Source organism: Neorhizobium populisoli (assembly GCF_019430945.1).
Taxonomy (GTDB): domain Bacteria; phylum Pseudomonadota; class Alphaproteobacteria; order Rhizobiales; family Rhizobiaceae; genus Neorhizobium; species Neorhizobium populisoli.
The window spans coordinates 563,662-617,605 of record NZ_JAHYCB010000002.1; the positions used below are offsets into that span (position 1 = coordinate 563,662).

At 62.6% G+C, this 53,944-nt stretch carries 60 protein-coding genes and 2 pseudogenes (1 of these 62 cut by a window edge); 39 read left to right on the top strand and 23 right to left on the bottom strand.

The features are described 5' to 3' along the window. Positions 1 to 12, bottom strand: the 5' portion of a protein-coding gene (locus KX729_RS07025) for a hypothetical protein (RefSeq protein ID WP_219741707.1). Its footprint begins 468 nt before the window's first position; the window shows 12 of its 480 coding nt (coding positions 1–12); its start codon is at positions 10 to 12; its stop codon lies off the left edge, out of view. Positions 13 to 129: 117 nt separating this feature from the next. Between KX729_RS07025 and KX729_RS07030 the strand changes: the two genes are divergently transcribed. The 3 genes from KX729_RS07030 to KX729_RS07040 are packed head-to-tail and all read left to right on the top strand — an operon-like array spanning position 130 to position 1,257. Then, on the top strand, positions 130 to 633 hold the full coding sequence (locus KX729_RS07030; protein WP_219741708.1) for a GNAT family N-acetyltransferase: 504 nt from the start codon (positions 130 to 132) through the stop codon (positions 631 to 633). A 55-nt stretch (positions 634 to 688) separates the two neighbouring features. Next, entirely contained in the window at positions 689 to 943 is a 255-nt protein-coding gene (locus KX729_RS07035; RefSeq protein WP_219741869.1) for a type II toxin-antitoxin system ParD family antitoxin, read from the top strand. 5 nt (positions 944 to 948) lie between these two features. After that, positions 949 to 1,257, top strand: coding sequence for a type II toxin-antitoxin system RelE/ParE family toxin (locus KX729_RS07040; protein WP_219741709.1), 309 nt, complete (start codon positions 949 to 951; stop codon positions 1,255 to 1,257). On the opposite strand, the gene KX729_RS07045 is transcribed toward KX729_RS07040, so the two are convergent. Then, entirely contained in the window at positions 1,254 to 1,886 is a 633-nt protein-coding gene (locus KX729_RS07045; RefSeq protein WP_219741710.1) for a LysE family translocator, read from the bottom strand. The genes KX729_RS07040 and KX729_RS07045 overlap by 4 nt on opposite strands. Before the next feature lie 185 nt (positions 1,887 to 2,071). Between KX729_RS07045 and KX729_RS07050 the strand changes: the two genes are divergently transcribed. After that, positions 2,072 to 2,974 (top strand): DMT family transporter, encoded by a 903-nt coding sequence (locus KX729_RS07050; RefSeq protein WP_219741711.1) that lies wholly within the window; start codon positions 2,072 to 2,074, stop codon positions 2,972 to 2,974. A 13-nt stretch (positions 2,975 to 2,987) separates the two neighbouring features. Here the strand turns inward: KX729_RS07050 and KX729_RS07055 are convergent, their stop codons facing one another. Then, positions 2,988 to 3,518, bottom strand: coding sequence for a MarR family winged helix-turn-helix transcriptional regulator (locus KX729_RS07055; protein ID WP_219741712.1), 531 nt, complete (start codon positions 3,516 to 3,518; stop codon positions 2,988 to 2,990). 94 nt (positions 3,519 to 3,612) lie between these two features. Between KX729_RS07055 and KX729_RS07060 the strand changes: the two genes are divergently transcribed. Beyond that, positions 3,613 to 4,560, top strand: coding sequence for a DMT family transporter (locus tag KX729_RS07060; protein ID WP_219741713.1), 948 nt, complete (start codon positions 3,613 to 3,615; stop codon positions 4,558 to 4,560). 53 nt (positions 4,561 to 4,613) lie between these two features. Here the strand turns inward: KX729_RS07060 and KX729_RS07065 are convergent, their stop codons facing one another. Next, positions 4,614 to 5,240, bottom strand: coding sequence for a DUF1062 domain-containing protein (locus KX729_RS07065; protein ID WP_219741714.1), 627 nt, complete (start codon positions 5,238 to 5,240; stop codon positions 4,614 to 4,616). Between the two features lie 401 nt (positions 5,241 to 5,641). Here KX729_RS07065 and KX729_RS07070 point away from each other — a divergent pair, with 401 nt between their 5' ends. The 5 genes from KX729_RS07070 to KX729_RS07090 all read left to right on the top strand — a co-directional run bounded on the left by KX729_RS07070 (position 5,642) and on the right by KX729_RS07090 (position 10,386). Further along, positions 5,642 to 6,052, top strand: a complete 411-nt coding sequence (locus KX729_RS07070; RefSeq protein WP_219741870.1) for a (R)-mandelonitrile lyase — start codon at positions 5,642 to 5,644, stop codon at positions 6,050 to 6,052. 113 nt (positions 6,053 to 6,165) lie between these two features. Beyond that, a complete protein-coding gene (locus KX729_RS07075) occupies positions 6,166 to 7,035 on the top strand; it encodes an aldose 1-epimerase family protein (RefSeq protein ID WP_219741715.1) in 870 nt (289 codons plus the stop codon). Between the two features lie 213 nt (positions 7,036 to 7,248). Continuing rightward, positions 7,249 to 9,420, top strand: a complete 2,172-nt coding sequence (locus tag KX729_RS07080; RefSeq protein ID WP_219741716.1) for an FG-GAP-like repeat-containing protein — start codon at positions 7,249 to 7,251, stop codon at positions 9,418 to 9,420. Between the two features lie 141 nt (positions 9,421 to 9,561). Next, positions 9,562 to 9,969: a GFA family protein gene (locus tag KX729_RS07085; protein ID WP_219741717.1), complete on the top strand. Its 408-nt coding sequence runs from the start codon at positions 9,562 to 9,564 to the stop codon at positions 9,967 to 9,969. Between the two features lie 33 nt (positions 9,970 to 10,002). Beyond that, on the top strand, positions 10,003 to 10,386 hold the full coding sequence (locus KX729_RS07090) for a VOC family protein (protein WP_219741718.1): 384 nt from the start codon (positions 10,003 to 10,005) through the stop codon (positions 10,384 to 10,386). Here the strand turns inward: KX729_RS07090 and KX729_RS07095 are convergent. Next, positions 10,380 to 11,288 (bottom strand): LysR family transcriptional regulator ArgP, encoded by a 909-nt coding sequence (locus tag KX729_RS07095; protein WP_219741719.1) that lies wholly within the window; start codon positions 11,286 to 11,288, stop codon positions 10,380 to 10,382. The genes KX729_RS07090 and KX729_RS07095 overlap by 7 nt on opposite strands. 102 nt (positions 11,289 to 11,390) lie before the next feature. Here KX729_RS07095 and KX729_RS07100 point away from each other — a divergent pair, with 102 nt between their 5' ends. Beyond that, positions 11,391 to 11,999, top strand: a complete 609-nt coding sequence (locus KX729_RS07100; RefSeq protein ID WP_219741720.1) for a LysE/ArgO family amino acid transporter — start codon at positions 11,391 to 11,393, stop codon at positions 11,997 to 11,999. On the opposite strand, the gene KX729_RS07105 is transcribed toward KX729_RS07100, so the two are convergent. Further along, positions 11,996 to 13,129, bottom strand: coding sequence for a hypothetical protein (locus KX729_RS07105; protein WP_219741721.1), 1,134 nt, complete (start codon positions 13,127 to 13,129; stop codon positions 11,996 to 11,998). The genes KX729_RS07100 and KX729_RS07105 overlap by 4 nt on opposite strands. Before the next feature lie 211 nt (positions 13,130 to 13,340). On the opposite strand from KX729_RS07105, the gene KX729_RS07110 reads away from it, so the two are divergent. Both KX729_RS07110 and KX729_RS07115 read left to right on the top strand, forming a co-directional pair. Then, positions 13,341 to 13,595, top strand: coding sequence for a hypothetical protein (locus KX729_RS07110; RefSeq protein ID WP_219741722.1), 255 nt, complete (start codon positions 13,341 to 13,343; stop codon positions 13,593 to 13,595). Between the two features lie 8 nt (positions 13,596 to 13,603). After that, positions 13,604 to 14,448: pseudogene (locus KX729_RS07115) on the top strand (dienelactone hydrolase family protein). Positions 14,449 to 14,750: 302 nt separating this feature from the next. Here the strand turns inward: KX729_RS07115 and msrB are convergent. Further along, positions 14,751 to 15,164 (bottom strand): peptide-methionine (R)-S-oxide reductase MsrB, encoded by a 414-nt coding sequence (msrB, locus tag KX729_RS07120; protein ID WP_219741723.1) that lies wholly within the window; start codon positions 15,162 to 15,164, stop codon positions 14,751 to 14,753. 186 nt (positions 15,165 to 15,350) lie between these two features. On the opposite strand from msrB, the gene KX729_RS07125 reads away from it, so the two are divergent. The 10 genes from KX729_RS07125 to KX729_RS07170 all read left to right on the top strand — a co-directional run bounded on the left by KX729_RS07125 (position 15,351) and on the right by KX729_RS07170 (position 24,459). Next, a complete protein-coding gene (locus KX729_RS07125; protein ID WP_219741724.1) occupies positions 15,351 to 17,696 on the top strand; it encodes a putative monovalent cation/H+ antiporter subunit A in 2,346 nt (781 codons plus the stop codon). A 352-nt stretch (positions 17,697 to 18,048) separates the two neighbouring features. After that, complete coding sequence (locus tag KX729_RS07130) at positions 18,049 to 18,486, top strand: Na+/H+ antiporter subunit B (protein ID WP_219741725.1); 438 nt, start codon at positions 18,049 to 18,051, stop codon at positions 18,484 to 18,486. Then, the gene (locus KX729_RS07135; RefSeq protein WP_219741726.1) at positions 18,486 to 18,863 is read left to right on the top strand and encodes a Na+/H+ antiporter subunit C; all 378 of its coding nucleotides are present in this window, start codon (positions 18,486 to 18,488) and stop codon (positions 18,861 to 18,863) included. The genes KX729_RS07130 and KX729_RS07135 overlap by 1 nt, the downstream gene beginning before the upstream one ends. A 289-nt stretch (positions 18,864 to 19,152) precedes the next feature. Then, positions 19,153 to 20,703: a Na+/H+ antiporter subunit D gene (locus KX729_RS07140; protein ID WP_219741727.1), complete on the top strand. Its 1,551-nt coding sequence runs from the start codon at positions 19,153 to 19,155 to the stop codon at positions 20,701 to 20,703. After that, positions 20,700 to 21,173 carry a Na+/H+ antiporter subunit E gene (locus KX729_RS07145; protein WP_219741728.1) on the top strand — a complete coding sequence of 158 codons (474 nt, stop codon included), beginning with the start codon at positions 20,700 to 20,702 and terminating at the stop codon, positions 21,171 to 21,173. Before KX729_RS07140 ends, KX729_RS07145 begins: the two co-directional genes overlap by 4 nt. Further along, positions 21,170 to 21,571, top strand: a complete 402-nt coding sequence (locus KX729_RS07150; RefSeq protein WP_219741729.1) for a cation:proton antiporter — start codon at positions 21,170 to 21,172, stop codon at positions 21,569 to 21,571. Before KX729_RS07145 ends, KX729_RS07150 begins: the two co-directional genes overlap by 4 nt. Further along, positions 21,568 to 21,897: a monovalent cation/H(+) antiporter subunit G gene (mnhG, locus tag KX729_RS07155; protein WP_219741730.1), complete on the top strand. Its 330-nt coding sequence runs from the start codon at positions 21,568 to 21,570 to the stop codon at positions 21,895 to 21,897. Before KX729_RS07150 ends, mnhG begins: the two co-directional genes overlap by 4 nt. A 441-nt stretch (positions 21,898 to 22,338) precedes the next feature. Continuing rightward, on the top strand, positions 22,339 to 22,770 hold the full coding sequence (locus KX729_RS07160) for a Ros/MucR family transcriptional regulator (RefSeq protein ID WP_025603140.1): 432 nt from the start codon (positions 22,339 to 22,341) through the stop codon (positions 22,768 to 22,770). Between the two features lie 428 nt (positions 22,771 to 23,198). Beyond that, positions 23,199 to 23,612, top strand: coding sequence for a helix-turn-helix domain-containing protein (locus tag KX729_RS07165; RefSeq protein ID WP_025603141.1), 414 nt, complete (start codon positions 23,199 to 23,201; stop codon positions 23,610 to 23,612). Further along, positions 23,605 to 24,459, top strand: a complete 855-nt coding sequence (locus KX729_RS07170; RefSeq protein ID WP_246617432.1) for a DUF6456 domain-containing protein — start codon at positions 23,605 to 23,607, stop codon at positions 24,457 to 24,459. The genes KX729_RS07165 and KX729_RS07170 overlap by 8 nt, the downstream gene beginning before the upstream one ends. A gap of 183 nt (positions 24,460 to 24,642) precedes the next feature. Here KX729_RS07170 and KX729_RS07175 read toward each other — a convergent pair whose 3' ends face one another. After that, the gene (locus KX729_RS07175; protein WP_219741731.1) at positions 24,643 to 25,062 is read right to left on the bottom strand and encodes a SufE family protein; all 420 of its coding nucleotides are present in this window, start codon (positions 25,060 to 25,062) and stop codon (positions 24,643 to 24,645) included. 194 nt (positions 25,063 to 25,256) lie between these two features. Beyond that, a complete protein-coding gene (locus KX729_RS07180) occupies positions 25,257 to 25,688 on the bottom strand; it encodes a DUF5330 domain-containing protein (protein ID WP_219741732.1) in 432 nt (143 codons plus the stop codon). Positions 25,689 to 26,202: 514 nt separating this feature from the next. On the opposite strand from KX729_RS07180, the gene KX729_RS07185 reads away from it, so the two are divergent. Together KX729_RS07185 and KX729_RS07190 are read left to right on the top strand one after the other, a co-directional pair. Next, positions 26,203 to 27,738: a sensor histidine kinase gene (locus KX729_RS07185; RefSeq protein ID WP_246617433.1), complete on the top strand. Its 1,536-nt coding sequence runs from the start codon at positions 26,203 to 26,205 to the stop codon at positions 27,736 to 27,738. Next, positions 27,710 to 28,678 carry a peptidoglycan-binding domain-containing protein gene (locus tag KX729_RS07190; protein WP_219741733.1) on the top strand — a complete coding sequence of 323 codons (969 nt, stop codon included), beginning with the start codon at positions 27,710 to 27,712 and terminating at the stop codon, positions 28,676 to 28,678. The genes KX729_RS07185 and KX729_RS07190 overlap by 29 nt, the downstream gene beginning before the upstream one ends. Before the next feature lie 94 nt (positions 28,679 to 28,772). Here KX729_RS07190 and KX729_RS07195 read toward each other — a convergent pair whose 3' ends face one another. Continuing rightward, positions 28,773 to 28,940, bottom strand: a complete 168-nt coding sequence (locus KX729_RS07195; RefSeq protein WP_312990556.1) for a Thivi_2564 family membrane protein — start codon at positions 28,938 to 28,940, stop codon at positions 28,773 to 28,775. A gap of 145 nt (positions 28,941 to 29,085) precedes the next feature. Then, positions 29,086 to 29,952 (bottom strand): LysR substrate-binding domain-containing protein, encoded by an 867-nt coding sequence (locus KX729_RS07200; RefSeq protein ID WP_219741734.1) that lies wholly within the window; start codon positions 29,950 to 29,952, stop codon positions 29,086 to 29,088. Positions 29,953 to 30,075: 123 nt separating this feature from the next. Here KX729_RS07200 and KX729_RS07205 point away from each other — a divergent pair, with 123 nt between their 5' ends. The 4 genes and pseudogenes from KX729_RS07205 to KX729_RS34525 all read left to right on the top strand — a co-directional run. Further along, positions 30,076 to 30,471 (top strand): tautomerase family protein, encoded by a 396-nt coding sequence (locus tag KX729_RS07205; protein WP_219741735.1) that lies wholly within the window; start codon positions 30,076 to 30,078, stop codon positions 30,469 to 30,471. A gap of 120 nt (positions 30,472 to 30,591) precedes the next feature. Next, positions 30,592 to 31,794: a hypothetical protein gene (locus tag KX729_RS07210; RefSeq protein WP_219741736.1), complete on the top strand. Its 1,203-nt coding sequence runs from the start codon at positions 30,592 to 30,594 to the stop codon at positions 31,792 to 31,794. A gap of 42 nt (positions 31,795 to 31,836) precedes the next feature. After that, positions 31,837 to 32,181, top strand: a complete 345-nt coding sequence (locus KX729_RS07215; RefSeq protein ID WP_219741737.1) for a DUF1491 family protein — start codon at positions 31,837 to 31,839, stop codon at positions 32,179 to 32,181. A gap of 42 nt (positions 32,182 to 32,223) precedes the next feature. Then, a pseudogene (locus tag KX729_RS34525) lies at positions 32,224 to 32,316 on the top strand (calcium-binding protein); the annotation flags it as partial. Positions 32,317 to 32,365: 49 nt separating this feature from the next. On the opposite strand, the gene KX729_RS07225 reads toward KX729_RS34525, so the two are convergent. Next, positions 32,366 to 33,418, bottom strand: coding sequence for a DUF2336 domain-containing protein (locus tag KX729_RS07225; protein WP_219741738.1), 1,053 nt, complete (start codon positions 33,416 to 33,418; stop codon positions 32,366 to 32,368). Positions 33,419 to 34,094: 676 nt separating this feature from the next. On the opposite strand from KX729_RS07225, the gene KX729_RS07230 reads away from it, so the two are divergent. Further along, positions 34,095 to 34,280, top strand: coding sequence for a hypothetical protein (locus KX729_RS07230; protein ID WP_219741739.1), 186 nt, complete (start codon positions 34,095 to 34,097; stop codon positions 34,278 to 34,280). A 9-nt stretch (positions 34,281 to 34,289) separates the two neighbouring features. Here KX729_RS07230 and KX729_RS07235 read toward each other — a convergent pair whose 3' ends face one another. Together KX729_RS07235 and KX729_RS07240 are read right to left on the bottom strand one after the other, a co-directional pair. Further along, positions 34,290 to 34,856, bottom strand: coding sequence for a DUF1254 domain-containing protein (locus KX729_RS07235; protein ID WP_219741874.1), 567 nt, complete (start codon positions 34,854 to 34,856; stop codon positions 34,290 to 34,292). A 4-nt stretch (positions 34,857 to 34,860) separates the two neighbouring features. After that, positions 34,861 to 35,448: a DUF1214 domain-containing protein gene (locus tag KX729_RS07240; protein ID WP_219741740.1), complete on the bottom strand. Its 588-nt coding sequence runs from the start codon at positions 35,446 to 35,448 to the stop codon at positions 34,861 to 34,863. 408 nt (positions 35,449 to 35,856) lie between these two features. Between KX729_RS07240 and KX729_RS07245 the strand changes: the two genes are divergently transcribed. Then, complete coding sequence (locus tag KX729_RS07245; protein WP_219741741.1) at positions 35,857 to 36,495, top strand: outer membrane protein; 639 nt, start codon at positions 35,857 to 35,859, stop codon at positions 36,493 to 36,495. A gap of 154 nt (positions 36,496 to 36,649) precedes the next feature. On the opposite strand, the gene KX729_RS07250 is transcribed toward KX729_RS07245, so the two are convergent. Further along, positions 36,650 to 37,780, bottom strand: coding sequence for an esterase-like activity of phytase family protein (locus KX729_RS07250; protein WP_219741875.1), 1,131 nt, complete (start codon positions 37,778 to 37,780; stop codon positions 36,650 to 36,652). Positions 37,781 to 38,002: 222 nt separating this feature from the next. Here KX729_RS07250 and KX729_RS07255 point away from each other — a divergent pair, with 222 nt between their 5' ends. Both KX729_RS07255 and KX729_RS07260 read left to right on the top strand, forming a co-directional pair. Further along, positions 38,003 to 38,476: a carboxymuconolactone decarboxylase family protein gene (locus tag KX729_RS07255; protein WP_219741742.1), complete on the top strand. Its 474-nt coding sequence runs from the start codon at positions 38,003 to 38,005 to the stop codon at positions 38,474 to 38,476. Then, entirely contained in the window at positions 38,476 to 39,336 is an 861-nt protein-coding gene (locus KX729_RS07260; protein WP_219741743.1) for a sigma-70 family RNA polymerase sigma factor, read from the top strand. The genes KX729_RS07255 and KX729_RS07260 overlap by 1 nt, the downstream gene beginning before the upstream one ends. A gap of 28 nt (positions 39,337 to 39,364) precedes the next feature. On the opposite strand, the gene KX729_RS07265 is transcribed toward KX729_RS07260, so the two are convergent. Next, positions 39,365 to 40,228 (bottom strand): alpha/beta fold hydrolase, encoded by an 864-nt coding sequence (locus KX729_RS07265; RefSeq protein ID WP_219741744.1) that lies wholly within the window; start codon positions 40,226 to 40,228, stop codon positions 39,365 to 39,367. A 251-nt stretch (positions 40,229 to 40,479) separates the two neighbouring features. Between KX729_RS07265 and KX729_RS07270 the strand changes: the two genes are divergently transcribed. Next, positions 40,480 to 40,815, top strand: coding sequence for a hypothetical protein (locus KX729_RS07270; protein WP_219741745.1), 336 nt, complete (start codon positions 40,480 to 40,482; stop codon positions 40,813 to 40,815). A gap of 17 nt (positions 40,816 to 40,832) precedes the next feature. Here the strand turns inward: KX729_RS07270 and KX729_RS07275 are convergent, their stop codons facing one another. The 5 genes from KX729_RS07275 to KX729_RS07300 all read right to left on the bottom strand — a co-directional run bounded on the left by KX729_RS07275 (position 40,833) and on the right by KX729_RS07300 (position 45,976). Further along, the gene (locus KX729_RS07275; protein ID WP_219741746.1) at positions 40,833 to 41,033 is read right to left on the bottom strand and encodes a heavy-metal-associated domain-containing protein; all 201 of its coding nucleotides are present in this window, start codon (positions 41,031 to 41,033) and stop codon (positions 40,833 to 40,835) included. 93 nt (positions 41,034 to 41,126) lie between these two features. Further along, positions 41,127 to 41,558: a Cu(I)-responsive transcriptional regulator gene (cueR, locus tag KX729_RS07280; RefSeq protein ID WP_219741747.1), complete on the bottom strand. Its 432-nt coding sequence runs from the start codon at positions 41,556 to 41,558 to the stop codon at positions 41,127 to 41,129. Next, complete coding sequence (locus KX729_RS07290; protein ID WP_246617435.1) at positions 41,555 to 44,074, bottom strand: heavy metal translocating P-type ATPase; 2,520 nt, start codon at positions 44,072 to 44,074, stop codon at positions 41,555 to 41,557. Before KX729_RS07290 ends, cueR begins: the two co-directional genes overlap by 4 nt. A 149-nt stretch (positions 44,075 to 44,223) precedes the next feature. After that, positions 44,224 to 45,336 (bottom strand): helix-turn-helix transcriptional regulator, encoded by a 1,113-nt coding sequence (locus tag KX729_RS07295; RefSeq protein ID WP_219741748.1) that lies wholly within the window; start codon positions 45,334 to 45,336, stop codon positions 44,224 to 44,226. A gap of 178 nt (positions 45,337 to 45,514) precedes the next feature. Next, positions 45,515 to 45,976, bottom strand: a complete 462-nt coding sequence (locus tag KX729_RS07300) for a YcgN family cysteine cluster protein (protein WP_219741749.1) — start codon at positions 45,974 to 45,976, stop codon at positions 45,515 to 45,517. 149 nt (positions 45,977 to 46,125) lie between these two features. Here KX729_RS07300 and KX729_RS07305 point away from each other — a divergent pair, with 149 nt between their 5' ends. The 3 genes from KX729_RS07305 (at position 46,126) to KX729_RS07315 (ending at position 51,548) form a co-directional block, all read left to right on the top strand. Further along, the gene (locus KX729_RS07305; protein ID WP_219741750.1) at positions 46,126 to 48,465 is read left to right on the top strand and encodes a transglycosylase domain-containing protein; all 2,340 of its coding nucleotides are present in this window, start codon (positions 46,126 to 46,128) and stop codon (positions 48,463 to 48,465) included. A 151-nt stretch (positions 48,466 to 48,616) separates the two neighbouring features. Beyond that, positions 48,617 to 49,999 carry an MFS transporter gene (locus tag KX729_RS07310; RefSeq protein WP_219741751.1) on the top strand — a complete coding sequence of 461 codons (1,383 nt, stop codon included), beginning with the start codon at positions 48,617 to 48,619 and terminating at the stop codon, positions 49,997 to 49,999. Between the two features lie 67 nt (positions 50,000 to 50,066). Continuing rightward, entirely contained in the window at positions 50,067 to 51,548 is a 1,482-nt protein-coding gene (locus KX729_RS07315) for a protein adenylyltransferase SelO (RefSeq protein ID WP_219741752.1), read from the top strand. Positions 51,549 to 51,567: 19 nt separating this feature from the next. Here KX729_RS07315 and KX729_RS07320 read toward each other — a convergent pair whose 3' ends face one another. Then, positions 51,568 to 52,464, bottom strand: a complete 897-nt coding sequence (locus KX729_RS07320) for a hypothetical protein (protein WP_219741753.1) — start codon at positions 52,462 to 52,464, stop codon at positions 51,568 to 51,570. A gap of 219 nt (positions 52,465 to 52,683) precedes the next feature. Here KX729_RS07320 and KX729_RS07325 point away from each other — a divergent pair, with 219 nt between their 5' ends. Further along, positions 52,684 to 52,878, top strand: coding sequence for a hypothetical protein (locus KX729_RS07325; protein WP_219741754.1), 195 nt, complete (start codon positions 52,684 to 52,686; stop codon positions 52,876 to 52,878). On the opposite strand, the gene KX729_RS07330 is transcribed toward KX729_RS07325, so the two are convergent. Continuing rightward, positions 52,862 to 53,125, bottom strand: coding sequence for a hypothetical protein (locus KX729_RS07330; protein WP_219741755.1), 264 nt, complete (start codon positions 53,123 to 53,125; stop codon positions 52,862 to 52,864). The genes KX729_RS07325 and KX729_RS07330 overlap by 17 nt on opposite strands. Between KX729_RS07330 and KX729_RS07335 the strand changes: the two genes are divergently transcribed. Further along, on the top strand, positions 53,124 to 53,723 hold the full coding sequence (locus KX729_RS07335) for a hypothetical protein (protein ID WP_219741756.1): 600 nt from the start codon (positions 53,124 to 53,126) through the stop codon (positions 53,721 to 53,723). The two genes, KX729_RS07330 and KX729_RS07335, sit on opposite strands and share 2 nt — an antisense overlap. The last annotated feature ends 221 nt before the right edge of the window (positions 53,724 to 53,944 follow it).

A 53,944-nucleotide genomic window follows, 5' to 3' on the forward strand; every position in this document is an offset into this window, starting at 1 on the left:
GAAAAGCCGCATCGTCCATTCCCCTCCAAGCCTGCTTCACGCTATCAGAAGGGGACGCGGCCAACAATTCTGGACAGATTGCTGTCGTCTGATATGGTGGACGATAAGATACGATAGTGGATAATCCAAATGACTGAAATTCTGGTTCGCGACGCAACCGAAGCCGATCTCGCCATCATCATGGAGATCTATAACGACGCGGTCGCCAATACGACGGCGATCTGGAACGAGGTCCTGGTCGATCTGCAGAACCGCAAGGAATGGTTTGCGGCCCGCAAGGCACGGGGCTTCCCGGTTCTCGCAGCCGAGATGGACGGCCGCGTGGTCGGGTATGCCTCTTACGGCGACTGGCGCGCCTTCGACGGTTACCGCCATACGGTCGAACATTCGGTCTATGTCCACCGCGAAGCCCGCGGCGGCGGCATCGGTAAGCTGCTGATGCAGGAACTGATCGCCTGCGCCGCCTCCAACGGCGTGCATGTGATGATCGCCGCCATCGAATCCGAAAATGCCGCATCGATCCGCCTGCACGAAAAGCTCGGCTTCCACATTGCCGGCAAGTTCTCAGAGGTCGGCACCAAGTTCGGCCGCTGGCTGGACCTGACCTGCATGGAACGGAAGGTCTCCGGCTGATCGTTGATAAGGGCTGACGGGCTTGCTATCTTTGGAGAAGCACGGAGTGACGGCCATGACGATCAGCGCGAACCTTGGAAAACCTCTGGAAGATTATGTCGACGAACTGGTTAAATCCGGTCGGTTCAACTCCAGCAGCGATGTGTTGCGAGAAGGGTTGCGGCTTTTGAAGATCAAGGAGCGTCATCAGGCCGAGCTTGATGATGCACTCCAGGAAGGTCTCGCTGATGTCGAGGCGGGAAGAGTTATTCCTGCAGACGAGTTGCTGGCCTATTTCGAGGCCAAATATGCTGCTCCGGCGAAGGATTGAGGCAAGTGATTGTTGTCTTCACTGCGAGGGCACGCAACGATCTCGATCGAATCGGAACCTACATTCATCAAGACAATCCTCGAAGAGCGATAACCTTCGTGCGCGAGATTGTAGAGAGAAGCAAAAAGCTGGCAGATATGCCCCATCGTTTTTCGCTTGTGCCGGGCTATGAGAAAGCCGGCATCAGACGGGTGCCGCATGGCAACTATCTCATCTATTACAAGGTGACGGATCAGCGGATCGAAGTTCTAAGCGTCCTTCATGGCGCCCAGGACCACGACGCCATCCTCTTCCCCGAAGACGACGAAATCTAACTCCGCTGCAGTGCCAGATGCGCGCCCAGTCCGATCAGCAAGGCCCCGCCCGCCCGTTGCACCAGCCTTTGCGCCCGGCCGGAACGCTTCAGCCTCGCGACCACCGCACCCGCCAGAAACACGCAGACGATATCGGCCGACGAGAACATCAGGTTGCAGATCGTGCCCAGGATCGCGAATTGCAGCCAGACGGGAAAGGCCGCCGAGGCATCGACGAATTGCGGCAGGAAGGCCAGGAAGAACAGCGCCGTCTTCGGGTTCAGCACCTCCACCGTGATGCTTTCCAAAAAGGCGCGGCGGCCGGATTTGCGGCCGATCTCGGGAAGCTCCGTCTCGCCCGTCGCCCTGGCGCGAAACAGCGAAATACCGAGCCAGACGAGATAGGCAGCCCCCAACAGCTTGACGATCAGATAGAGCATCGGCACCGCATGGAAGAGCACGGAAAGCCCGGCGGCTGCCGCAAACACATGCACGTAACCACCGAGATGGATGCCGAACGAGGCCATCAGCCCCGACCAGCGCCCGCGCGCCATCGTCTGTGCCGCGGCATACAGCATGGCCGGACCTGGAATATAGGCGAAGACGGCGGTCGTGACGAAGAATGCGAGCAGGAGTTCGGTGGAGGGCATAGGCGGCTCCTTGAGGGGCGAGCTGCACTCTGTCCAAGCTTGCGCTTGATGGCAAGGCGGTCGAGCAGCGTTAGCCGCAGTCGCGATCTGCCGGATAGTTCGATCTCCATCGAAGCATTCCATTCGGCGGGCGGTTACAAGAAGCGCATCCCGATGTAAGACGCTCGATACCAGAGGAATGCGCCATGACTGAAACGCCGAAGCTCACCCGCGAACTTGCCCTGCTGCTCGTCCTCTCGACGCTGTGGGGCGCGTCCTATTCCTTCATCAAGCTTGGCGTCGAAACCATTCCGCCGGTGACGCTGATTGCAGTGCGCACCCTGATTGCCGGCATGATCCTGCTCGCGGTGATCCGCTGGCGCGGGCTCTCCCTGCCGCGCGACGGCGCGACCTGGCGGCGGTTCCTCATGCAGGCGATCTTCAACAGCACCATCCCCTTCACGCTGATCGCCTGGGCAGAGCAATATACGGATGCCGGGCTTGCCGCGATCCTCAATTCCACCACGCCGATCTTCGCTTTTTTCCTCACCGCGCTGATCACCCGCCACGAGCCGGTGACCGGGCGCAAACTGTTCGGTGTATTGGCGGGGATCGTCGGCATCTGCCTGGTCATCGGCGTGCCGGCGCTTTCCGGTGCCGGGAGCAATCTCACGGCGCAGCTCGCCATCGTGCTGGCGACAGTGTGTTATGCGGGCGCGGCGATCTTCGGCAAGCGTTTCAAGGGTCTCGACCCGATCATGCCGGCCGCTGGCTCGCTGATCTGCGGCGCCGCCATGCTGGTCCCGGCAAGCCTGATCATCGACCGGCCCTGGACGCTGTCGCCTTCCTTGGAATCGATCGCCGCCGTCACCGCACTTTCGGCCTTTTCCACCGCGCTGGCCTTCGTGATCTATTTCCGGCTGGTGCAGACGCTGGGCTCCGTCGCTGCCACCTCGCAGGCCTATCTGCGCGTGCCGGTAGGCGTGGCGATCGGGGTGATTTTCTTGGGCGAAACCCTGCAGCCGACCGCCTGGATCGGCCTCCTCTGCGTCGTCGCCGGCGTGGCCGCCATGACCCTGCCGGGCCGGCGCAAACCCGCCGCCGCCTGATCACTCCGCCCGGTCACTCAGCCTTGGCGAGGCTCGCCTCGACCACTGCCGCCAGCTCCCGCAGCAATTGCGTGAGCTGGCGTTTCTTGTCCGGATCGAACGCGGCGATTGCCGCCGCTTCGTTTGCCATGTCTTCGCGAAACGCAGCTTCGGCGCGAAGAATGCCGTCGTCGGTCAGCTGCACCGCAAGGCTTCGCCCGTCATTGTCGGATGGCACGCGTTTCACCAGCCCCGCCTTTTCCAGCCGGCCGAGCCGGTGGGTGAGGCTGCCGGAGGCGATCATCAGCGCCCGGTAAAGCTCGGTCGGCGTCAGCCTGTAGGGCGCGCCGGAACGGCGCAACGTCGCCACCACGTCGAACTCGCCGCGATCCAGCCCATGCGAGGCAAACGTCGCCTCGATCGACGGCGTTACCAAACGGGAAATCCGGTAGATGCGGCCGAGCACGTCCATCGGTGCCGTGTCGAGATCCGGCAGTTCTTTCGTCCATTGGGCGCGCGCCCGGTCCACATGGTCCAATCCAGTCTTCTCGCGCTCGTCTTGCATGACCGATTCCTTCGTCTCGATAAAACTATCTTGACATGAAGATAAATCGGGCGCAAATACCTTCACATGAAGATAACTCCGTGAGGACCGTGTCATGCTCTCTTTCGCTTCCGGAAAGTCGTTCGCAGTTCCGCTCTTCGTGCAGATGCTCGTCTGCTCCTTCCTCTGGGGCGCGGCCTTCATCCTTCTCAAGCTGGCGGGCACGTCGCTCTCGCCGCTGGCGCTCACCGCAATACGCGGCCTGATGGCCGGCACCCTGATCCTGCTGTTCATGGGCCTGACCGGCCACAACATCCTGCCGCGCGGTCGCGAGCTGCGCGATTGGATCGTGCTGGGTTTCCTGCAGGGCGTCGTGCCGAATACGCTGACGGCCTATGCCCTGACCCAGATTTCCGCCGGGCTCACCTCCATGCTGCAGGCCTCGACACCGCTGATCGTCGCAATCCTTGCCCAGGCACTGTTCGCCAGCGAGCGACTGACGCTGAAGACCGCGCTCGGCCTGCTGATCGGTTTCGGCGGCATGCTGCTTTTGATCGGCCCGGCCGCCTTCGGGGCGGGCAGCGTCAATCCGCAGGGCATCGCTTCCGTCGTGATCGTGGCGTTCAGCTATGCGCTCGGCACGCTTTACGTCCGCAGCATTCCGGGCGCTCAGCCGATCCGGCTCGCCGCCGGCCAGCAGCTGTTTTCCGGCCTGCCGACCTTCGCCGCCGTCATGCTGCTGACCGGCCCGTCCGGCTTCGCCCCGGCGCTCGATGCCCTGCCGCTCCTGCTCGTGCTCGGCATCTTCGGCACCGCCATGCCGATCGTCATCTACATGAACATCCTGAAAAAAGCCGGCCCGACGCTCGGCTCGATGAACGGCTATTTCCTGCCGCCCTGGACCATCCTGCTCGGTTTCGCCCTGCTCGGCGAACCGGTCAGTCTGCGGGAGGTTTTTGCCACGGTGATCGTGCTGTCCGGCGTGGCGCTGGTTTCGGTCAAGGTGGAAACGCTGCGGAGGCTTTGGGGGAGGGTGGTGCCGGTGCAGCCTAAGGTCTGCTGAACAGCCTTCTCCCGGCGGGGAGAAGGTCGTCCGATGTCGCGGAGTACCGGTGATCAGCCGCCCCGCGCCATCTGCCCGACGTTCATCCGCTCGGTCTCGTCGCGCAGGTTGAGGTAGATCACCGTGCCGTCACGGGTAGCTTTCCTGAGCATGTCCTTTCGTTCGGGTGTTGCGGCGATTTCCCCCGTCTCGAACAGGTACTGCAACCGGCTGCGGGAAAGCCCGAGTTCGGTGGCGAGCAGCCGGTCGAGCCTGATACCGGCGGGTGCGGGGAGCCTGAGACTGATCTCGATCCGTTGCCATTCGACGCCGCTCGACACGATCCGCCGATGCACTTCGACGTGCGCATCGTCCTCTATCCGTCCCGCGGCGGCACGCAATGCCTGAATGTCGAATTCAAGCCTGGCGACGAAGGAGGGCGTGCTCGCCTGCATCGCCTCGATCACCGCCGGATCGAGCGAGCGGACGCTTTGCCGCTCGAAGATCGTGCGGTTCCAAGTCCCGTCGCAGGAAGTGCATTTGTAGATGAGCCAGGCGTCGAGCCGCTTGCCGTTGGCGTTGAGGCGGATGCGGCCGCTGGATCGATAAGGCCTCGTATCGCCGCAATGGCTGCAGGCGAGGATCGGCCTTGGCGGAGTTCTGGAGATGATTGTCCATTCGATATGAAGAACGTTATGCATGCCGTTTTGATCTTCCGGTCAGGAAGTTCATGCGGGGAAACGGCACTCAAGAAGCCCGTTGCGGGCACGCGGTGTGGCGAAGGTCCGGACGTGGATTGGATCAAGCGAAGCGTCGGATGGTTCAGGGCGGGAAGGGCCGCACTGGCACGGTCAATGCCATACCGGTCTCAAGCCGCCACCCCGATGAACAAGCATTTCCAAGCAGGCGCCATGATTGGCATCTCCCGCATGGAAGGGTGAACCTGTCGAGACCGGGGATTACTTAGGCAAACTGGACCTCAAAAGCCGTCGCTTATGGGCCGCAATTGATAATCGAGTTGCGGCAAAAAGCAACCAGGAGGTCTCGTTCCATGGTACAGCGCACCTATATCCAGTTCACCAGCCAACCATGGAACACCATCATGGACATCAAACGCAGCGGCTCGCAGCCGTCCCGCACGCCACCGCAATATTTCACCGGCAAGGTCCGGCTCGATCCATTGAACGAGACGGCGCCGGAGCCGGCCCGGGCGCGGGTAATGTCGGTCACCTTCGAACCTGGCGCCCGCACGGACTGGCACACCCATCCACTCGGCCAGACGCTGATCGTCACCGCCGGTTCGGGCCTCGTGCAGGTCTGGGGCGAGCCGATCCGCTCGATCCGGCCGGGCGACGTCATCTGGTTTCCGCCGGGCGAAAAACACTGGCACGGCGCCGCTGCCACCACGGCCATGACCCATATCGCCATCCAGGAATCCTTGAACGGCAGCACAGCGGAATGGTTCGGCCCGGTGACCGACCTGCAATATGCCAGCGAGGTCGCCGACGACTGACGGGGGTGGCCACGGTAGGCCGATCCCGGAGCCGGATCGTCATCGAATGGAAACCACTGGCAGGCAGAATGCGCGCCGGAAATATACCGGAATCATCGACGACAGGAGCCGACATGTCCAGCCAGACCCGCATCGCCAATTCCCATCTCGCCGTCGATGTTTCCTCGCTCGGTGCGGAAATGCAGGCGTTGAATTCCGCCGATGGCAGGGCGTGGCTCTGGCATGGGGATGCCGCATTCTGGGGCGGGCGGTCGCCGATCCTGTTTCCGATGGTCGGCAAGGCGCCGGAAAACCGGATCAGCGTCGAGGGCAAGTCCTATGAAATGGGCCAGCACGGTTTTGCCCGGCGCAGCGAATTCACGCTTGCCGGATCGGATGCGGTCTCCTGCCGTTACGAGCTTGCCGCGTCTGATGCGACGCGGGCGGTCTATCCGTTCGAATTCCTGCTCGCCGTCACCCACGCGCTGGATGGCCTGAAGCTCACTGTTTCAGCGCAAGTGGAAAACCGCGACAGCCGGCCGATGCCCTTCGGCCTCGGTTATCACCCGGCTTTCCTCTGGCCGCTGCCGGGTGCGCAAGGTCGCGCCCATACGGTGACGCTGGACAATGGCGCCGAACCGGCGCTAACGCGTCTCGAAAACGGGCTGGTGAAGCCCGAAAAGCTTGCCTCGCCCTTCAAGAAAGGGAGCCTCACCCTCGACCATGGGATGTTCGAGGCGGATGCAATGATCTTCCCGGAAGGCGCCGGCACGGGACTGCTCTATGCTGCCGAAGGCGGCCCGGAGCTGAAATTCTCCTTCGAAAACCTGCCGAACCTGGCGCTGTGGCAAAAGCCCGGCGCGCCCTTCATCTGCATCGAGCCCTGGCAAGGCACGGCCGCAGAACTCGGCGGTTCCGATGATCTGGCCAAGCGCCCCTACAGCGTCACGCTGCAGCCGGGAGAAAAGGCGAGCTTTGCCTTCACCGTCGAGCTGCCGGCTTAAGGCGTTTCTGCATCACCGGCCGAAGATCGAAGGCGCGTCACCCGTTTGAGGGATGACGCCTTGCCTGCGAATGGCTAGAGCATTTCCAGCAAAAGTGCGAAGCGGTTTTGCGTCCGGAAATGCGTTCAAACAAAGACCTGGAGCATTTCCGCGATTCGAAGAAAAGCGAAACTGCTCTAGACCCGGCGAAAACACCCTTCCCAAGGAAAACCTGTGCTGACCCCCACCACAATCCGTTATGTCGAACTCAAGGGTGCCATCGGCACCGCCCAGGAACTGACGGTTATCGACGTCAATGGCGACGGTTATCTCGATCTGGTCGGCGCCGGCCTCTATTATCCCCTGCAGAACAAGGCGGTGCCGGTCTTCGTGATGCTGAACGACAAGAAGGGCGGCTTCACGGTTGGCCCGTCCAGCCTGTTCAGCGGCGGCGTGCCGGGCACGGTCCATCCGCGCGAAATGGTGACGGGCGATTTCAACGGCGATGGCCGGACCGACATCTTCATTGCCGATCACGGCTACGACGTTAATCCGTTTCCGGGCCATGCCAACGTCCTGCTGCTCGGCAAGGCGGGCGGCGGCTTTACCAACGCCACCTCGCGCCTGCCGTCCACGCCGGACTTTTCCCACTCCGCTGATGCCGCCGATATCGACGGCGACGGCGACCTCGATCTTTATGTCGGCAATATCGGCGGCGGCCAGATCGGGCCGTATTTCCTGATCAACAACGGATCGGCGGGCTTTTCGGTCTCGACATCGCGGCTGCCGACGGAGATTGCCGGCCGGTCGGCCACCTATACGACCTCGCTGTTGCTCGATGCGGATGGCGACGGCGACAAGGATCTTTTCCTCGGCAGCGACCAGAGCGGCCATGTCCTGCTGCTCAACAACGGCAAGGGGAATTTCGTAAAAAGCACCAAGGCCATGCCGGAAGGGCTGTTCGGGGCGGGCCAGAACATTACGGTGGATTCGAAGGCCTTCGATTTCAACCGCGACGGCAAGCTGGATATCCTGGCGGTAGAGACGGACAATTCGCCTTTCTACAAGGGCGCACGCCTTCAGGTCCTGCTTTCGGACGGTAAGGGCGGGTTCTCGGACGGCAGCAAGATCTATCTCGACAGCCAGCCGAATACCGATGCCTGGATCAAATATGTCCAGTTCGTCGACCTCAACAAGGATGGCGCGCTCGATATCGTCGGAGAACTGTCCGGCGGTTATACGGGTCTGGTCACCTATCTGAACGACGGCGCCAATCACTTCTACCAGATGGGCATAAACGCTCTGACCTCGTCCTATTCGAACCCGATCGAGTTCATGGACATCAACAAGGACGGCACGCCCGAACTGGTGCAGATGTCGATCTACGACGGCAAATACGGCATCGCGGTCATGGACCTGAAGACGTCGGCCGGAAATGTTGTCGGCACATCGGGCGCGGATACCGTGTTCGGCTCGGCGGCCTCCCAGACGATCGACGGCGGCGCCGGCAACGATTTCCTGGCCGGCGGTGCCGGCAATGACGTTCTGATCGGCGGCGCAGGTGCAGACAAGCTGCTCGGCGGCGCGGGATCGGATACGGCTTCTTATGCCGGTGCAACGAAGGGTGTGGTCGCCAACCTGACGAATGCGGCGCTGAACACCAACGACGCGAAGGGCGATATCTATTCCTACATCGAGAACCTGACTGGCTCGAGCTATAACGACACGTTGACCGGCAATAGTGCTGCAAACACGCTTTCCGGCGGTGTCGGCGACGACACGCTGGATGGCGGTGCGGGCAACGATAACCTGATCGGTGGCACAGGTGCCGACAAGCTGATCGGCGGAGACGGCACAGACACGGCCTCCTATGCCGGTGCCGCGAAGGGTTTGGTTGCCAACCTCACCAACGCAGCGTCCAATACCAACGATGCCAAGGGCGATACCTATTCGTCGATCGAGAACCTGACCGGATCGAGCTTCAACGACATCCTGATCGGCAACTCGTCAGCCAATACGCTCTCCGGCGGCGCCGGCGACGATAGGTTCTATAGCGGCCTCGGCAACGATTTCCTGATCGGCGGCGCCGGCAAGGACACGTTCGTTTTCGACAGCAAGCTCGGATCGACCAATATCGACACGATCGACGATTTCATCGTCAAGGACGACACGATCTGGCTGGATGACGATATCTTCACCAAGGCCGGCAAGGTCGGTGATCTGACAGCCGATGCGTTCTACACCGGCACCAAGGCACATGATGGATCCGACCGCGTCATCTATGACAAAGCGACCGGCAAGCTGTGGTACGATGCCGACGGTTTTGGCGCAGGCGCTGCTATCCAGTTCGCAACGCTCGACAAGGGCCTCGTCCTGACGGCGGCGAACTTCGATATCATTGCCTAACAGGGGCGTAGCCTCCTAACAGGGGCGTAGCCTCCTGACAGAGATAGCATCGCCTGATAGGAATGCGTGGCGCGGGGTGACTCGCACCACATCCTTTTCCGCGCCGCCCTTCGGTCTGTGCGAAATCATTCCAGAGGCACCATGGCATCGAGAATAGCGACCTGCTCCTGTGGGCAATTGTCCATCGAACTGACCGGCGAAATGCGGGGCGTCGGCGTCTGCCACTGCCTCGCCTGCCAGAAGCGCACCGGCAGCGTGTTTGCAGCACTTGCCGGCTTCGAGCCGAAATACAAGGTGACGGGCAAGGCGGCCGAATATGTCCGCACCGGCGATCAGGGCGCCCGTTTCCGGTTCCGCTTCTGCCCGGTCTGCGGCACCAATCTCTACAATACCGAAGAGGGTTACGAGGACCGGTTCGTGGCGGTCGCGGTCGGCTGTTTTGCCGATCCGAGCTTCCCGCCACCGGAAGACTCGGTTTATGACTGCCGCCGGCATTCCTGGGTGCAATTGCCGCAGGGCATTGCCGTTCATCGCAAGGACCCGACCTGAGGAGGAGGGGGCTTGCTGCCTCGGGAGGAAACCATGGCCGCATTTCGCATCAACCACCTGTCCATCCTCGTCGCCGATCTTCGACGCAGCGCCGATTTCTATGAGAAGGTGCTTCGCCTGCCGGAGATCGAATGCAAGGTCGGCAAACCGACCATCCGCTGGTTCGGCATCGGCGACAGCCAGTCGATCCACCTGATCGAGGGTGATTTCGGCGCGACCTTCGTCACCATGTCGACGCATCTCTGCATCGCCGTGACCGATCTCGACGAGGCCATCGCCCATATCGGCTCGACGGGCACGGTCTACGGCAATCTCGCCCGCGAACCCGGCAAGGTGCATATGCGCGCCGATGGCATCCGTTCGGTTTACCTGCAGGACCCGGACGGTTACTGGATCGAAGTCAGCGACGATTATTGAGTCGGTGCGACCAGCTCTCTTTTCGCCACGGTGACGATTTCCCGCGTCAGCCCCGCCAGCCGGTCCGCCGTCAGCCGGTTGATCTGCCAGAAGAGCGGAATATCCAGCGATGCGCCCGGCACCAGTTCCACCAGCCGGCCGGATTTGAAATGTTCCTCGACGAGGCTCGACGGGTTCATGCCCCAGCCCATGCCGGCCAGGCTGCCGTCCACGAAGGCTTGCGTCGAAGGCAGCCAGTGCGTCGGGTTCTGCGGGCTCTTGCCGAAGACGTGACGCATCCATTGTGCCTGTAGCTCATCCTTCTGGTTGAAGGTCAGCACCGGCGCGCGGGCCAGCGCCTCCACCGTCACGCCATCGGGAAAATGGCGCGCGACGAAGTCCGGGCTGGCGGTGGCGTGGTAACGCAGCGCTCCGAGCGGAAAGACCTTGCAGCCCTGCACCGGCTTTGCGAGCGCCGTCACCGCCGCCGTCACGCGCCCCTGTCGCAGCCATTCGGCGGTATGGTCCTGATCGTCGACCGCGACATGCAGCATATAGTTGGAAGAGCGGGCAAAACCGGCGATCGCCCCCAGAAACCAGGTGCCGAGACTGTCGGCATTGACGGCGATATGCAGCGTCACCGGCTCGTTGGCTGTGCCGGTCTCGGCCAGCGCGGGAAGGTGGGTGAAAAGCTCTGCCTCCAGCATGCCGACATGTTCCATATGCCGGCACAGCCATTCGCCCTTTTCGGTCGCTGTGCAGGGCTGGCCGCGGGCAATCAGCACGGTGCCCATGCGCTCTTCAAGCTGCTTGACCCGCTGGGAAACGGCGGACGGCGTGACGTTGAGCCGCGCGGCGGCCTTTTCGAAACTGCCGGTCTCGACCACGGCGGCAACGGCTTTCAGGGCGGCATAGTCCAGCATGATTTAATCTGGCTTAATTGAGGGGAGAAAAATTAATTCGCCTAAATCGACTTACGGCATTAGCGAGAGGCCATCAAGTCCTCTCCTTTTTCGAGTCACATCATGGATTTTTCGGTTTATGCGGCGGGCCTCAGCATCGGGCTCAGCCTGATCGTCGCAATCGGTGCGCAGAACGCCTTTGTGCTGCGGCAGGGCCTGCGGCGGGAGCATGTCTTCGCCGTCTGCCTCACCTGCGCCGTATCGGATGCGATCCTGATCACGCTCGGCGTCAGCAGCTTCCGGCAGGTGGCGGAGGTGCTGCCCTGGCTCGACCCGGTGATGCGTTATGGCGGCGCGGCCTTTCTCATCTGGTACGGCCTGCGCAGCCTGATCTCCGCCTTCCGGTCGTCCGGAGCGCTGGTCGTCGGCGAAGGAGCGGGGGAAAGCTTTCGCCGCACGCTTCTGACCTGCCTGGCGCTCACCTGGCTCAATCCGCATGTCTATCTCGATACGGTCGTGCTGCTCGGCACGATCTCGACCCAGTTTCCCGGCGGGCAGGTGCCGTTTGCCGCAGGTGCCGCCACCGGCTCGTTCCTTTTCTTTTTCGGGCTCGGTTACGGCGCCCGCTGGCTGCGGCCGCTGTTTGCCAAACCTGCCTCGTGGCGCATCCTAGAAACGCTGATCGGGCTGATGATGGGCGGGCTGGCGATCGGGTTGGTGGCGGGGCGCTAAGCGGCCCCGGCCCCCATCTCATAGCTATTGTTGGCGGCGTTCTGGATCATCGCCAGCGCGATCGGCGGTAGGATCAGGCTCCAGATCGCCAGCCAGGTGATCGAAACCAGCCGTCCTTCCCCTTGCGAACGCGCCCTGTCGTTGAGCAGGTCGCCAAGCGTCATGATCAGGATCGGCAGCCCGAGCGGGATGAGGATCGAGATGAACATGCCGGCAAGCGGCGTCAGCAGCCGCTGGGACGCAGCCGCGCCCGCCAGTTCCCCATGGATGCGATAGGTCCAATAGGCGAGATAGACGAAGGCGGTGAGCGCGATGGCGAGGATGAGCATGGATATCAGGAAGATTGCCGGACTGCTCTCGAAAGCCCTGCCGCCGAGCCAGTTTTCCTGGGCAAGGTAGAGGCCGCAACTCAGGACGATCACCAGTACCGGCAGCAAAGATAGCATGATCGCCACGAGAAACGGCGATCGCCGGCGCGGCGTGATCGGCTTGTGCCGGACGCGCGGAACCTCCTCGAAGGCCAGCGGCCGGGCGGGGAGAAGCAAGATCAGGGCAAGGAAGATGCAGGTGAGGAAAGCCGTAATCACCGCTGTGCCGTTGTCGTCGAACTGATAGAGCATCGACAGGAAGGCCGGGGCGAAGAACGCGACCAGGATCGATGCCGATATCAGCGTCAGCGCGCAGCCGAAATCGATCTTGTTCGGCCGGCCGCCGACCAGAAAGATCGCGATCGCCAGCGGAAAGACGGCGCGCGACATGCCATGAACCATCCCGAATACGGTGAGAAAGACCGTCGACCCCCAGACGTCCGGTGTCAGCATGAAGGCCAGCGCGGTGACTGCATGGATGACGAGGGGCACGACCAGGGCCAGCCAGCCATGCCGGCTTGCGGCGACGAAGGCCACGAAGGCGCCGAGGATCCAGCCGAGGTTGATGGCGAAATAGAAGACGCCGATCATCTGGTAGCTGGCCGAGGCCTTCTGCGCCATCAGCGGCAGAATGGTGGAAAGGCCCTGGCTGGCGGATGCGACGAGAAGCGAGGAGAAAAACAGGGCCCAATATCGGTAGGTGCTGAGAAAATCGGCCAGCACCCATTCAGGTCTGCCGGCAGTGGCAGGAGTATTGTTCATCGGTGAAACATGTGCTCCGTTCGCAATGATTGTTCCCGGCGGAATATGGAAGGGCGTGGAGGCCCGGCAATAGCACCGTCGCAGCGATTTTCGGCGGCCGCCGACCAGGCCGGGCAGCCAGCCGGATCACGAAACACTTTGTGGTGAGGTGATTGACCGCGCGCTACATCCTGGGTCATTTACTGGACCATCTCTGGCTCACGGTGTCGCCATGGCATCTTACCTGTTCGTTTTGGTCCTCATGCTAGGCTGCGGCCTTGCCAATCTCCTTGGCCCGAACCGCGAATTCCGCAGCGGCGGTATCAAAAGCGCCTTGAACGAGGCGAACCGCGGCCTGAACACCGTCGTTTCCAAGCGCGATGCGCAGCGTGCGGAAATCCGGATCCTTGTCCTTCTCGTCTGGCTTGTCGCGACAATTGCGCTGCTGATCTGGCTCCTGGGTGGGTTTCGCGGCTATTTCGGTTGAGGTGGGTGATGCTGTCTCGGAAAGCGCTGGCCGTCCTGATCGCCCTTGGCGCCGGCCTGAGTGCTGAAGCCGCTCTCGCCGATGAAACGGTTCAGTTCGAAAGCGCGCCGGTCAAGCCGAGCCCGTTTCGCGAGCGTCTGGCCAGAGAAAGGGGAGAGGTTGTGCCCCAGCCTCAGGGCATGCCGCTCGTCGGCTATCTCAGCCGCCCGCCGGGTGATGGTCCGTTTCCGGCGGTGGTGGTGATGCATGGCTGTGGCGGCCTGAGCGCGCGCCTGCAGACCGGCTGGGCGGAGCGGCTGAATTCCTGGGGTTACGTCGCTTTGGTCGTCGACAGTTTCAAGACGCGCAATATCAAGGATACCTGCGCCAGCTATCTGGCCGACCGGGTCTATGATGCCTATGGCGCGCTGGATTTTCTCGCCGGACAGGGTTTCGTCGATCCGCAGCGCGTCGCCCTGATGGGCTTTTCGGCCGGCGGCATCGCCACGCTGGAAGCGACCAAGGCGGATGGCGACGAGCAACTGATGGACCCCGCAAGTTCAAGGCGGCGATCGGCTATTATCCGCTCTGCCGACCAACCGAAGGTGACGCGACCGTGCCGACCCTGATCATGAACGGCGAACTGGACGACTGGAGCCCGGCCGACCATTGCCGGCAAAGGGTGGTGCACATGACGGGCAAGGGCGCGCCGGTCGATCTGGAAATCTATCCGGGAGCGTATCACGATTTCGACGTGCTCTCCGACAAGGGCGGCAAACGCTATTTCGGCCACTTGCTGCAATATGATGCGGATGCGGCCGAGAGGTCGGTCAATGCGGTGCAGGCGTTTTTGGGGAAGTATGTTGCGAAGTGAGGGGAATCAGGTGGATTTGCCCCTCATCCTCTCCCAGCTTGTGGTGGGGCAATCGCATTTGGAATGCGCGGCATCCTCCATTCTCCCCCCCTTGCGGGGAGATGTCGCCAGCGGCGACAGAGGGGGGTGGTCCAGCGAATTCCACGGTCGGGTTTGTGGCGCCACCCCCATCTGTCAGCTCTGCTGACATCTTCCCCGCAAGGGGGAAGAAAGGAGCCTGCGGCAACGCCGAGTGGCAATATGCGATCGTCCTGCCTTGTGCAGGGGGAAAGTTAGATTGAGGGGCAAATCAACTGAATAGTTTACTTCAACGGCTCGAACGTCATCGAATGACCGTTGATGCAGTACCTCAACCCCGTCGGCGGCGGGCCGTCGGGGAAGACGTGGCCGAGATGGCCGCCGCAATTGGCGCAGCGCACTTCGGTGCGCACCATGCCATGTGTCACGTCGCGGAACTCGTCGACCACGCCCGGCTTCACCGGCTCGAAATAGCTCGGCCAGCCGCAGCCGGAATCGAACTTGGTGTCGGAGACGAACAGTTCCTCACCGCAGCCGGCGCAGCGGTAGAGACCCTTTTCCTTGCTGTTCCAGTACGGGCCGGTAAAGGCACGCTCGGTGCCGGCCTGCCGCAGGATGCGATACTGTTCCGGCGAAAGCTCTTCACGCCATTCCGTGTCGGACTTCTGGATCTTGGGGGAATTCTTGACTTCGGACATTCGATGATCCTCTTGTTTTCCCATAAATAGGTATTTCCTGCGGCAAGGAAAAGATGGCGCCGGTGTCCTGCCACCGGATTTACCGCGTCGTGATCCGGTTTTGCTTGAGACGGTCTGCCGTTTCCCCTAGAAAGCCATTTCGTTCCGCAAAGCGGGTGGTTTCTAATGCTTGACTAGGGAGAAGACATGGCTGCCAATGCGCCGGCATTGACGTTCATCGCACTTCTCCTGCCGTTTCTCGGTGCCGTGCTGGCGCCGATCCTGACCCGCAAATTCGGCGACAAGGCCGCCTGGCTGCTGGCACTGGCCCCCGGGTTCGCCTTCCTGCATTTCTCGACCTTCCTGAATGAGATCGCCGCCGGCGAAGTGGCGACGGGCGGTTATGTCTGGGCGCCGAGCTTCAACCTGTCCTTTTCCTGGTTCCTCGATGGCCTGTCGCTCACCTTCGCGCTTCTGATCACCGGCATCGGCACGCTGATCGTCATCTATTCCGGCGGTTACATGAAGGGGCATGAAGGGCAGGGGCGGTTTCTGGCCTTCATCCTCCTCTTCATGGGCGCCATGCTGGGGCTCGTCGTCTCCGACAGTTTCCTGATGCTGTTCATCTATTGGGAACTGACCTCGATCGCCTCCTTCCTGCTGATCGGCTTCGATCACGAACGGGAGGCCGCCCGCCGCGCCGCCCTTCAGGCATTGGTGGTGACCGGCATTGGCGGGCTCTCCCTGCTGGCCGGCCTGATCTTCATCTGGAATATTACCGGCATCACCCAGTTCTCGCTGCTCATCCATCTGGAAAGCGGGCTCAGGGAAAGCCCGTTCTATCTCACCGCACTTCTGCTGGTGCTTGCTGGCGCCTTCACCAAGTCGGCGCAGTTTCCCTTCCATTTCTGGCTGCCGAACGCCATGGAAGCACCGACGCCGGTTTCCGCCTACCTGCATTCCGCCACCATGGTGAAGGCCGGCGTCTATCTGCTGATGCGGCTCAACCCGGTGATGGGGGAAACGCCCGCCTGGGAAATCCTGCTGCCCTTTTTCGGCGGCATTACGCTGGTGGCGGGCACTTTCCTGGCCGTCCGCCAGACCGATCTGAAGCTGATGCTCGCCTATACCACCATGGCCTCACTCGGCCTGCTGGTGATGTTGACCGGTTTCGATTCGCCCCATGCGATCGAGGCGGCGGTGCTTTATCTGGTGGCGCATTCGCTGTTCAAAGGCGCGCTGTTCATGGTCGCCGGCACGGTTGACCACGAGGCCGGCACCCGCGACGTGACGAAGCTCGGCGGGTTGTGCAAGGCGATGCCGGTCACTTTCGCGGCAGCACTGCTGGCAGCGCTTTCCATGGGCGGCCTGCCGCTGTTCTTCGGTTTCCTCGCCAAGGAGGAAATCTATGCCGCACTCGCGGCCGGCAATCCGCGCGCCGTCTTCTTCACCGGCCTGGCGGTGATCGGCAATGCGCTGATGTTCGCGATCTCCTTCGCCGTGGCCCTGAAACCCTTCCTCGGCGCACCGGTTGAAACGCCGAAACATGCGCATGAAGGCCCGGTCTCGTTATGGCTCGGCCCGGTCGTGCTGGCGGCGCTTGGCCTCATCGCCGCGCTCTTCTCCGGCACGGCGCATCTCTACATCTCCTCGCCGATGGCGAGCGCCGTTCTGGACGAGAAGGTGGTGGTCGATATCTCGACCCTGCCGCATCTCGGCCTGCCGCTTTGGCTCTCGATTGCCACCGTTATATCAGGCGCGCTGATCTTCTGGCGGCTCGATGCGGTGCGGGCGATGATGGTCAAGGTGCTGGAAAGCCTCGGCCCCGGCCCGGATCGCGGTTTCGACCATTTCGTCTCGGGCCTCGTGCGCGTCTCGGTCGGGATCACCCGTTTCCTGCAGCCCGGCCGGCTGGAAATCTATATCACCGCCACCTTCATCCTTCTAGCGGTGACGCTGCTCCTGCCGCCTTTCGTCTTCGGCGAACTGCCGGCCGTGCCGTCCTTCCCGAACAAAGTCCTGGTCCAGGAGGGCGCCTTCTTCCTGATCGCTCTGATCGGCATCGTCGCCGTCTTGCGGGCAAGGGACCGGCTGACGGCGATCGTCTCGCTCGGCATCCAGGGTTTTGCCGTGGCTGTGCTTTTCCTGCTGTTCGGCGCGCCGGACCTGTCGTTCACCCAGTTCATGGTCGAAACCCTCTCGGTCGTCATCCTGGCGCTGGTGATGACGAGGCTGAGGCTCTCGCCGCGCGACCACCGGCCGGTGGGCCAGATGTTGTTCGATGCGGTGATCGCCACCGCCTGCGGCCTCGGCTTCACGCTGCTCTTGCTGAAATCGGTGGAGGCGCCGTTCGATACGGCACTGACGGATTTCTTCAACGCCTATTCCAAGGTGATCGCCCATGGCGCCAATGTCGTGAACGTCATCATCGTCGATTTCCGCGGCGTGGATACGCTGGGTGAAATTGCGGTGGTGATGGTGACGGGACTGGCGGTGCTGGCGCTGATCCGGGTGAGGGCAGGACGGCGGAGTGATGTGGGGGAGGGGCGGTGATGGGCGACATTCCTCGTTCACTTCGTTACGTCGATGGGCGTTACCTAACTATTCCTGCGCCGCAAGGCATCTTTGCCTTGCAGGTAAGGCGATTGCGCATGGAATCTGAAGTGGTGCGGCCAGCTCCCTTCTCTCCCCCTTGCGGGGAGAGATGCCCGGCAGGGCAGAGTGGGGGCTGTTCAGCACATTCTACCGTCGGGTTCGTGGCACCACCCCCATCTGTCAGCTCCGCTGACATCTTCCCCGCAAGGGGGAAGACGGGAGCCTGCGGCGCCTCCGAACTTCCATCAACGAGGAGATCCCTAGCAAACCAGCGGGGGGTCATTAGGGCTGAACACGGAGGATGGGACGCATGAACACCCTCATCCTCCGCACCGTCGCCCCCTTCGTCACCGCGCTGATGCTGCTCTTCTCTATCTTCGTCCTGCTGCGCGGCCATAACGAGCCCGGCGGCGGGTTCATCGGCGGCCTGATCGCAGCCTCCGCCCTGGCGCTCTACGGCATCGCCTTCGGTGTCGGCGCCGTGCGCCGGGCGATACGTTTCCATCCGATGGCGATTGCCGGGGCCGGTCTTTTCCTGGCGACGCTTTCCGGCTTCATCTCCATCCTCGCCGGCGTGCCCTTCATGACCGGGCTGTGGGTCTATCCGCATGTGTTCGGCGTCGAAGTGCCGCTCGCCACCGTCATGTCCTTCGATCTCGGTGTATATCTGGTCGTGGTCGGAGCGATCACCTCGATCGCGCTGGCGCTCGAACAGGAGCCGGGGCCGGATTTGGAGAGGGAAGACTGATGGAAACCCTGTTTGCCATCCTGATCGGCATGTTCTTCGCCGCCGCCGTCTATCTCATGCTGTCGAAATATTCGGTGCGCATCCTGCTCGGCGTGGCGCTGCTCGGCAATGCGGTCAATCTCCTGCTGTTCACCGCGGGCAGACTGACCCGTGAAGTGCCGCCGATCATCCCGGCGGGGGTCGATGCATTGCCGTCCGGCACCGCCAATCCGCTGCCGCAGGCGCTGATCCTTACCGCGATTGTCATCTCGTTCTCCTTCTTCGCCTTCCTTCTGGTGCTGACCTATCGCGCCTATCAGGAGCTCGGGACGGACGATACCGACGAGATGCGGGTCGCCGAACCACGCGGCGAAGATCGTCCGCCGATGGGGTATTGATGAGGATTGGTGTGTTTGACATTCATTGGAGCGTGTCCGCCTGCGGCACCCCCCTCTGCCCTGCCGGGCATCTCCCCCACAAGGGGGGAGATTGGCAGGCTGCGCGGTCGCGGCTTCATATCGATCGATCCAAATCTGCTTTTGCGAAGCGGCATGACCGGCAACCATTTTCGCAGCGGTTAATCGGGGCAGGCGATCGGCTCCATCCAATCTCCCCCCTTGAGGGGGAGATGTCCGGCAGGACAGAGGGGGGTATCTCCCGCGCAAACCGCAAATGGGGAACCCCCTAATGGCCACCCCCACCAACCTCTCCGCCGCCTTCACCCTCACCCCGCCGCCGCTTGCCGACTGGCTCGTCATCCTCCCGGTCGCCCTGATGATCGGCCTCGGCGCCGTTCTGATGATGGTCCGCAAGTCGGTCCGCCTGCACGGCGCGATCGCCATCGCCGGGCTTGCAGCCCTCGTCCTCATCGACGCCGGCCTTCTCTGGCGCGTCGCGACGCATGGCCCTGTCACCATGGTCATGGGCCGCTGGCTGCCGCCGTTCGGGATTGCGTTCACCGCCGATCTCTTCGGCGCGGCCATGGCGCTTGCCGCCGCGGTCGTCGCACTGGCCGCCGCCATCTTTGCCTTGCGCGATATCGACGCCTCAGGCCGGCGCTACGGGTTCTATCCATTCCTGATGCTGCTGATGGCAGGCGTTTCCGGCGCCTTCCTGACCGGCGACATCTTCAACCTCTATGTCTGGTTCGAGGTGCTGCTGATCTCGTCCTTCGGCCTGCTGATCCTCGGATCGCAGCCGGAACAGATCGACGGCGCGCTGAAATATGCGGTCCTCAACCTGATCGCCACGACGCTGTTCCTGATCGCCGTCGGTTACCTCTATGCGATCTTCGGCACGCTCAACATGGCCGACATTGCCCGCAAGGCCGTGGCCCTGCGCGATACCGGCCCGCTCACCACGCTGACGGGGCTGTTCATCCTCGCCTTCGCCATGAAGGCCGCCGCCTTCCCGGTGAATTTCTGGCTGCCCGCCTCCTATCACACGCCGCGCATCGTTGTGTCGGCGCTGTTCGGCGGGCTGCTCACCAAGGTCGGCATCTATGCGCTGATGCGGGTGACGGTGATGCTTTTCCCGGTCGAGCGGGAAGCGCTCAGCATCGTCATCGTGGTGATCGCCATCCTGACCATGATGGTCGGCGCGCTCGGTGCGCTGGCGCAGTCGGATATCCGCAAGCTCATCGGTTATCTGGTCATTGCCGGCATCGGCAACATGCTGTCCGGTGTCGCCATCGGCACGCCGGGCGCCGTCAGCGGCGCGATCCTCTACGCGCTGCATTCCATGGTGACCATGACGGCGCTTTATCTGGTGGCCGGCGAGATCGGCCGGCTGGGCGGCGGCTGGTCGCTCGTCCATCTCGGCGGGCTGTTCCGCCGCGCGCCGTCGTTTGCCGGCGTTTCCTTCGTTCTTTTCCTCGCCGCTGCCGGCCTGCCGCCGATCTCCGGTCTGTGGCCGAAAGTGGTGCTGCTCAAGGCCTCGCTCGATATCGGCGCCTGGTGGCTGGCGGCCGCAATCCTGGTCTCGGCGTTCCTGATCACGCTGGCGCTCGCTCGCGTCGTGCTGTTTGCCTATTGGCGGCCGTCACCGCGTGAGATCGAGCCGATGACTGCTGCTGCCGACTGGCGTATCGCCCTGCCGCTGGCGGCACTGACGGCGCTGACGATCTTCTTCGGGCTCTTCCCCGAAACACTGCTCGGCCTGTCCCAGGACGCTGCCACCGGACTTGCCGATCCGACGGCCTATATCCGCTCGGTCTTCCCGCAAGGAGAAGGACAATGATCACCTTTGTCCTGTCGCTCACCTTCGCCTTCGTCTGGGCCGCCATCACCGGCAGCGCGACGCTGCACAATCTGATTCTCGGGTTTGCGCTGGCGACGCTGGCGTTGTGGATCGTCCGCGACGAGATGAGCTGCCGCGGTTATTTCGGCCGGCTCGGCCGCATCTTCTCGCTGCTTTTGCTGTTCTTCAAGGAACTGGCATTGTCGGCCTGGAAAGTCGCCACTCTGGTCGTCCGGCGCGACATGGACCTGAAGCCCGGCATCTTCGCCTATCCGCTCACCGTCACTTCGGATTTCGAGATCACGCTGCTCGCCAACCTGATCACGCTGACCCCCGGCACGCTGTCGGTCGATGTGTCGCCTGATCGTAAAACGCTCTACGTCCACGCCATCGACTGTGCCGATATCGAAGCCACCAAACGCGATATCGCTGACGGTTTCGAGCGCAAGATCATGGAGGCGTTCCGATGACGGGGCTCATCCTCTCCTGGTCCGTCTGGGCGGCGCTGGTCGTGCTGGCGATGGCCTTCCTGCTTACCGTCTGGCGGGTTGTCAAAGGCCCGACGCTGGCGGACCGGGTCGTGGCGCTCGACATGCTGACCGGCATCGTCATCGGCTTCATCGCGCTGATTGCGATCAGAACCGGATTTACGCTTTATATCGACATCGCCATTTCGCTCGGCCTTGTCGGTTTCCTAGCGACGGTGGCGTTTGCCCGCTTCATCCTGTCGCGCGGCAGGCCTGCCCGGCCGAAACCCGCTGAACTGGCCGAGGCGCTGCTGGCGCCCGCCGCCACCCGCAAGAAGAAAACAGATACGAAGCGCAAGGGCGGCACCGGCCCCGCGGTGAGACGAAAGGGCGGCAAATGATCGCGGGGCTTCTTGATCTCCTCACGGCTCTTCTGGTTCTGTCAGGCGCGGCTTTCGCTCTGGTTGCGGCAATCGGTCTCGTCCGGCTTCCGGACCTCTATACCCGTATGCATGCAGCCTCCAAGGCGGGCACGGTCGGCTCCGGGCTTCTGCTTCTCGCCGTGGGCGTCCATTCGGCGGAATTGCCGGTGTTGGCGCGGGCTTTGGCGGGTTTCTTCTTCTTCGTCCTCACCGCGCCGGTATCTGCGCACCTGCTTGCCATGGCAGCTCACAAGGTCGGCTATAGGCTCTGCGAGCAGTCCATACGTGACGACATGAATGATTAAGGGCCGCGAATATAACCTGTGATATGCGAGTTATAACCTTGTCACAATGGCGAAAATCGACGCTTATCCATCAGTAAAGCTGATTTAAGCCCGCAGATTGCTGTATCAAAGGCTGGTAACTGGTAAATTTCGCACTTGGACAATCGGCAAAGCAGTGCTACTTCATTGCAAGTAGAGTGAGATGTTGTTCCCGGATTAAGCGTTCTCTCGTCAATTCGACCACATAGCCTGTTCTTCATACGAAAGAACTGTCCGTGGTTGTGGCAAGAGGAAATTCAACCGGAGACAATGGCTGGTAGATTTTGTCTTTTCTGCGCGAAGCTTAGGGGTAGGCTTCTGTCCACGGACGGCGCGGATAAGGCGGTTTTTTCCGGTTGCTCTGCAGCAGGCAGGTGTCGCGGAGGTCGCGGGCCTGTCCGTCACTTAAACAGGAGACAGGAAATGAATGAAATCGCATTGGGCAAAGGCCAGGATCTGCTGGTAGAACTGACCGCAGATATCGTGGCAGCCTATGTGAGTAATCATGTGGTACCCGTCGGCGATCTTTCGAATTTGATCTCTGACGTGCATTCGGCGCTGAGCAACACCTCCTCGCCGGCTCCGGTCGTAACGGCTGTTGAAAAGCCGAAGCCGCCGGTTCCGATCAAGAAGTCGATCGAAGACGATTACCTGATCTGCCTTGAGGATGGCCAGAAGTTCAAGTCGCTGAAGCGCCACCTGATGACCCACTACAACATGACTCCGGAAGAATATCGCGAAAAGTGGGGCCTGCCGGCCGACTATCCGATGGTCGCTCCGGCCTATGCGGAAGCCCGTTCGCGGCTTGCCAAGGAAATGGGCCTCGGCCAGCGCCGCAAGCGCGGCAAGGCCTGATCGCCAACTCGATCGGCCAGGGCATCGCCACACGCGGTGCCCGGCCGCTCCACGAGGATCGCCTGCGCTCGATCCGCTTGCGGACAGTCTCCGATCGGCCAAGATCGAAGGCATTGCATGAGAGCGGGGCTACCGACCAGAATGCGGACAAGAACCGGGCCGGAATGCCCGGTTTTTCCGTTTTTGCACCAGCCTTCATCGCATCGATCCATAAAAACATGAGGCCTTCCTCGCTTTCTGTCGTCGCTTCTCCTGCATCGGTCTGCCAGGGTGGCGGGGAAGGAATGAGGAAAAAAATCCCATAGGTTTTTTGTCTTCTCGGAAAACCTCCAATCAATTCAGCAAAATATTCCGCATCTGCCGCTTTCCGCGTCCCCGTTCGTCCTCTAGGGTGTATGAATTAATTCCTATTTCATTGAGGAGTTGTCATGCCTTTGGAAAAATCATTGGAGCCGGCCGCGCCCGGTTTGGCATGGCTGGCATTGCCAGAGCCATCGCCGCATATTCCCGCCAGCCTGCCGATCAGGTCCGTCTGCCGCATCGTGCGGCAGATGGTGTCCGAACTCATCCTGCTCCTGGGCGATCGGGTGATGTTGCGGCGCGACCGGCGGCGTTATGCCTGCCAGGTCCGGCAGATCGCCATGTATGTCTGCCATGTGGCGCTGCGCATCTCGCTGAGCGATATCGGCGCGGCGATGGGGCGCGATCGCAGCACCGTCAGCCATGCCTGCCATGTGGTGGAAGACCGCCGCGACGATAGCGCCTTCGACGATTTTGTCGCCGCCGTCGAACGCCTCGTCACCGCCGCCTTCGGCGTCTCGGAGATGTCCGTCCATGACTAAGCCTTCCATGACCGAGACCGTGCCCAAGACCGCATCTTCCAAGAACCCATGTTCCAAAAGTGAGACGCCACCGCTCCGCAAGCATCTGCTTCGCCTCATCCGCCAGCTTTCCCGCGGCGACTGCGCTGTTGGAACGGCGGAAGACGGTCAGCTGCGGCTGACGGGCGCCGAAGAGCGGCTTTATCCCGAAGCGGCAATCACCGAGGCCTGCTCGCGCGGGCTGGCGCGCCGGCACGGACGATCGATTGCAGCCAGCAGCGAGGCGGCGACCTTCCTGCGCCGGGCATTGGTCGAAGGCGAGGAGGCTTTCGTCGAACAGCATGGCGAGGTGGTGGCAACTGCCGAAATGATCGAAGGCACCCGCCAGCCGGTACGCCGCAACCTCGCCGAATCGCCGCTCGGCGCCATCGCCCGGCTCAAGGACCGCGACGGCCACGCCTTCCTGCCGGCCGAAGCGCTGGAGGCCGGCGAACGCCTGCTGTCGGATTTCACCCGCGGCCAGCTGCAGCCGCGCATCACCGCATCCTGGGAGCCAAGGCTTTCGAAGCGGTCGAAGGGCAGCGCCGGCGGTCAGGCTGACCTTGCCGACAGCGCCATGGCCGCCCGCGACCGTTTCGCTGACGCCATGGAGGCGATGGGGCCCGAACTCTCCGGCGTGGCGGCAGATATCTGCTGCTTTTCCAAGGGTCTCGAAACGGTAGAGCGCGAACGCCAATGGCCGGCGCGCTCGGCAAAACTCATGCTGCGCACCGCGCTCATGGCGCTCGCCAGGCATTATGCGCCGCCGCCGGCGAGGGGGAAGCGCAGCCATCATTGGGGCGCGGAGGGGTATCGGCCGGAGATTTGAGGTTTCCCTTCTCCCCATTGGGGAGAAGGTGGCCCGAAGGGCCGGATGAGGGGGCCAAGCCCTGCGATTTCCATGAGGAGAGCCTTTTCCGCGTGGCCCCCTCATCGCCTCGCATCCGCTCGGCACTTCTCCCCGTTGGGGAGAAGGGGGAGGCCGTTCCACTGACTTGCCTCAAAAAGAAACCTAAGCCGCAGCCCTAACCTTCGCCTCTTCCCGGATCCGCTTCACCATCGATCTCAACCCGTTGGCGCGTTGCGAAGACAGGTGCTCCACCAGCCCGATGCGGTCGAAAATCTCGATGGCGTCCGTCGCGGCGATTTCGGAGGCGCGTTTGCCGGAATAGGTGGCGAGCACGATGGCGACGAGGCCGCGGACGATATGGGCGTCGGAATCGCCGTCGAAGGTCATGACGGGATCGGCACCGCCATCATTGTGGCTCACCAGCCAGACCTGGCTGGCGCAGCCCTGCACCTTGTTCTCGGCCGTCTTCTCCGTGTCGGGCAGATCGGGCAGCGCCTTGCCGAGTTCGATGACATAACGATAGCGGTCCTCCCATTCGTCGAGGAAGGCGAAATCGTCGATGATCTGTTCGAGGCTGGCCATGGGAGCTCCGGCGTTTGCTGGGCTCCATATAAGTCTTCATCGGAGGGATAAAAGAAAAAAATGCGCCGTGAGGGGTTTAGTCCTCACGGCGTCAGCGAAAGTGCTGAATTTCAGGCGGGCAGTCCGGCGCCGGGAACCGTGGCTTCGAGAAACCCGGCGCAAGCTTTGAAAATCCTATGGGAGCAGTGCAGGCCTCAGTGGCTCGGGCGCTTCTGCGGGATCGGCACGGTGCCGGTGAAGATCTTGTCGGGCGTCAACGAAGCCTCGGTCGGTTTGGAAGGCATCGGAGCCGGATCCGGATCGGCGATCAGCGCGGTCTCGGTTTCCTTCTTGGCGTCGCCCGGCTTGCCGCCGAACTGCTTGTCGAGCAGTTCGAATGCGACGCGGGCGCCGTCCTTGGCTCTTACACCGAGGGCGGAGAAAGTCTCCGCACCCTTTTCACAGACCTCCGGCTTTTCGGCGCAGATGGCGCTGACATATTGATAGGCTTCGGTCGCGGCGGAAAAGGCATCCGCCACCTGCAGCGCGTTGGCGCCCTGATTCTCTGCGGTCGGATGGGCGCTGAAATAGGAGAGCACCACCAGCACGGCCGCGAACCAGAAACTTCCCTTGATGAGAAACCACATCGTTCTGTCCACCTGTTTTTTCCCGACCGGTTTTGCCGATCGGCCGCCGGGTCTGTGCCGGTCTTGAACATGGTTGTACCGCCCGGAGGCAAAGATGGTTTTGATTCAAACACTCAGGTTTTCGGCAAATTTGTCTAAAATGCGAGATATCTGCATTTGAGACAGGTTTGAGGTGCTTTTGCCACGAACCTGAACTGCATTTTAGCGATCCGTGTTAAGCATAATTGGGGCAGGGTGCCCAAAAGCACAGGCTTTATCGGGTAGCCACATGCCACAGTGGTTAACGAAACAGGAAAAATTGAAGCAATTCCGTCGCTTACCCCCCGTTAACCACGTGCGGAGAAGGTCCCTTCCACCTGTCTCAAACGCGGACTTTGGGGGCTTGGGAGGAGGCTGGACAGGGCCTGTTTTATACTTTCCTTAAGCCGCCGGGGCCTATTGTCGGCTTCCATAAATAAAGATGTCAGCAGGGTTTTGCGTGCGCGTATTGAGTAACATTGCCGGGAAGGCGGTCATGCTGGTCGATGAGACCGCAGCCCGCTGGCTTACCCGCCTTGGAGAAGGCGAGGCGGCCGGTGCCGGTGAAGTCGCGCTCTTCCGCAAGCTCGCATTCGCCTGCTTTGCCGGCCTGGTTCTCGTTCCGCTCGCGCTCGCGTTCATCCTGAAGCCGGCGCTTGCCCTGCCGGTCGGTGCAGCCGTCGTTGTTTCGCTTTTCCTGTTTGCCGTCGCCGGTTCCGCCGCCCTGCCGCGCCGTACCCCGGTTGCCGTAGCGCTGCCGCAGCCGGAAGACGCGCTGTTCGACGCATGCCCCGGCCTTGCCCTGATCCTCGATCCGCAGGGCCATGTGGTGAAGTCCGGCGGCCGCGACCGTCATCTGTTTCCCGCAAGCATGCGCGACGCTGCCGGCGAGCCGCTGGCTGAAGTCATCCATGTGTCCGATCGCATCGGCCTCGTCCAGGCGCTGGATACCCTGCGCCAGGGCGCGTCGAGCGCTGCCGCCGATATCCGCATCGAACGGCCGTTCACCTCGGCCGGCCGGCAGTTCCTGCCGGTGCGCCTCGACATGACCGCATTGCGTGACGGCGAAGGCCGGCTCGCCCATGTTTTTGCCCAGGCACGCGATATCTCTGCGGAAGAAGAGGCCCGCGCCCAGGCCGCCGCCAATCTGTTGGAGGCGAAATCCGCCCACGAGGCCAAGACCCGTTTCCTCGCCGCCGTCAGCCATGAGCTGCGCACTCCGCTCAATGCCATTCTCGGCTTTTCCGACGTGCTCGCCGGCGAATATTTCGGCCGGCTGGAAAACGACCGTCAGCGCGAATATGTCGGCCTGATCCGCCAGTCGGGCGGCCATCTCCTGTCCGTCGTCAACACCATGCTCGACATGTCGAAGATCGAGACCGGCCGTTACGAACTGCTGACCGAACCCTTCATGATCGGCGAGGCGATGGAAGCCTGCCGCGCCATGCTGGATCTCTCGGCCCGCGAAAAAGGCGTCACGCTGACCAGCCGCACCGCCCGCGGCCTTGGCGAAGTGGTCGCCGACCGCCGCGCCGTGCAGCAGATTCTCATCAATCTGGCCGGCAATGCCATCAAGTTCACGCAATCGGGTGGCGTGGTATCGATCGATGCCGTGCTGGATGGCGATAACCTGGTCATGTCGGTCAGCGATACCGGCATCGGTATCGCGCCGGACAAGCTGCAATTCATCGGCCAGCCTTTCATGCAGGTCGAAAATGCCTATACCCGCTCTTACGAAGGCACCGGTCTCGGCCTGTCGCTCGTCAAGGGCCTGGTTGCCTTGCATGGCGGCCGGTTCACGATTACCAGCCGTCCGGGCGAGGGGACGGTGGTGACGATCTCGCTTCCGGCGGACGGTTCCGGCGTCGGCGGCAAACAGGATGACGCCCAGTGGGGCGATGCCCAACGGGGCGATACCAGAGACGGTCTGGAGGAGAAGTTCGAATTCCCGCCGCGGCTGAAGGCAGTCCGGCACATGGCCATGAAGGCACAGGATTTTGTGGATGACCACGCGGAAGCGAAAATCGCCTGACAGGAAAAAACCTGTCAAGCAGCCGGGCATTTTGCCGAGCCTCCTGATGGCCTCGGGGCGAACGGCTGCGCGCCATCCGAAGCCTCTGCTCGGCGTCGCTTTGTTCGGCGTCGTCTTCAGTTTTGTGGCGGCCAATGCGCTCTGGTATCAGCCGGGCGACCATCCGCATCCGTTCCTCGCCACCCGCGATGCCAAGGACCCGAACCAGATCGCCGGTTACCGGCCGATGCGGCGCACGCCTCCGGGCGATGTGACGACCTTCAGGATCGAGCGCGCAGACCCGAACGCGTCGACAGCAAGGCCCGCCGCGGCTCTAGCCCCTGCCGCGCCCCAGACGGCTTCGCCTCAGGCCGCCGCCCCCATGCCGGCTGCGGCACCGGCCCAGCCGCAAATGGCCCAGCCGGCCGCCGCCCCCTATGCACCGGTGCAGCCGGCAGGCGCGCAGGCCGCATCCGCCCAGCCGCAGCAGCCGGTAACGCCCTCTGTCGCGCTGCCGACCCCGCGGCCGCAGGCCGGTGATGCGCCGCGATCTGTTGCCGCCAAGCCGACGCAGCCGATGCCGGCCGTCCAGCCGAAACCGTCCGTCGCTCGCGCCGGCATTGAAGACCCGGTCGCCGCCGCGATCCGCTCCGCCGACCGGACCCGTTATACCCCGCCGGCCGATATCCCGAATACCGGCTCGACACCCGTGCGCCCGGCCGCCATTCCGGTCTCGCAGAAACCGGCAGCGTCCGGCACGGCCGGTCAGGCGACCGATCTCGTGCTGCAGATCCAGCGCGGCCTGTCGAACATCGCCTATGCGGATGTGAGGGTGGATGGTGTTGCCAGCGACCAGACCAAGGCGGCAATCCGCCGTTTCCAGAAACATTACCGCCTGCCGGAAACCGGCGAGCCTGATGTCGCGGTGCTGAAGAAGCTGAAGTCGATCGGCGCGCTCTAAGGCACCGATCGGGCGCCTTTGCCGTTGCCGCCCGATTGGCCGGCGTTATCCTCGGGACGAGCCCGAGGATGCTGTCGAGGGATGGACCTCGCGGTCAGAACACCGCCAGATATTTCAGCAGCGAAATGATGCCGATAATGATGATGATGATCTGTGCGATCTGCTTGGCGCGGCCGTCGATCGGCAGGCGGGCGACGAGATAAAGTACGAGAACGATCACCAGGAAGGTGATCAGAATGCTGATCAACACGGAAGTACCCAAAGGCCCAGCTCCTTTTCATAACGATGCCAAATGCGGCATCATGACGTGAATTATGACAGGACGGCCGAAAGGGAAGAGCGGAGACCACGCACAATTCCATTTTCTCTTCTGGGATCAGTGATTTCGTCTTGCGCCGGTGCTTGTGTCACCGCAGCGTCGCCGCTTCCAGCAGCAGCCGTTTCAGCTCCTCTGCAGGCGCGGCAAGACGCGACTCTGCCACGTGCAGCGCGAGGTCGACGCTGCCGAGCGGCGGCAGGCCGGCGGCCTTCGGATCAAGGATCGAAAGATGCGCGGGCTTTGCTTCGGCAAGACGCGCGGTGATGCCGAGACCGGCGGTGACGGCGGCGAACAGTCCGGCAAGGCTCGGGCTGGAAAACACCTGCCGCCAGGCGATGCCATCTTTTTCCAGTGCATCGGTGGCCGCCCTGCGAAAATCGCAGGGCGGATCGAAGGCGATCATCGGCACTGCCTCCGCCGGGTCGCGGCAAAATCCTTCCGCGCCGATCCAGGCGATCTCCCGCCGCGCGACCACTTCCGCCCGCGGCCTTCCGAGCATTCCCCATGTCAGGGCAAGATCGAGTTCGCCGCGATCGACCGCCTGCGCCATCTCCGCGCCGCGATCCACCCGCGCCTCGACCCGGACTTTCGGATGCAGGCGGGCAAACTGCCCCAGCAGGCCGGGCAGCCATGTTTCGGCAAAATCCTGCGGCACGCCGATCCGCAGCCAGCCCTCCAGCTTCGCGACGCTGCGCACGGCGGCACGGGCCTCGTCATTGAGCTCCAGGATACGGCGGGCGTAACCGAGCAGGATCTCGCCCGCCTCGGTCGCCACCAGCCCGCGCCCCTGCTTGGCGACCAGCTCCTCGCCCACCTGCTCCTCGAGCTTTTTCAGTTGCAGGCTGATGGCCGACGGCGAACGGCCGAGCCGGTCGGCGGCTCGCGCAAAACTGCCGAGCTCCATGCCGAGCGCGAAACTGCGCAACAGGTCGATATCGAGATTGACGGGCAGCATGATCGTTGAGTTTTACAAAACTGATGATGATTGATTTCGCGATTTTCAAAATGATTGTGGCGGCAGATGATGCAGGCGTCAACCGAAATCCGAGTTCACCGAACTCGCAAAGGAGATCCGAAAATGCCCTTCGTTCATATCACGATCGCCGGCACCAACCTGAAGCCGGAAGCCAGAAACCGCCTGCAGCAGGAGGCGACCACCCTGATGCACACGATCATGCGCAAGCGCCGCGAAGTGACCGCTGTGCTGGTCGAGGAGGTCGATATTTCCGGCTTGACGGTCGGCGGCGAGCCGCTTTCCGTTGCGGCCCATGTCGAGGCCAATGTAACGCTCGGCACCAACACCGCGGAAGAGAAGGAGGGTTTCATCCACGCCATGGATGCGGTCCTCAAGGACACCCTCGGCCGGGAGCTTTCGGCCGCGACCTATATCATCGTCCGCGAAGTCGTCGCAGATGCCTGGGGTTTCGACGGTGTGACCCAGGAATATCGGCGCATCAAGGCGTTGGCAGCCTGAGCGTCGACTCGACTTCGGGCCCGGAGCGGCATCGCGCCGGCATTTGCCGCTCCGCCCCATGGAAAATTTGCTGCACCGCCATATCTTTCTTTCCGAAAGGGTGTTTCGGGGGCAGGGGTGATGAGACGGCTTTGGTGCCTTTTCTGGCTGGTGGCGGCGCAGATCGCGCTTGCGAGCACGTTGGCTTTCTCCGGGCAGACGGGCGATAGAGGCAGCCTTCCCGGCTTGCCGCGCCAGGAATTGTTTTCCGTCGCAAGCGACATCCCCGAAGGTTTCGAGCGCCGCGAGGTCAAGGCTGGCGGCACGGGTTTTGATTTTTCCACCATTCTGCCGCATGGCAGCAATCTGGTGGAAGGTCAGCCGCAGCCACGCACCGGGGTGTCGGCGCTGATATATGTGCCGATGAGGGTCACGATCAGCATCCGCCACATCGAATTCGATGCCTATGCGGATGCGATCGCCATCGCCCGCGCCTATATGCGCCTGACCTATGACAAGGTGTCCGACGGGTTCCCGATCGAGGAAGGTGCGGTGCCGGAAAGCAATCCCGCCTTCGCGCTTGTCGCGGCCGGCAGGATACGTGATGACGGCAGCTATACCCGCCTGGCGCGGGGCGCCGTCATCTCCCGCGGAGATCATGCGATCGCCGTCGTTGCAGAGTTCGATTATGCCGATTACGCCGACCTGAAGCCGATGCTGTCGCGCCTGTTCGGCGGCATCCGGATGCAAGAGGACATGTCCGCCCGCGACCAGATCCGCATCGTCAGCACCGAGGATGGCGGAAGGGTCGCGATCCCGAAGCGCTGGCAGGTGGATATGCTGCCGGACCCGCAAGGGGGCCAGACCGGCTTCCGCCTGACCATGAACGGCGCCGGTTACCCGGAATTTCAGGTGAGCCGCCTCGACCTCAGCATGGAGGAGGCACGCCAGCATGCCGATCGGCTGATGGACGAGACGATCGCCCGTTTCAAGGCCGGCAGCGGTGTTAAACTCTCGGGCGAGAGCAAGCGCATCATGACGCCGCGCGAGGCGCCGGGCATCGCGCTCTACCAGCTGACGCAGCGCTGGGTCGCCACCGAACAGGACTGGCCGATGATCACCGTTTTGCAGGTGATGCGCGGCGTCGACGGCCGTATCTGGCAATCGTTCGAAACGTCGCCCGACCAGAGCCGCTACACGAAGTCCGGCGATACGGCCTTCAATGCGCAGATGTTCAACTGGTCCGTCGCCAGCGCTTCGGTCGCCGCGGCCATCGGCCAGTCGATCTTCCGCGGGCCGGAAGCCTTTCTGGACAATCATTCGGTCCGCAATGTCGGCCATTGAGTTCACATTGCTCCGGGGCCCGAAGCGCCGTAAGGAAAGGCCATGCGCCTCAAATCCGATATCTTCGTCTCCGCCCTGATCCGCCGCGTCTTCGGCCAGGGTGGCTTTGCCGCCGTGGAAAAGAAGGGCGCGGAAGAGGCCGGCGCCATCTTCATCCGCCAGCGGTTCCGCGACGGGCTGGAAACGCTCTATGCGCCGGCGCCGCAGAATTTTTTCGGCGAGGATGACGGACAGCGGAAATTCGAGGTGCGGGCGGAAAAGGTTGAGGCCGGGGCGCTCGGCGATCTCCTGGCCCGCGAACTGCGCTTCGATCCCGATCTCTGGCTGGTCGAGCTGGAAACGGACGACGCCGCCAGCCTTCTGGATCTGGTCAAGCCTGCCGACTAGGCCCGAAGGCGGGGAAGCGGATGCGAGGCATCGGGGCGGGATCGCCTGGGTGGCGGTGCGGGTAACGACCGGATGGAGGGCGAGGGCGGGAACGACCGGTTGACCGGCGGTCTCGGCGCCGACCAGCTTTTCTAAGGCGTGCAGCCAAGCCGCGCGCCTCGCGGCAAATCCGGCAGGATCCGGATCACCGAACCCGGTAAATCCCCTGGACCGGCCGGCGGGCGCTCGCCGTCGTGCGGATCACCCGCGGTGAGGCCGGCTGGCCGTTCTGCGCGGCTTCCGCTGCCGGTTGGTGCTGCGGCTGGGCATAAGTATAGCTGTCGGCCCGGCGCCAGGCCTCCACCCGCTTGCCGCACTCGTCCTCATCCAGCTGGGCGAAGAGGATTTCGGCGCGCGAGACACCTTTGGTTTCGGCGCGAAGATGATCGTAAAGCCGCTCCAGCACGAAGACCGCATCGTCCGGGTGCATGGCAAGACCCTTCAGCGTCGTGGCGAGCTGCTGGCCTGAAATGTCGAGCAGGATGCGCTCCGACAGCCAGTGGCTGGCGGAAAGCGTATCGGCCAGCGTCGTGGCGAACAGGCCGGTCTCGCGGTTGCGGGCAAACCGCACCAGCAGGGCCTCCTGGATCGGCGAAAGATTGCGCAGGCCGAGCCGGTCGTCCGCCGGCCGGTCGATATGGCCGGCGAGCGATTTGATGCGGCTGCGCAGCATGTCCTCGCGTGCAAGCCGCTCGGCCTCGTCGATCATCGCCTGGGTCGGCGCGAGCGGAAAAGCTTCCTCGACGGCTTCCTCGATCTCGATGACCTCTTCGCGCCGCATCGTGCGGTCGTGGCGAAGGCCGACCAGGGCATCGATGACGGTCGGCGACAGAGCTTCGCGACGCACGATGGCACGCGCATGCGCTTCCCCTTGCGTGCGGGCGATGGCGATCAGGGCGTCGTCGGAAAGGCAGTTCGAGCCGATCAGGAAGGGTGCCGAAATGCTGATCGGCTGGCTGGCGATGAAGAAGGCCACCGCCGGCGGGATCGTCTCGCATTGAGACAAAGCGGCGACGGCATCGCGGCGGGCCTGTTCGGTCGAGGCCGAGAAGAGAGGGGCGAAAAGCTCGGCGAACTGTCGAAGTTCCGACCGCGACGGATGCGGCAGACTTTCGAAGCTCGTCACGGTGGCCATCAGCACCACATCCTTCTTACGCATGGCCTGGGGCCTTTCAAGGTCTCGAAACTCGTTCGTCACGGGCAAACTCACTTAAAACGCAATACAATCCGGAGTGCCGAACGCCGATCAGGCTTGGCCTGCAGAACAGGCGCGCCTGGCGTCCTCATCGTAACCTTTCCTGGGGAACTCCCGGCGGCGCACTGCTCACGAAGCCGTGATGATCGGCCCGTCAGCGGGCGCCTTGGTTTAACCGGATGCTAACGCTTTAAGGGTTAACGGTCGGTGAAAGCGGATCGTTTTGATACGTCTGTCATTTTTTGGAGTTCTGGTGTGTTTTGCCGGGAATCGCAGGTGTTTCGTACCCCGGTGTGACTGTGGTGAACCAAAGTTCGGCTTCTGCGTTTTTGCCACGGACAACAGACATACACCGGTCGCAAGTCCTATATTAGCATTAAGACATTATTAACGATGCTCTGGCTGAATATGTCGCAGTAACCGGTTGGTATTGCCGGGTTTTCAAGTTCAGGATGGCGGAAGACCAGAAATGGAATTCGAGCCATCCCATTCCGGCCGGTCCTGGCGGAACCCGGCCGCGGAAATGCCGCATGTCGCAGCTCGCTTCCCGTCGGAAGCGGCTGCGCGAGAAAGGCGCAGATGCCCGGGTGGTTCCGGGAAGCGCCAAGCCCTCAACAGGGAGGGCAGGGTGAGATCGGTCCGTCTTCATCCGTCTCGAATTCTGGAAACGGAGACGAGCATGGCAGAGATCGTAGTTTTGAATAAATGGCGCGCCGACAAACCGCGCCGCCCGCAGATCCGCATCGGCGAAATCGAAGACGCCGGCCAGGTTGGCCAGGTCGTGCTCTTCACCGGCGTGCGTTACGAACGGTTCGACGACCGCACCGACCGCAAGGCGGAAAACCACGCGGTCTGCGCCGAATAGTTTCGTCCGTCAGAACCGGCTTCTGGAACGCGCTTCGAAAGGCGCGCAGATGGCGCCGGAGAGGAATTGCGACGCAATCTCCGCAAAGCTTTTCTGCGGGGCGAGACTTCTCAGCACGACATATCCTTCCGCCTGCCGCGTCTCGAACAGGATCGACTGGGAGATCACCGGGGGCAGGGCCTTCCTGAGCGTCGTCAGCTGAACCGGCGTCGCGATCACCAGATCCAGCACGCCGCCCGCCGACGTCCGGTCGTTGATGCTGAACATTTCATTCGAAGACTGATCGTAGATCGCCAGCGACCAGAAAGGCACGCCGCCGTTTGCCGCCGTCAGCCGTACCGGCCGTTCGCTGACATCGAAGGCGCAGACCGCCATGTCGACGAACGGATCGTCCTTCGAAAGGCCTGCCGCATCCGGCTTTTCGCCGAGCGGGTAGAAACGATGGATTTCCCCCTCCGCAAGCACCCGCGTATAGGCGTCCCGTTCGCTGAAATCCGGCAGCGCCAGCACGATGACGAGATGCAGCAGTGCTGCGCCGATCAGGCCGGTCACCACCGCGAAAAACACCTGAAACAGGAATTTACGCATTGCCGCACCCGGTGCGTTCGATGCGCGGCATGGTGAGATCGATCAGGCCTGAACTGCCGGCGGTCGGTGTGTCGAGAAGCGTCAGCGTCAGCCGGAAATTGCCCTCGGCCGGAACCGCGAGCCAGTTACCGGGCCTGGCGGAGGCGGAAAGCGCGATATCGAAATTGCCGTCTTTGTCCCGAAGAATGATGCGGGAATTGAGCGCGGTCGGCAGGTCGGACTGGATCGAGGGTGCCGGAGCGCCGGGTGCAGCCGCAAACAGCGTCCAGAACCGCGCCGGCGGCGTGTGGCCTGTGATGCGATAGGAGCAGCCGCCCGCCAGCCGCGCGCCTGTCTCGTCGACATTGGCGGTAAAGGTCAGGCCCTCGGCGCTCGCATAAAGCAGCTTGCCGGCATTGGCTCGGTGCGATTTCGCATAAGGATCCGCCTTGTCCGTCTGCGCTTCGGGAAACGCCTCCCAGGCCCCGAGCTTGATGGCCCCGAAGCCCACCGTCGCATCAAGCGCAAGGATCGTCGACCAGACACCGCCGCCAAAGGCGATGACCAGCGCAACCGCGATGAGGAAGGGAACACGAAACACGGGTTTGATTTGGCCCTTGGAAGCTTTGCCAAAGGGTTAGCATTGATTCCGATGATGGGGAATGGGCAAGGGGCGTTTTCAGCAGAAGGTTCGGTACACGCGATTTCCAGGGTTTGGTCGTCGCCCGGGATATCGCAATCAAATGCCTTCCGCAGGGCGGAAAAGGGTTCCGCTGCTCCTTCGCGCTTTGCGTCCATCTCGCGGGAATGTCTCTCCAACAGCGTTCTTCGGCTGGCAGTCAGCAAATTTGGCCCCAGCTAAGTCATGGATTTTGCTGGTTGGCGATGGCTTTCCCGCCACCGGGCCTTCACACGGACCGGAGGCCTAATCACAAAGTGTTAATTTAGGCATGTCTTTCCAAGCGGGATGCCCTACTTCCGTTCTCATCACCAATCGGAGGGAATATCCATGAAGGCTATTTTCATTCTCGCAGCGTCGGCCGCCATGACCGCCTCTTCCGTTGCCTATGCAGCCGATGCCGTCGAAGCGATCCCTGCGGCACCCATTGCGGTCGAGCAGCCGGTCGTGTTCACCTGGTCGGGTCCCTATGTCGGTATTCATGGCGGTTACGGCTGGGGGGATGGCGATGCCAGTACGGCCGGTGGGCCTGATTCCGACAATTTCGACGGCGGACGGTTCGGCGGTTTCGTCGGTTACAACTGGCAGTTCTCGAACGGCTTCGTGGCAGGTATCGAAGGTGACCTGAACTACGACTGGAACGAAAACAGCTATGCCGGCGGCATCGACATGCATACCGGTTTCTCCGGCGGCGTTCGCGGCCGCGTCGGTTATGCCTTCGACCGCGCGCTGCTATATGCGGCCGGCGGCTGGACGGCCACCAATATCAGCGTCAATGGCGCCGGTCTCGATGACGACGACACGCTGCATGGCTGGACGGTCGGCGCCGGCCTCGACTATGCCTTTACGGACAATGTCTTCGGCCGCGTCGAATATCGCTACAACGACTACGGCAGCGGCAGTCTCGCTGGCGTCGATACAGACTTCAACCAGCATGTGGTCAATGTCGGGATCGGTGTGAAGTTCTAGCAGCGACCACCCTTCTCCCCCCTTGTGGGGGAGATGTCGCCAGCGGCGACAGAGGGGGGTGGTTCAGCATATTCGACGAAGAGATTGAGGCACCACCCCCATCTGTCAGCTCTGCTGACATCTTCCCCGCAAGGGGGAAGAAGGGAGTGGACCATCAAGGCCGCGCCAGAACCTTGAAGGCGATGAACTGCGTCTTCTGTTCCTTGGAGAAGTTATTGTCCGCCGCAAACACCAGAAGGTCGCTGCCATCGGTGCCCTTGGCGAAGGTGACCGCTTCGATATTGTCCGGCACCAGCCCGATCGCCCGCATGTCGAGCACCTGCGCCTTGCGCAGCGGCGCGACCGCCGCATCGGCATTGGCAAGCGACGGCATGCCGGAAACATCGGTGGCGCCGTCGGTATCGACCATATAGACCTTGATCGAATTGCCGAAGCCTTGCGCAAAGCCGCGTTCGACCACCAGCAGGCGATGATCGTCGAGCGCCAGGATTTCAGACACGCCATTGTCGTTCCAGCCCTTTTCCGGCAGCGGCGCCTGCGGGATCGGCGCGATCGGATAGGCGTACTGGGCTTTGGGCGTGCCGGTTGCGGCATCGTATCGGATCATCCGCGAAAGCGCGCCGCGGGTCAGCGTGGTGATCGGACCATCCTGATTGAGTGCCGATTCGACGGCGATCATCACGTCGCCGTTCGGCATCACCGCCATGCCTTCGAAAGCAAGGTTGTCGCGGATACCGGAAGACTTGTCCGCGACCGGTGCAAACCCCTGCGGCAGGGTGAATTCACGCACGAACATGCCATCCGGCGAAGCGATCCGCACGAAAGGCGGCAGGAGCTGTTTGGCATCGCCTTCGCTCGACCAGATGATGCCGTCGCGGCCGAGGCGGATCGATTCCGGATCGACGAACTTGGCGGCGAAGGGCTCGCCGTTCTTGTCCTTCAGCGTTACCGTCCTCGTCACCTTCACATCGGTTATGCCGGCGGCGGAAGCGTCGATCTGCAGTTCGTAGAAACGGGCCGGCGCCTTTTCGGACCGGTCGTCGGAAATGCCGATGTAACGGCCGGTCGACGCATCGAAGGACAGGCCGGAAATGCCGCCGAACTCGACGCCGTCGAACATCGTGCCGGTCGCAATCGAAAACTCGCCGACCAGCTGCAGGCCGATCGCGGCCTTGCAGTCGCCCAGCGGGCAAGGCGTTGCGACAATGATGCCAGGTTCGACGGCATGGGCGGCCGACGCGAAGAGAAGGCCGAGCGCCGTGGCGCGGGAAAGAATTTTGAACATGGCGGAAAGTCCGATGAGTGAGAAAGCGGCGCGGGAAATCCGGGCGTCCAGAGGATGCCGGCAGCTCATCTCCTGCCATGCGAATTTTGCAGCCATATAACGCCCGGTCATTGTTGCCACCGATTTTTAAAGAAAAAATCGCCCGCATGTCACAGGCGGAAAATCTCGCTCGTCATTGTGTCGTAACCAACCCAATGGAACCGAACCAAAAGGAACCCGGCCATGACCCAGACCAATGCCAAGATCGATATCTTTTCCGCTGCCCCGACGCTGATGAAGAAATGGATGGGCGTTTCCGTCGATGTCGCAGCCAGCCTCGAGCCGAGCCTCATCGAACTCGTCAAGATCCGCTCGTCGCAGATCAACGAATGCGCCAACTGCATCAACATGCACACGGCCGAAGCCCGCCAGAAGGGCGAGACCGAGCAGCGCATCTATCTGCTTTCCGCCTGGCGGGAAGCGCCCTGCTATTCCGATCGCGAGCGCGCCGCGCTAGGCTGGACCGAAGCGCTGACGAAGCTTTCGCAGGGCCACACCCATGCCGGCGCCCGGGAAGCGCTGGAAGCGGCATTCACGGAGGAGGAACAGGTGAAGCTGACACTGATGATCAACATCATCAACGGATGGAACCGGTTTGCCGTTGGCTTCGGCCTGTGGGCCGGCCCGGCCGCTGCCAAACCGGCCCAGGCCGCCTGATGACGGGGCCCGGCCACGAAGACGCAGCGGCGAGTTTCGATCCGCTGCGCGCGAAACTCGCCCGCGTCGCCTACCGCATGCTCGGTTCTGTGGCCGATGCCGAGGACATGGTGCAGGAGGCCTTCATCCGCTGGATGAAGGCCGACCGTGCCCAGGTCCGCGAGCCGGAAGCCTTTCTGCGCAGCACGGTGACGCGGCTCTGCCTCGACCAGCTCAAATCGGCGCGGCGCCAGCGGGAAACCTATATCGGCCCCTGGCTGCCCGATCCGGTGGTCGAGGAGGAAGAGGAGCCGGAAGACGTCACCCTGCCGCTGATGCTGGCGCTGGAACGCCTCTCGCCGCTGGAACGCGCCGCCTTCCTGCTGCATGACGTGTTCGGCCTCGGCTTCGACGAGATTGCTACGACCATCGAGCGCGATGCGGCGGCCTGCCGGCAGCTGGCGGCGCGGGCGCGCAGCCATGTGCGCGAGGCGCGATCGCGGTTCCAGGTGGACAAGCAGCACGGTCTCGAACTGGCGCAGGCGTTTTTCGCCGCCTCGCGCAGCGGCGACATGAAGGCGCTCGGCGCCATGCTGGCCGCCGATGTCACCGTCCATTCCGATGGCGGCGGCAAGCGCCCGGCAGCACTGGAACCGATCATCGGTTTCGAGGCGGTCATGAAGGTGCAGACCTATCTCGCCGAACATTTCCGCAAACTCGGTTCGACGCTTCTGCGCGCCGGTTTCATCAACGGCCTTCCGGGTTTCATCACCCGCGAGGCCGATGGCGAGATCCAGACGACGGCGCTCGATATCGTCGACGGCAAGGTCGCGGCGATCTATGTGATGCGCAACCCGGACAAGCTGAAGCATTTGAATTGAATGAGTTAGGCGCCACGAATAGTGGCGCCTACGCTTTCCCCGCGTTGTTCACGAAATCCAGTATCAGCGCGGCCGCCTGAGCGGCATGCGTCTCCAGCAGGAAATGGCCGCCGTCGAAGACATGCGCCTCCATCCGCGGCAGTGCCTGCATCCAGGACAGCACTTCGGGAAAATCGAAGAAGACGTCATGCCGTCCCCACAGCATCAATGACGGTGGCTGGTGCTCGGCGAGCCAGGTGGCGATCGCGTCGAACCGGCCGGCATAATTGCCGTAGTCGGCGATCAGCGCCCGGTGCATATCCTTCCGGCCCGGCAGGCACATGACCCGCCAATCCTCTTCCCAGATTTCCGATGAAATCCGCGCCGCCACCTCGGGCGGCACTCCGGCGATATACTGGTCCCGCGTACCTTCGAATGTCAGGTGCGCGGTGGCGGCAGCCTCGTTTTCCGGGCTTGGGTCGCTCCAATAGGCAATGGTTCCGGCCCAGCCCGGGCCGAATCCCGTCCGGTGAGCATTGGCGTTCTGGACGACCAGGCCCAGAACCTTTTCCGGCGCCTGCATGGCGACGTGGAAACCGACCGGCGCGCCGAAATCGTGGAGATAGATGAAACGCGGCCCGATATTCAGGTGCTCCAGCAGTTTTAGGATTGCCTCCCCATAGGCCTCGAAGGATGTGGCGGGGAGAACATCCGATTGGCCGAAACCCGGCAGGTCGGGCGCGACGACATAGGCCACACGGGACAGTTCCGGCATGACGTCGCGAAAGGTCTGCGACGAACTCGGGAAACCGTGCAGGAGCAAGATGGCGGGCAGGGAGACATCGCCTGCCGTCACGTAGGACAGCTCGCTATTGCCCGACAGGCGAAATCGCCGGCGATCGGCTGCGGGCATCGCTGGTTCTCCTCGTTGGTCGCATGGATCGTCCGCAGTTTCGAATGCGTGCGCCGGGGCAAGGTTCCGATCGGTTGGTTATTGCCCCCGTGATCACGGCTCGACCCATCGAGCCGATCAGACCCAAATCATGTGGCTACAGCAGCCGACCGCTCCCGTTAACCCTCGGTAAACCAAACCTTCGTTGAGCGGCTTCCGCTCCCCGTTATTGTTATCTAGGGTTGCAATATATCAAGCGGGAGAAAACAACCGTGAAGTTTATATTTATCGTATGCTTGGGTATCTGTTTCAGCGTGACGGCCATGATCATTCTCGGCGGCCTTCGCGTCGTCGTGGTGCCGGCGGTCTCGTTTTCCACGGCACCGGCCACGCTCGTTGTCTTCAACGCGCCGGAATATCATTACATCGACAGTCCGGTCGCCGCTTGCGCGCGAAAACCCTTCGCAGCGGAAGATTGCGAGAAGGTTGCCGCCTACGACCTTTTGCGCAACACGGTCATCCACCTTCCTTTCAGCCCGTGGCTGCACGACTTCGCGCTGTCACGATCTCCGAACAGTGTTTTGAAGGATGCGGTGCTGCGCGGCTAACGGCGGGGCCAGGGACCTTAGCCGGCGAGCTTTTCCGGCGAATACCCGGCCTCGCGGATCGCCTCTTCTGCCTTGGCAGCGTCGCCCTCGACGGTGACCTTATGAGCGGCAAGATCGATCGAAACGACGGCGCCGGGAAGCGCGTCGACGAGCGCGCCGCGGACGGTCTTTTCGCAATGGCCGCAGGTCATGTCGGGAACGGTGAAAATGGCAGTCATCGGGAATCTCCGTATTCGTTCAGCATTTTGTGCACCTTCCCATAGGGGGAAGGTCAAGTCCGCATTTATGGGACCAGAGCCGCAATGCGGCAGTCAGGCATGATGTTTCGCTTTCGTGCTCTTGCCCGATGCGGAGCTATCGCCCGCCAGATCATCGAGGATCGGGCAATTCGGCCGGTTGTCGCCGCCGCAGCAATGGGCGAGGTGTTTCAGCGTCTTCACCATGCCCTGCATTTCGGCGATACGGCGTTCGAGGTCGGAGATGTGGCTGGTGGCGACCTCCTTGACTGCGGCGCTTGTGCGTTCCTTGTCCTGCCAGAGTTTTAGCAGGGTCTCGGTCTCCTCCAGCGAGAAGCCGAGAGAGCGGGCGCGTTTGATGAAGCGCAGCACATGCACTTCCTCGTCGCCATAGACCCGGTAATTGTTGCCGGTGCGGCCCATCGGGCGGATCAGGCCGATTTCCTCGTAATAACGGATCATCTTGGCCGAAACGCCGGAAGCGTCGGATGCCTGGCCGATATTCATTGTGTTTCTCCTGCTTTTACCGTCTTCAACCGCAGCGCATTGCCGAGCACGAAGACGCTGGACAAAGCCATGGCGCCGGCGCCGATCATTGGCGAGAGCAGCCAGCCGAAAGCGGGATAAAGCGCGCCGGCCGCCACCGGGATCAGCGCCACATTGTAACCAAAGGCCCAGAACAGGTTCTGCCTGATATTCTTCATCGTCGCGCGGCTGATGGCGATGGCGGAGACCGCACCGGTCAATTCGCCGCCGACCAGAACCACGTCGGCGCTCTCGATCGCCACATCCGTGCCGGTGCCGATCGCGATGCCGATATCGGCCTCGGCGAGTGCCGGCGCATCGTTGATGCCGTCGCCGACAAAGGCGAGCTTGCGGGAGACATTGGCCGCGCGGGTAGCCCCTCCACCTTGTGGGGAGGGGTTGGGGAGGGGATCTTTCTGTTGGAAGAAGACCCCTCCCGCCTGCCGGCCACCCTCCCCACAAGGGGGAGGGTTAAGCTTGCAGTGGGTGTTTTGCCTCAACTCCTGTATCGCCTGCACCTTGCCCTCCGGCAGCACTTCCGCGACAACCCGCGTGATCCCCACCTGCCGGGCGATTGCCTCTGCGGTGCGGCGGTTGTCGCCCGTCACCATGGCGACCTCGATGCCCATGGCCTGCAGCGCCCGGATAGCCTCGCGGCTCGACGGTTTCAGCGGATCTGCGACGGCGATCGCGGCAGCCACTTTCCCATCGATCGCGGCATAGAGCGGCGTCTTGCCCTCGTCGCCCAGCCGGGCGGCGGCATGGGCAAAGCCTTGAACGGAAAGACTGAGCTTTTCCATGAAGCGGTCGGCGCCGACGGCCACGTCATGGCCTTCGACCTTGGCGCGGATGCCGTAACCGGTAACGGATTCGAAGCTTTCGGCCTTGGGCACGACAAAACCTTTCGCCTCGGCCGCCTTGACGATCGCCTCGGCGATCGGGTGTTCCGACTGCGCCTCGACGCTTGCCACCAGTTTCAGCACCTCATCCTCGGCAAAACCGTCCGCCGTGATCAGATCGGTCAGTTCCGGCCGGCCTCTGGTGACGGTGCCGGTCTTGTCGACGACCACCAGATCCACGTCGCGTAACTCCTGCAGTGCTTCGCCCTTGCGGAACAGCACGCCGAGCTCCGCTGCGCGCCCACCACCGACGACGATCGAGGTCGGCACGGCAAGCCCCATGGCACAGGGGCAGGCGATGATCAGCACCGCTACGGCATTGATCAGCGCATGGGTCAGCGCCGGTTCCGGGCCCAGGAAGAACCAGAGGGCAAAGGTGAGTACGGCCAGCGCGATCACCGCCGGCACGAACCAGGCGGTTACCCGGTCGACCAGCGACTGGATCGGCAGTTTTGCCCCTTGCGCCTGCTCGACCATGCGGATGATGCCGGCAAGCATCGTGTCACGGCCGACCTTTTCGGCACGAAAACGGAAGGAGCCGGTCCTGTTGATCGTGCCGCCGATCACCGTGCTGCCGGCTTTCTTTTCGACCGGCAGCGGCTCGCCCGAAATCATCGCTTCGTCGATATTCGACGCGCCGTCGATCACCGTACCGTCGACCGGAACACGCTCGCCGGGGCGGATGACGATGACGTCGCCGACCAGCACTTCGGCGGCCGGGATGTCGATCAGCATGCCGCCGCGTTCGACACGGGCGGTCTTGGCCTGCAGGCCGGCGAGCTTTTCGATAGCCGCGCCGGTGCGGCCCGAAGCGCGGGCTTCCAGCAGGCGGCCGAACAGGATCAGCGTGACGATGACGGAAGCCGCCTCGTAATAGACGAAACGGGCGGTTTCCGGCAGCAGGCCGGGCGCGAAAGTGGTCACCAGCGAATAACCGTAGGCCGCCAGCACGCCGACCGCGACCAGCGAATTCATCTCCGGGGCACCGCGCAGCAGCGCCGGCAATCCGAGCCGCAGGAAACGCAAACCCGGCCAGAAGATCACCGCCGTCGCCAGTGCGAAATAGAGATAATGGAGGTTCCGCGTGTCGATGATGCCCATCAGCCAGTGATGGAAGGGCTCGTAGACGTGACCGGTCATTTCCAGCACGAACAGCGGCAGGGTCAGCACGAAGGCGATGGCGAGATCGCGCTTCAGCGCGGCTTCCTCGCCGTGGTGAATATGGGCGTGATCGTGGCCGCCGGCATGCGGGGCCGAATGGTCTTGGCCCTGATGCGCGGAATGGTCGTGGTGGTGCGCATGCCCCGCATGCGGATCGGCGGCCGGCAGCATTCCGGCCTCGCGCATGGCGTGATCCATGGCGCCCGGCGGGATTTCGTAGCCCACCTTGCCGATCGCCTTTTCAAGCTCGTCCGGCGAAAAGCCCTCGGCGGATTCGACGGTGAGCTTCTTCGTCGCGAAATTCACCGCACTCCTGTCTATACCGGCGACCTTGGCAGCGGCGTTTTCCACGCGGCGGACACAGGATGCGCAGGTCATGCCCTCGACGGGAATGGTGAAATGTTCGGCGGGACGTAAGGATTTGACGATCTGGTTCATGGCAGTCTCACGGGAACGAAATCTGTTTCCCGCCCTATGTGGAGCTTCCCATCATGGGAAGGTCAAGGGGCGCCATGAAGAATGTTGGAAAGATACGAACGAGAGGGGCTAGAGGCGGAGCGATCTCTCACCAAGGGCACCCATGCAGGTTACATCGCCCCGGATACAGCCCCAAAACTCGGCGCCGCCAGGCCTGAAAGCAGCAACACCAGTTCCGCTTGCCGCGTCGTGCCGGTCTTCTGCATGATCTTCTTCAGATGCGAACGGGCGGTTTCCAGTGAGATGCCGAGGGTTGCCGCGATCATTTCCGGCGTCTGGGCGATCGCCACCGCGCGGGCGACGCGGGCTTCGGCGGGGGTGAGGTCGAAGAGGCCGCACAGGACGCGCATGTCCGGCGGACCGAGCTGGCCGACTTGGGTGACGGCAAGGACCGCCATCGAACGCGAGAAGACGTCGCGGGCGGCGCGGCGGATCGGCAGGAGATGCAGGATCAGCGCCGGAGCGCCATCCCGCGGCAGCATGGGCAGCGACTGGACAGTCGGCGTAGCCTGCGCCCGGTAGCGCTCGACCGCTTCCTCCAGCAGAAGATTGGCGCCCCGACCTTCCAGAACCAGCCGGTCGCCGGCGCCGGTGCGGATGCGCGGGCTCAGCTCCTCGATCTCGGCATTCATCGCGATTGCCTGGCCGTTGTCACCGATCACCGCCGCCGGAAGCCCGAGCAGGGCCAGCGTCTGCGTGATCGATCTTGCCTCGTTGAAAGCGAGCCGCGAAGAAATATAGGCGGCGCGGGCGAGATCGGGTTTCAGGCCATCGAGCTGCGCCATCTGCTCGTCGGAAAAATGGCTCATCTCGCGCGAACGCATCAGCGCGACGATGATCGTATGCCCGGTCGGTTCCTGAAAACCGCAGCCGGCCTCCCATTCCATGCCCGCCGGCCGGATGAATTCCCGCAGGATGACGTCGTTTTCGCGCTCTTCCTTCGTCAGGAAGTCGATATCGCGCGCAAACGAGAAGGGGAATTTTTCAAGCGCCCGCTGCGGCCGGATGTTCTGGAACCGCAATTCGCTCTGGGAGAATTTCGCATAGGCATCGTCGATATTTCTGCTCGCGACATAACGATGCGTGCCGGCCGGATCGACCGTGAAGATCGCAGCGGTCGAGGAGCCGACGTGAGACGCCAGACGCTCACAGGCCTCAGTCCACAATTCGGGAACAAGGGCCGCCTCGTAGAGGCTGTCTGCCAGTGTGCCTTCTGCCTTCATCGAGCTACCACGGGCCTACCGAAATCTGGATTGCGTTGGTATTGTTATATGCACCGATTACATGCGTATATTCAAAAAAAGCAATCCAGACACGAATTGTTCCTCAAATCGTGTTTAACGGCAATGGTTTTTCACGCAGTGGGCGCATAGCCTTCAATAGGGCAACCTTATTCTCGCGTCAGGCCTTTTCGCCGACAGTCAGCGGCCAGTCGACGAGATAGTCCTCGAAATCCTCGACATCGACTTCCGTCTCGCTGACGGTGCGGCCCTGTGCGGAAATGCCGGCCTGGTGGACGGTTTCCGGATCGCCGGACACCAGCGGGTGCCACCAGTAAAGATCCTCGCCGTCGCGCACCAGCCGATAGCCGCAAGTGGGCGGTAGCCAGGTGATTTCCGCGACCGTCTTCGGCGTCAGCTGGATACAGTCGGGCACCGTCGCCTGACGGTTTTCGTAATCGACGCAACGACAGCTTTCACCGTCGAGCAGGCGACAGGCAACAGAGGTGAAGGCCACTTCGCCGGTGTCCCAGTCTTCCAGCTTGTTGAGACAACAAAGGCCGCAGCCGTCGCACAGGCTTTCCCATTCCTGCTGGTTCAGCTCGCTCAACTGCTTGGTCTTCCAGAAAGGCTGGTCTGTCATTGCCCTCGTCATCATGGCTTCTTCATCAATCGGGCATCACATTTGCGGCGGTATGGAACAATAGGACCGAAATGCCCTTTACCCTGTTGCGATTTCGCTATCGCGCATAAACCATTTGTCAGCTATTGCTGAATAACGGTGAGAGGCCCATGCCTTTGATCCCTCCCGGGGACGGCGTCAAGCTCAACTCATCGAAAAATGGCGGGGAGACGAAGGTGCAGGACGTGCCGCAAGGGGATTCCCCAAACGTGCAAAAGCCATCCGGTGATGTGCCGCGCAAAAAGCGCCATACCTTCCTGCGTATCGATTCCTGGATCGATTCCACCGTCTGGAATCTCGGTTTCAAGCTCGGCGAAATCTGGGAAGAGATCACCATCTTCTTCCGGCGTTTTCGCGTGCGCGGCTGGACCCGTATCGGCTTTGAACTGGCCGGCGAGGCGATGACGCTTGGCACGGCCGGGTTCGTGGTGCTTCTGGCGCTCGCCCAGCCGGCCTTCGAGGAAACCCACGAGGACTGGCGCAATCGCGGCGATTTCGCCGTCACCTTCCTCGACCGTTACGGCAACACGATCGGCCATCGCGGCATCATTCATGAAGACTCCATGCCGATCGACGAATTGCCGGACAGCCTGATCAAGGCGGTGCTGGCGACCGAAGACCGGCGTTTCTTTGACCATTGGGGCATCGATTTCATCGGTCTCGGCCGCGCCATGAGCGAAAACGCCAAGGCCGGCGGCGTCGTGCAGGGCGGCTCGACGCTGACCCAGCAGCTTGCCAAGAACCTGTTCCTGACCAACGAACGGTCGATCGAGCGCAAGATCAAGGAAGCCTTCCTGGCGCTGTGGCTGGAAGCCAATCTTTCCAAGAAGGAAATCCTGTCGCTCTATCTCGACCGCGCCTATATGGGCGGCGGCACGTTCGGGGCGGCGGCCGCTTCGCAATTCTATTTCGGCAAGAACATTACCGAGGTGAACCTCGCCGAAAGCGCCATGCTGGCCGGCCTGTTCAAGGCGCCGGCGAAATATGCGCCGCATGTCAACCTGCCGGCGGCGCGAGGCCGCGCCAACGAAGTTCTCTCCAACCTCGTGCAGAGCGGGCTGATGAGCGAGGGCCAGGTGATCGCGGCCCGCCGCAACCCGGCAACCGTCGTCGACCGCGCCGAGGCCAAGGCACCGGACTTCTTCCTCGACTGGGCCTTCGACGAGGTGCAGCGGCTGGCCCAGGCGGGCAGATTCAAGGAACGCTCGCTGGTCGTGCGCACCACGGTCGATATGGGACTGCAGCAGGCCGCCGATGCCGCGATGGAATCGAGCCTGCGCGAATATGGCGACAGCTACAAGGTCAAGCAGGGCGCCATGGTGACGATCGAAAATGGCGGTGCCGTGCGCGCCATGGTCGGCGGCCGGGACTATGGCGAAAGCCAGTTCAATCGCGCCACCAGAGCGCTGCGCCAGCCGGGTTCGTCCTTCAAGCTCTACACCTATTCCGCCGCCATGGAGCACGGCTTCAAGCCGGAATCGACGATTTCGGACGCGCCGATCACCTGGAACGGCTGGTCGCCGCAGAACTATGGCCGCTCCTACAAGGGCAAGGTCACGCTGATGAGCGCCATGCAGCAATCGCTGAACACGGTGCCGGTGCGCTTGGCCAAGGAAACGCTCGGCACCGATGTCATCGTCCAGACCGCCAAGGCGTTCGGCGTCGAGACGCCGCTCCGCAAGGACAAGACCATTCCGCTCGGCACCTCGGAAGTCACCGTGCTTGACCAGGCGACCGCCTATGCCGTCATGCCGGCCGGCGGCATGCAGTCGCGCCGCCACGGCATCGAGCAGGTCATGGGGTATGGCGGCGAGGTTCTCTACGATTTCAACCGCGACGAAGCTCCGGCCAAGCGCGTATTGTCCGAGCAGGCGACCTCGTCGATGAACCGCATCCTGTCGACCATTCCCTATCAGGGCACGGCCCGCAAGGCGGCACTCGACGGTGGCATCGTCACAGCCGGCAAGACCGGCACCTCGCAAAGCTATCGAGACGCCTGGTTCATCGGTTTCACCGGCAATTACACGACGGCGGTATGGTTCGGGAACGACGACTTCACCTCGATGAACAACATGACGGGCGGCTCGCTGCCAGCCATGACCTTCAAGACGCTGATGGATTATGCCCACCAGGGCATCGAACTGCGCGCCATTCCCGGCATCGACAACCCGCTGCCGACCGGCGACCACAAGGGCTCGGCGGTGGCCGCCAAGAAGAAGGAAGGCGACCCGACGATTGCCGCACTCGTCCGCCCCCGCTCGTTGTCTGCCGAATCTACCCGCATTCTCAAACAGATCGCCGGCAGACTGAAGGATACCGGCCCGCTTCTGGCGCCGGGCGCCAAGGTGGCCGACGCTTCCATTTCGGGTTCCGCCATACAGGGACCGCCGGTGGCGGGCAAGCAGGGCTCGGTCGTGTTCATGCCGGTGAATGTGGATTTGCGGCGATAGGCCGACGAAAAATCCCTTCACCGAAAGGCTCCCTGCAAACTTCCCGGAACTGCCGTTTTATTTCCAATCCGGCGCTTGACCTCAACCGCGCTTGAGCTTGTAGCTTCCCCGACCAGTCAGAGAGTTTGATTTGGAACGGGGATAATTCAACGTGTTTCAGGATGTGAATACCGGCTGGTCGCGGTTGTTGAGCGGGCGCGACGGGCTGATGCTGGGGCTGATTTCAGCGGGCATCGGCCTGCATGCCTTCAACCAGTTTGCGATCGTTGCGGCGCTGCCGCCGGCCGCCGTCGAGATCGGCGGGGCGAACTGGTTTAGCTGGGCCTATACGCTGTATTTCTTAGGGTCAATCGCCGGTGGAACGGGCGCCGCTGCGGTGCGCGACCGGTTTGGCGCCCGCCGCAGCCTGATCCTGTCGGCACTGCTCTTTTCGCTCGGCGGCCTGATGGCGATGGCCGCACCCGCCTTTTCCTGGATCGTTGCCGGACGACTACTGCAGGGCGTGGCGGACGGCCTGATCGTGGCGATCTGCTACAGCCTCATCCCGGCCAATTTCCCTTCGGCGCTGTTGCCGCGCGTCTTTGCGGTGGAAGCGATCGTCTGGGCGGCGGCGGCGATTGCCGGGCCGCTGGCGGGCGGGTTGCTGACCGAAGCCTTCTCCTGGCGGGCGGCGTTTCTCGCCGTGGCGCCTTTCGTCGTGCTGCTGGCGGCTTTTACCTTCTGCGTCGAACCGCGGGTGACGCAGGCCGCACCCACGCCGTTCTCGGCAGCCACCATCGGACTTTGCGTTGCCGCATGTTTCGTCCTGTCGCTCTCGTCCGTTGCCACCGGCGGCGTCATGCAGGCGGCGGCAGTGGCGGTCGGCGCCCTGCTTTTCCTGCCGGCGCTGAAACTCGACGGGCGGATCGGCCCGCGGCTTTTCCCGCATGGCGCCTTCCGGCTGGGCTCGGTGCTTGGCCACGGTTTCTGGGTGCTGTTGCTGATGTCGGCCAGCCATTCGACCGGCAGCGTCTATCTGGCGCTGATGATCGGTTCGGTCTTCGATTTCCGCCCGGCGGTGGTGGGGTATCTCGTGGTGGTGATGGCGATCACCTGGAGCACGGTCGCAGTCTTTGTCAGCCGCGTCACGGTCCTGAAAAACCGGCATGCGCTGATGCGCAGCGGCGCGCTTTTCCAGTTCATCGGTTTTGCGGCGCTCGGGATCGCGCTGCATGCCGGCTCGGTGGCCCTGCTGGTAGCCGGCCAGATGGCGGTGGGAGCCGGTTTCGGCATCGCCTGGGCGGCGATCAACCAGGCCTCGATGGAGGCGGCCGAAACCTCGGAACGCGACCTCGCCAGCGCGCTCCTGCCGACCATCTCGACTGCCGGTTATGCGATCGGCGCGGGCCTTGCCGGCATGATCGCCACGGCGACCGGCCTCGTGCCGGCACTGGAAAGCGGCGATGCGAGCCCGGCGCTCTGGCTCTATGGCGTGGCGGCGGCCGGTGCGCTGATCACCTTCCTGTTCGGTTTCGGGGTGCGGCTGAAAGGCTGAGCCGCAACCGAACGGCATTTTGCTTGTTCGGAGGGGGAGATTCCCCATATTGGGGGAAAGGCCTTCGATGGCTCAAGGAGTGCTCCCCGTGTTTCAGTTCGACAATTCCTATGCCCGCCTGCCGGACCGGTTTTTCGCATCCGTTTATCCCGAGCCGGTGGATGGGCCGAAGCTTCTGAAATTCAATGCGGCGCTGGCGGCCGAACTGGGCGTCGAGGCCGACCTTTCGGACCCAACCCGGCTCGCGGCGACGCTTGCCGGCAATGTCGTGCCGCAGGGGGCGGTGCCGCTCGCCATGGCCTATGCCGGCCACCAGTTCGGCAATTTCGTGCCGCAGCTCGGCGACGGGCGGGCGATCCTGCTCGGCGAAGTGGTCGATAGCAAAGGCCGCCGCCGCGATATCCAGCTGAAGGGCGCCGGCCCGACGCCGTTTTCCCGCCGGGGTGATGGGCGGGCAGCACTTGGCCCGGTCCTGCGCGAATATATCGTGTCCGAAGCCTTCGCCGCCCTCGGCCTGCCGGCAACACGGGCGCTGGCGGCGGTCGCGACCGGCGAACAGGTCTATCGTGAACGGGTGGAGCAGGGCGCCGTGTTCGTGCGCGTCGCGGCAAGCCATGTGCGGGTCGGCACCTTCCAGTTCTTCGCGGCTCGCGGTGACAACGAGGGCGTCAGGACGCTTGCCGACTACGTCATCGACCGCCACTATCCGGAGCTGAAAACCAAGGAAAATCCTTATCTTGCGCTGCTGGACGCGGTGGCCGCACGGCAGGCGGCGCTGATCGCCCGCTGGCTTGGCGTCGGGTTCATCCACGGGGTGATGAACACCGACAATATGACGATTTCCGGCGAAACGATCGATTTCGGCCCCTGCGCCTTTCTCGACGAATACGATCCGATGAAGGTGTTTTCCTCGATCGACCAACAGGGTCGTTATGCCTATCGCAACCAGCCCGGCATCGGCCAGTGGAACATCGCCCGGCTTTCCGAATGCCTGCTGCCGCTGCTCGATGCCGACGAGGACAAGGCGGTGGACGCGGCAAACGGCGTCCTGAAACGCTTCGGCGAAACCTTCCAGGCCGAATGGGTGGCGATCTTCCGGCAGAAGATGGGATTATTTTCCTCTATCGACAAAGACGGTGATCTGATCCAGGCACTGCTTGGCGTCCTGCATGAAGGGCAGGCGGATTTCACGCTCGCCTTCCGGCGACTGGCCGATGCGGCCGAGGGCAGGGACGAGGCGTTTCTCGCTTGTTTTTCGGCTCGGGAAAAGGCGGTGGAGTGGCTCGCCTCCTGGCGTGCGCGGCTGGAGGCCGAAACACAGTCCGGCGCAGAACGCGCCGCGGCGATGCGCGCCGTCAACCCGGCCGTCATCGCCCGCAACCACCGCGTGGAAGAGGCAATCGCCGCCGCCAATTACGGCGACCTGAGCTTTTTCGAACGTCTGATGCAGGCGCTGGAAAAGCCCTATGAGGAAAGGCCGGAATTTGCCGACTACATGACCCCGCCGAAGCCGGAGGAACGGGTGACCCGCACCTTCTGCGGCACGTAACCGGTAACGGTGAAACGCATCAGTCGATTGCGCTCAGTTCGGCACCGCGCGACTTGAGATCGCCGAGAATGCTGAAGCCACCGGCAAGCAGGCCGATCGGCACCGCAGCGAATGCGTTCGTGCCGGCCGGAAGTCCGGCGAGCCGCTCGACAAGCAGGCCGCTTGCGGCTTTCACATCCAGAAAATCGCTCGGCGTCAGCACGCCCCGGCTGGTGATACCGGCACCCACCCGGGCGATTTCCTCGCCATCGCGCGCCTTGTAGAGACTGTCGAAATAGGCGCCGAGCGGGCCGACGCTGCGGCGCAGATCAAGCAGGTAGACGATCGCGGCCGGGCTGACGGAATTGACTTTCTCGAGGTCGGGCGGCCTGTACATGCGCAGCATTTCCTCGTCCGTCGCGAGTGTCTTGACCTCAAGCCCGCGGGAAATGCCGTAATCGGTCAGCACCAGCCCGATGCTTGGATCCTTGGCTGAAAACCCCTGCTGGCCTTCGCCGCTCAAAAGCAGGGCCGCTTCGAAAGCCGACATGGTCGTCAGCCTCGCCTGCGGAAACGACGGCCCCAGGACGGTCCTGAACTCGTCCTGATAAGGCTGTCCCAGGCCGGGAAAGACGGGCTTGATATCGGTGTTCTTGAACTTGACCGTCGGCAAAGTGAGGCCGGGATTCATATCGACCAGCACGGTTTCCGCCTTGTCGATCAGGCGTTTGCCCTCGTCGACCATCTCGGGAAGGAAGCTTGCCCGGATGCGGACATAACCGAACAGGACCGCTTCGTGGCTTGCAAATTTTGCCCGCCAGAAAACTCCTTTGCCGTCTCCGGTTCCGCCCTTGGCGGGCGTGTCCTGGGCGCTGCCCAAATCCGGCATGCAAAGCACGGCGGCAAGCGCTGCAAACTGGCGGCGGGTGAGGGGCATGGCAGGCCTCCTTGGTCCGTTATCCGGGGCCGTTATCCGACATGGCCGATACTTTGGCTACCAATCGCGGCTGAAAGGCGGCCAGCGGGTGAACTGCGCAAACCGTGCTTCGTTCCAGCCTTGCGGCCGAGTTTCCTGCAAACCGCGGGCGAAAGTAACGGAAGTTGATCTTCGTTGGTCCGTATGCACTTATGGGTTGTCAATAAGGAGGGGATTCGCATGGCAACCTATATTCTCGTCGTGATCATCTACACCCTGTCCGCAACCGCGCCGTCGCATGTGATCGATACCGAAATTGGCGTCATCGGCGAGTTCAAGACCGAGGTCGAATGTCAGGCCGCCGGCCGCCAGATGCCGCCACCCAAGGTCGGGACCATTGACACCTATGTTCGATGCATCAAGAAATCGCTCTGAAAGAAAATCGCAGAATAGGAAAATAATCCTTGACGGCGTGACGGTCGTTTGATAGGTTTTGGTCATAGTCGAAGAATTGCGCCGGCGGAGAGCCTTTGAAGAGTTCTCGGCGGCCAAGGTTTCGATCAATCAGCCCGGCTTCGACCGGGCTTTCTTTTTGCCGCATGATCGGGACGAGGCTGCGGACGGGCTTTTCAGCGCGTCGCCGCAACCGTTTCCGTGCGGCCGGGCGACGGATATCAGACATGGACGATCTTGAAACATTCGATCCGGCGCTGTTCGGGCTCTGGGAGCGCGCGCCGGCCTATGGCGAGCCCATAGTCATGGAGGACGCTGCGCTGCGTCGCAAGGTGCGCAGCGTGCCGCTCGAGACCAAGTCGGCCGAGGGCGCTTTCGATCCCGCCGAGGAATTGCGCCGGCTTTTGAACGAGATGACGGTGGAGATGCGCGACCAGTTCGCCACCTTCCGGGCGCTGCGCACCTCTGCGGAAAAAGCGCTCGCCGATGGCGACGAGGCCGCCCAGAAACTGGCGCGTGCCGATGTGAAGGCCGCGACGGACGCCATGTCGCTGATCGTCCGCACGCTCGAAAAAGTCGACAGCCTGCAGCGCCAGCTCGCCCGTGATCGGGAGGCCGAGGCGGAGCGGACGGCCGACGAGGGCGGTTATGAGCAGGCCAAGGCCCGCTTCATGAAGCTGATCGAGGACCGCGCCCATGAAATCGCTGGAGATCTTTTCGAGGCTTGGCAACGCGACGGCCCTCCGCCCGACCTCGCCGAGAGGCCGGGACATCGTGCTGCAAAGCCAGCGGGCGAAGCGGCGGGCGGCGGAGGCGACCGGAAATAGGAAGAAGTCCGTGTCGGCGGGATATGGGCGGGACATGCAGCGGATCATCGACGAGCACGAAGAGAGCCGGGCAGATTTCATCGGAGGCCGGATACTGGCCGCTTCTATCGGGCAAGGGCTGGCTGATAGGGAAATACAGGTCGATAGGGACGAACAGGCGGCGGTATCCATATCGTCCCCCGTTGCAGGGGAACCTCCCGTCTTCCCCCTTGCGGGGAGCT

Excerpts from the sequence above, each read along its gene's own strand:
- KX729_RS07125 (WP_219741724.1), top strand. The coding sequence starts at position 15,351 with ATGGCTGCCAATGCGCCGGCATTGACGTTCATCGCACTTCTCCTGCCG.
- KX729_RS07030 (WP_219741708.1), top strand. The coding sequence starts at position 130 with ATGACTGAAATTCTGGTTCGCGACGCAACCGAAGCCGATCTCGCCATC.
- KX729_RS07255 (WP_219741742.1), top strand. The coding sequence starts at position 38,003 with ATGACCCAGACCAATGCCAAGATCGATATCTTTTCCGCTGCCCCGACG.
- KX729_RS07150 (WP_219741729.1), top strand. The coding sequence starts at position 21,170 with ATGACGGGGCTCATCCTCTCCTGGTCCGTCTGGGCGGCGCTGGTCGTG.
- KX729_RS07140 (WP_219741727.1), top strand. The coding sequence starts at position 19,153 with ATGGCCACCCCCACCAACCTCTCCGCCGCCTTCACCCTCACCCCGCCG.
- KX729_RS07245 (WP_219741741.1), top strand. The coding sequence starts at position 35,857 with ATGAAGGCTATTTTCATTCTCGCAGCGTCGGCCGCCATGACCGCCTCT.
- KX729_RS07325 (WP_219741754.1), top strand. The coding sequence starts at position 52,684 with ATGGCAACCTATATTCTCGTCGTGATCATCTACACCCTGTCCGCAACC.
- KX729_RS07060 (WP_219741713.1), top strand. The coding sequence starts at position 3,613 with ATGCTCTCTTTCGCTTCCGGAAAGTCGTTCGCAGTTCCGCTCTTCGTG.
- KX729_RS07160 (WP_025603140.1), top strand. The coding sequence starts at position 22,339 with ATGAATGAAATCGCATTGGGCAAAGGCCAGGATCTGCTGGTAGAACTG.
- KX729_RS07170 (WP_246617432.1), top strand. The coding sequence starts at position 23,605 with ATGACTAAGCCTTCCATGACCGAGACCGTGCCCAAGACCGCATCTTCC.
- KX729_RS07275 (WP_219741746.1), bottom strand. The coding sequence starts at position 41,033 with ATGACTGCCATTTTCACCGTTCCCGACATGACCTGCGGCCATTGCGAA.
- KX729_RS07075 (WP_219741715.1), top strand. The coding sequence starts at position 6,166 with ATGTCCAGCCAGACCCGCATCGCCAATTCCCATCTCGCCGTCGATGTT.
- KX729_RS07260 (WP_219741743.1), top strand. The coding sequence starts at position 38,476 with ATGACGGGGCCCGGCCACGAAGACGCAGCGGCGAGTTTCGATCCGCTG.
- KX729_RS07230 (WP_219741739.1), top strand. The coding sequence starts at position 34,095 with ATGGCAGAGATCGTAGTTTTGAATAAATGGCGCGCCGACAAACCGCGC.
- KX729_RS07050 (WP_219741711.1), top strand. The coding sequence starts at position 2,072 with ATGACTGAAACGCCGAAGCTCACCCGCGAACTTGCCCTGCTGCTCGTC.
- KX729_RS07095 (WP_219741719.1), bottom strand. The coding sequence starts at position 11,288 with ATGCTGGACTATGCCGCCCTGAAAGCCGTTGCCGCCGTGGTCGAGACC.
- KX729_RS07055 (WP_219741712.1), bottom strand. The coding sequence starts at position 3,518 with ATGCAAGACGAGCGCGAGAAGACTGGATTGGACCATGTGGACCGGGCG.
- KX729_RS07090 (WP_219741718.1), top strand. The coding sequence starts at position 10,003 with ATGGCCGCATTTCGCATCAACCACCTGTCCATCCTCGTCGCCGATCTT.
- KX729_RS07185 (WP_246617433.1), top strand. The coding sequence starts at position 26,203 with ATGCTGGTCGATGAGACCGCAGCCCGCTGGCTTACCCGCCTTGGAGAA.
- KX729_RS07320 (WP_219741753.1), bottom strand. The coding sequence starts at position 52,464 with ATGCCCCTCACCCGCCGCCAGTTTGCAGCGCTTGCCGCCGTGCTTTGC.
- KX729_RS07210 (WP_219741736.1), top strand. The coding sequence starts at position 30,592 with ATGAGACGGCTTTGGTGCCTTTTCTGGCTGGTGGCGGCGCAGATCGCG.
- KX729_RS07190 (WP_219741733.1), top strand. The coding sequence starts at position 27,710 with ATGACCACGCGGAAGCGAAAATCGCCTGACAGGAAAAAACCTGTCAAG.
- mnhG (WP_219741730.1), top strand. The coding sequence starts at position 21,568 with ATGATCGCGGGGCTTCTTGATCTCCTCACGGCTCTTCTGGTTCTGTCA.
- KX729_RS07205 (WP_219741735.1), top strand. The coding sequence starts at position 30,076 with ATGCCCTTCGTTCATATCACGATCGCCGGCACCAACCTGAAGCCGGAA.
- KX729_RS07165 (WP_025603141.1), top strand. The coding sequence starts at position 23,199 with ATGCCTTTGGAAAAATCATTGGAGCCGGCCGCGCCCGGTTTGGCATGG.
- KX729_RS07180 (WP_219741732.1), bottom strand. The coding sequence starts at position 25,688 with ATGTGGTTTCTCATCAAGGGAAGTTTCTGGTTCGCGGCCGTGCTGGTG.
- KX729_RS07100 (WP_219741720.1), top strand. The coding sequence starts at position 11,391 with ATGGATTTTTCGGTTTATGCGGCGGGCCTCAGCATCGGGCTCAGCCTG.
- KX729_RS07215 (WP_219741737.1), top strand. The coding sequence starts at position 31,837 with ATGCGCCTCAAATCCGATATCTTCGTCTCCGCCCTGATCCGCCGCGTC.
- KX729_RS07045 (WP_219741710.1), bottom strand. The coding sequence starts at position 1,886 with ATGCCCTCCACCGAACTCCTGCTCGCATTCTTCGTCACGACCGCCGTC.
- cueR (WP_219741747.1), bottom strand. The coding sequence starts at position 41,558 with ATGAATATCGGCCAGGCATCCGACGCTTCCGGCGTTTCGGCCAAGATG.
- KX729_RS07290 (WP_246617435.1), bottom strand. The coding sequence starts at position 44,074 with ATGAACCAGATCGTCAAATCCTTACGTCCCGCCGAACATTTCACCATT.
- KX729_RS07250 (WP_219741875.1), bottom strand. The coding sequence starts at position 37,780 with ATGTTCAAAATTCTTTCCCGCGCCACGGCGCTCGGCCTTCTCTTCGCG.
- KX729_RS07200 (WP_219741734.1), bottom strand. The coding sequence starts at position 29,952 with ATGCTGCCCGTCAATCTCGATATCGACCTGTTGCGCAGTTTCGCGCTC.
- KX729_RS07070 (WP_219741870.1), top strand. The coding sequence starts at position 5,642 with ATGGACATCAAACGCAGCGGCTCGCAGCCGTCCCGCACGCCACCGCAA.
- KX729_RS07110 (WP_219741722.1), top strand. The coding sequence starts at position 13,341 with ATGGCATCTTACCTGTTCGTTTTGGTCCTCATGCTAGGCTGCGGCCTT.
- KX729_RS07300 (WP_219741749.1), bottom strand. The coding sequence starts at position 45,976 with ATGACAGACCAGCCTTTCTGGAAGACCAAGCAGTTGAGCGAGCTGAAC.
- KX729_RS07085 (WP_219741717.1), top strand. The coding sequence starts at position 9,562 with ATGGCATCGAGAATAGCGACCTGCTCCTGTGGGCAATTGTCCATCGAA.
- msrB (WP_219741723.1), bottom strand. The coding sequence starts at position 15,164 with ATGTCCGAAGTCAAGAATTCCCCCAAGATCCAGAAGTCCGACACGGAA.
- KX729_RS07315 (WP_219741752.1), top strand. The coding sequence starts at position 50,067 with ATGGCTCAAGGAGTGCTCCCCGTGTTTCAGTTCGACAATTCCTATGCC.
- KX729_RS07035 (WP_219741869.1), top strand. The coding sequence starts at position 689 with ATGACGATCAGCGCGAACCTTGGAAAACCTCTGGAAGATTATGTCGAC.
- KX729_RS07265 (WP_219741744.1), bottom strand. The coding sequence starts at position 40,228 with ATGCCCGCAGCCGATCGCCGGCGATTTCGCCTGTCGGGCAATAGCGAG.
- KX729_RS07305 (WP_219741750.1), top strand. The coding sequence starts at position 46,126 with ATGCCTTTGATCCCTCCCGGGGACGGCGTCAAGCTCAACTCATCGAAA.
- KX729_RS07330 (WP_219741755.1), bottom strand. The coding sequence starts at position 53,125 with ATGTCTGATATCCGTCGCCCGGCCGCACGGAAACGGTTGCGGCGACGC.
- KX729_RS07295 (WP_219741748.1), bottom strand. The coding sequence starts at position 45,336 with ATGAAGGCAGAAGGCACACTGGCAGACAGCCTCTACGAGGCGGCCCTT.
- KX729_RS07135 (WP_219741726.1), top strand. The coding sequence starts at position 18,486 with ATGGAAACCCTGTTTGCCATCCTGATCGGCATGTTCTTCGCCGCCGCC.
- KX729_RS07105 (WP_219741721.1), bottom strand. The coding sequence starts at position 13,129 with ATGAACAATACTCCTGCCACTGCCGGCAGACCTGAATGGGTGCTGGCC.
- KX729_RS07335 (WP_219741756.1), top strand. The coding sequence starts at position 53,124 with ATGGACGATCTTGAAACATTCGATCCGGCGCTGTTCGGGCTCTGGGAG.
- KX729_RS07130 (WP_219741725.1), top strand. The coding sequence starts at position 18,049 with ATGAACACCCTCATCCTCCGCACCGTCGCCCCCTTCGTCACCGCGCTG.
- KX729_RS07175 (WP_219741731.1), bottom strand. The coding sequence starts at position 25,062 with ATGGCCAGCCTCGAACAGATCATCGACGATTTCGCCTTCCTCGACGAA.
- KX729_RS07145 (WP_219741728.1), top strand. The coding sequence starts at position 20,700 with ATGATCACCTTTGTCCTGTCGCTCACCTTCGCCTTCGTCTGGGCCGCC.
- KX729_RS07065 (WP_219741714.1), bottom strand. The coding sequence starts at position 5,240 with ATGCATAACGTTCTTCATATCGAATGGACAATCATCTCCAGAACTCCG.